Genomic DNA, 56,276 nt, shown 5'->3' on the forward strand with positions numbered 1-56,276 from the left:
GCGCGGCGCGAGCAGCCCGGTGCCCTGGTGGTTCAGGTTGTCGGACAGGAGCAGGATCACCGGGGTGACGGCGGCGGTCTGGAAGCCGTAGCCGCGGGGCGTGAGGGCGGGGATGAGCGGGGCCAGGAGCATCATCACGGGCACGTCCCACCAGCCGCGCGGCACCAGGGTGAGGACGGTCGCCGCCACCATCAGGCCCACCACCGTGCCCAGGGCGCGCAGCAGCGCCCGGGAGAAGACCGAACCGAAGTCGGGCTTGAGGACGAAGGTGATGGTGAGCGCGACCCAGTAGGAGCGCGGGACCGGGACCAGGGAGACCAGGGCCTGCGCGATGCCGATGCACAGGGCGAGGCGGATGCCGTAGCGCCAGGAGTTGGCGGACAGCATGACGTTGCGGGCGGCGCGGGCGGTGCGGACGCGGAGGGCGGCGGGGCGGCCGAGGCGGTCGTCGATGCCGCTCGGGTCGATGTCGGGGCTGGTGGCGACCTCGGCGAGGTGGCGCAGGGCGTGGTCGACGACGCGGGCGGTCTCGGTGCGCGGCTCGGGGAGGGCGAGGGTCAGGGGGCCGGTGTACCCGGTGTCGATGGCGTCGGCGATCCGGTGGACGGCCGCCGGGATCCCGGCCGGCAGCGGCTTGCCGGCGAGCCGGGCGGCGGGCGCGGCCTCCACCACCGGGGTGATCGCGTTGAGCTGGGCCAGCAGCCGGGTGAGGTCCCGGCTGCGGCCGCGGTACCGGGCGCGCCGGGCCAGGATCAGGTCGTACGACTGGTTCAGCGACTGGGTGACGGTGCGGCGGGCGCGGTCGTACTCCTCGGCGTCGGCGGTGCCGATGGCGGCGAGCTGGTCGGCGGCGGTGCGGTAGGTGGCGGCGACCGCGGAGCGTTCCGGTACGCCCGAGCGCAGCGGCCAGCCCAGCAGGGCGACGAGAAGGACCAGCAGGCCGCCGCCGGTCATCAGGACCGGGGTCAGCCACCAGGCGCCGGGCAGGGGCAGGCCCGCGCCGATCACGGAGTTGAGCAGCAGGAGCAGGCCGGACACGGAGGAGACCGCGCCGATCGTCGAGATCATCCCGGAGACCAGCGCGATGCCGGTGATGACGGCGACCGTCAGCCAGCCCTGCCCGTAGACCAGGGCGCCCGCGGTGACGCCGGCGGCGCCGAACACCTGCGGGATCGCGATGTTGAGCAGCCGCATCCGGTAGGCGTCGGCGGTGTCGCCGATGACCGCGGACAGGGCGCCCATGGAGGCGAGCGCGCCGTACGCGGGCTGTCCGGCCGCGAGCCCGACGGCGAGCGGCAGCGCCATGCCGAGGGATGCGCGGACCAGCGCGGGCCGGTTCAGGGGTGCGGCCTGCTGGGGCCGGAGGTTCCTTACCAGCCAGTCGGGAGGAGTGAGGCCGTTGGGGAACTCGCGGGGCATGGGCCCATTATCGGCGCCGGTGCCGTCGGCGCATGACGTCGGCGGCGGGACGCGGCGGCCGGGGGCGCGCCGGGCGGCGGAGACGGGCGCCGCGCGCGGGCCGGACGGTAGGTGCGGAGGCGCGGGCGGGCGGACGGTCGTACGACGGCGGCCGGCCGGGCGTCGCGGAGGTGGCGGCGGGGTGTGCGGAGCCGGTGGGACGGCGAGGGGCCGCGCGGGCTGGGCCTGCCGCGGGTGCGCTCCGGGAGCCGTCGCGGAGGCGCCGTGGTCAGGCTCCCGCGTCGACCCTCGCCAGGAACTCCTCCAGGGCCTCGTTGAACTCCCGGGGCCGTTCCAGGTTCGGCAGGTGGGCCGCCGCCCCGATGACCCGGAGGGCGGCGTCGGGGAGGAGGGCGTGCATGGCCTCGGCGTCGGAGACGGGGGTGTACGCGTCGTCCGCGCCGACCACCACCAGCGCCGGGACCGTGACCTCCGCCAGCACCGGACGGTAGTCGGGGCGTTCGGCCCGGCCGCGCAGGGCCGCCGCCGCGCCCCGCGGATCGGTCCCGGTCATCATGCGGTGGACGTGGGCCTTCACCTCGGGCGCGGCGCGGGGCGCGACCATCTTCTCCAGGACCTCGTCGGCGTAGCCGCGCATGCCCTCGCGGAGCAGGCGGTCGGCCATGGCGTTGCGGTCGCGTACGCCCTGCGGCGTCTCCGGTGCCGGGAAGGTGTCCGCGAGGACCAGGCCCCGGACGCGGTCGGCGCCGAGGCGGGCCCAGCACTCCATGGCGATCTGGCCGCCCATCGACAGGCCCGCGACGACGCAGGTCCGCACGTCCAGCGCGTCCAGGAGGTCTTCGAGGTCCGCCGCGAAGCGGGCGAGCGGGACGCGGCCGGGGGTGACCGGGGAGGCGCCGTAGCCGCGCAGGTCGGGGACGACGACCCGGCGGGAGGCGGCGAAGGCGTCGCGCTGGGGATCCCACAGGGTGCGGTCGAAGGGGTGGCCGTGGATCAGCAGCAGCGGGATGCGCGCGTTTCGCGGGCCTTTGTCGTCGTATGCGAGGAAGGGGGGCATGAGGGCGACCCTAGGCGTGGCCAACTTCTCGGTGCAATAAGATCTTTGCGCTCGGTGCAATGCCGGCGGGGGAGGGACGGGGCGTGAACGACTTCAGGGGAATCGCCGACCGGATCGCGCTGGACATCGCGCGCGGACGGCTGCGGGCCGGGCAACGGCTGCCTCCGCAGCGGGCGTTCGCGCGACGGCACGGAATCGCCGCCTCGACCGCGGGCCGGGTCTACGCCGAACTGGTGCGGCGCGGCCTGGTGGTGGGCGAGGTCGGGCGCGGCACCTTCGTCCGGGCCACCGAGGCCACCCCGCAGGGACGGGCCCTGGTCGAGGACGGCACCGCCCGCGTCAACCTGGAACTCAACTACCCCTCCGTGCCCGGCCAGCAGGAGCTGCTGGCCCCCGCGCTCGCCCCCCTGCTGCGGGCCGACGCGCTCGGCGACGCGCTGCGCACCGGCGCCGCCGACGGCACCCCGCGGGCCCGCGAGGCCGCCGCCGCGCTGCTCGCCACCGGGGACTGGCGGCCCTCCCCCGGCCGTGTCCTGTTCACCGGCAACGCCCGGCAGGCCCTCGCCGCGACCCTGGCCTCGCTGGTCGGTCCGGGCGGCCGGGTCGGGGTCGAACCGCTGACGTATCCGCTGGTCAAGGAGGTCGCCGCCCGGCTCTCCGTCACGCTCGTGCCGGTGCGCACGGACGCCGGGGGGCCCGTCGTCGACTCCGTGCGGGCCGCGCACCGCTCCGCGCCGCTCTCCGCCCTCTACCTCCAGCCGACCCTGCACAACCCGACGTCCCTGACCGTGCCCGCCGAGCGGCGGCTCCAGCTCGCGCGGTGCGTGGGCGAGCTGGGGCTGCCGGTCGTGGAGGACCGGGTCTGGTCGTTCCTGCACACCGGCCCCGAGCCGCCGCTCGCCGCGCTCGCGCCCGACCTGGTCCACGTCGTCGACTCGCTCTCCAAACGGGTCGCGCCCGGCCTCACCGTCGGGTTCGCCGTCGTACCCGAGGACCGGGTGGACGCGGTGGCGGCGGCCGTGCGGTCCGGCGGGTGGGGGCCGGGGGCGTTCGCGCTGGAGGCGGCCGTGCGGTGGATCGCGGACGGGACGGTGGCGCGGCTCGTCGCGGCCAAACGGGAGCAGGCCCTACGGCGGCAGGGGCTGGTCCGCGAACTGCTCGGCGGGTTCGCCGTACGGGCGGATCCGCGGGGCTACTTCGCCTGGTGGGAGCTGCCCGCACCCTGGCGGGCGGACGGTTTCACGGCGGTCGCGGCGGCGCACGGCATCGGGATCACGCCGGGCACCGCCTTCCGCACCGATCCGAAGCGGACGCCGGACGCGGTCAGGATCGGCCTCGCCTCGGCGGCCGAGCCGGAGCTGGTGGCGGCCCTGCGCACGCTCGCGGACCTGGCGGCCCACCACCCTCCGGAGCACCCGCCGGGCAGCGCGGACGCGGCCGGGCCGCACGTCACCTGATCGGCAGGTTCTGCCCGGCGGGCTGCGAGTCCGTCCGCAGGGCCGCGGCCTCGGGCGTCCCGGGAACCGGCTCGGGCTCGGGCTCCGGCTCCGGCGCGCTGCCCGGCCGCCGGCGCAGCCGTCCGCCGAGCCAGGCCAGCACGGCCACCGCCAGGCCGAGACCCAGCAGCAGCCAGGAGACCGTGCGCAGGGTGGACGTCAGGGCGTCGTAGACGGCGGCGGCCGCCGGGTGCGGGACGTCGGGCGGCAGACCGGCCAGGGTGAGCCGGCGGCCGACGCTGAGGGCGAGCCCCAGCAGGCCGCCGCCGAGCGCCGTGCCCAGCGCGGTCGCCAGCACCGCACGGCGGCGGTGGACGGCGACGGCGATACCGGCGACCGCGAAGACGGCCGCCGCCACGGGCAGCCAGAAGCCGGCGACCTCAAGCACGTGGAACCCCTTCCGGAGCCGGTCCAGTTCGGCCGCCGGGAGCACCGCGACGGCCGTGTGCTGGACCGGGATGCGGGCCGCGAGCGGCACATGGTCCTGGGTGAGCTGGTCCTTGACCTGGGCGGTCACCGGCGCGAGGTCGACGGTCACGGCCTCCTCGCGCTCGTCCTGCAGCGCGCCCAGGACCGCGTCGTGGGCGGCCCGGTTGCCCGCGTCCCAGGCCAGCCGGAACGCCCGGGTCTGGGTGAACGAGCGCACCGCCTCACGCACGAAGGGCGCCACCGTGGCCTGCATCGGCCGGCCGACGTCCACCTCGCGCATGATGCCGTCGCCGACGGTGTCCGCCACCGCGTCCCGGACGTCCGGGTCGTCGGCCAGCGGCGCCATCGAGCTGACGTACTGTCCGGTGTCCGCCAGCCCGTACGCCGCCCAGGCCGCCAGCGCGCCGAACGGCAGCAGCAGGCAGGACAGCACGGTCAGCAGCGCCGACAGGGCGTTCCTGAGACGTGCGGCCCGGATGCGCCGTACCGGCCGCGCGGGCCCTGTGGGCGCGGGGGGCACGGAGGGCACGTCTCAAGGCAAGCCCCTGAGGACGGGTCAGGCGACCGGTGGGACTGCATCCGGGGCACGGCGGGGCGCCGGATGGGGCCGAACGGACGACGAGGGCGCCCGTGGACGGCCCGCCGGGCGGCGCGGACCGCGGGACACCGCGCTCCGGTGGAGGGTTGGCCCGAACGGGTGTTTCCTGGTGCTGAGGAGCCGTGACGGCCGGCCGAAAACGCCGGAGCGGCTTCGCAGGGATGCCGCCGGGCCGCCTCGGTGGGCCGGCGGCCGGTGAGGGGAACGTCCCGCGAGGGATCCAGGGGAAACGCGTGGGCCCCGGCCGACCGGCCGGGGCCCACGCGCGGGCGGGAGCGGTCACCGGATGCGATGGCCCACCTCGTCCTCGTGCGTGTAGAAGCGGTAGAACATCACGATGAAGGTCACCGCGGCGACCGCCAGGGACATGCCGACGGAGCGCAGGATCGACCCTCCGCTCTGGCTGTAGAGGAAGCCGAAGGCGATCCCCAGGAACGCGGTCCACATCAGCGCGTGCACCTCCCGCCGCAGCCGCGGGGCGATCGTCAGCACGCCGAACAGGACCAGGGCGAAGACGATCGCGGTGACGAAGCCGAACAGCAGGTTCCAGCCGGTGATGGGGCCGCCGCTGCGCCGGTTGGAGGCCGCCCAGTAGCCGTAGATCAGCCCGGTCACGATCGGGAGGGCCATCCTGCCCATGACGTGCGTGTGCGGGCTGAAGAAGTCGGGCGTGGGGCCCCGCCGGGAGGTACCGCCGGCCGTGGGTGCCGCTTGAGCCATGAGAGTGCTCCTCTCTCCTCGCCCCCGGCTTCCAGGGCACACCTGCGGGTACCCCGTGGCAAGTCGGCCACCCCGTGGCGAGTCGGCCGTCCGGCGTTCCGCGCGGGCGGTCACGACGTGCGGCGGTGCCCGGCCCGTGGTTCGCTGGCTGTCGTGACCGACCACCCGGCCCCGCGGCGGCGCCAGGACCTGCGTCGGCAGCCCCTGGACTGGGTCAGGGGCCGCAGCTTCTCCTGGGCGGCGCCCCTGCTGCTGCTGGCCGGGATCACCCTGGTCGACCTCAACACCACGGAGCGGTTCCGGATCATCTCCTGGATCGTGCTGGTCCCCGGGATCGCGGCGGCGATCTGCGGGATCTGGGCGACGGCCGCCTTCGCGCTGCTCGCGGTCCTCGACTACCTGCTCGTGGACAGCCTGTGGCCGCACAAGTACCAGGCCGGGCTCCCCGACTTCATCCTGGTCACCTTCGCCGGGGTGCTGGCCGTGATCGCCTGCGCGGTCCGGGTCGGGAGCGAGCGGCGGATGCTGCACATGCGGGACATCGCCGAGACGACCCGCCGTACCGTGCTGCGTCCGCTGCCGCCGGGCTGGGCGGGCCTGGAACACGCGGAGGTCTACCTCGCCGCGGACACGGTGGCCCGGGTCGGCGGCGACTTCTACGACATCCAGCCGGGCCCCTACGGCACCCGGGTGCTCGTCGGGGACGTGCAGGGCAAGGGGCTGGGCGCGGTGGAGACGGCGGCCGCGCTGCTGGGCACGTTCCGGGAGGCGGGCTACCACGAGAAGGACCTGGCGACGGTGGCCGGCCGGCTGGAGACCCGGATGCTCCGGCACCGCGGCCACACGGTCGCCCTGGGCCACGACGACGGCGACCGCTTCGCCACCGCGGTGCTGCTGGGCTTCCCGCCGGGCGAGCCGGCCGCGGTGGAGGTGGTCAACTTCGGCCACGAGCCGCCGCTCGCGGTGCGGCCGTCCCGGGTGCGCGCGCTGCCGCAGGGCGACGGACTCCCGCTGGGCATGGGCGAGCTGGTGACGGGCTCCGGCTCGGGCCCGCCGCCGACCCGCACGATCGTCCTCGCCCCCGACGAGACCCTCCTCGTCACCACCGACGGCGTCACCGAGGCGCGGAACGCGGACGGCGCGTTCTTCCCGCTGTCCGAGGAGGTCTCGCGGGCCGCCACCTCCGACCCCGCCCTCCTGGTCGCCCACGTCCGCGACGGCGTGCTCCGGCACACCAGGGGCCGCGTCTCCGACGACACCACGATCTTCGCGATCCGCCGGACGACGGCGCCCTGACCGGGCACGGGCGCCACGCGGAACACTCCCATCCCGACCCAAACCCCTCCCGTGACCCCCGCTTTGCAGGCGCAGCGGTTAACGTGCTGACGTAAGTGGACCTGGGGACAAGGGGGAGGGCCGATGCCCGGAACCGTGCTGCTGCTCGCGGCCTCGCCGACGGGCAAGGGGTGCCTGGTGGACGCGGCCTCCGTGCTCCCCGTGCTCGCGGCCGTGCCCCCGGCGATACTGTCCGGCACCGACACCGCCAACGTCGTGGAACTCGCCGACCCGCTGGAGCCGCAGGCCGTGCTGACCCGGCTGCGCGCCGCCGCGGCCGCCCCGGGCCCGCTCACCGTGTTCGTCACGGGCCAGCTCCAGCTGGACCGCAGGCAGCGGCTGCCGCATCTGGCGCTGGCCCGGACCACGCCCGCCACCGTCCGCTACACCGGCCTGCCCTGGCACTGGATCCGCGAGGAGCTGCGGCTGCGGCCGGCCGGGGCGACCACGCTCGTCCTGGACCTGCACGCCGACCACGAGACCTGGGAGCTGCTGCGCGGCGCCCCGCTGGACTCCGGGCGCAACAACGCGGTCTACGGGCGGATCGCTCCGCCGCCGGCCCGCCGTGAGGTCGCTTCGCCTTCGTACATGAAGGCGGTGGCGACCGTGCTGCGCAGCGGGCACCGGCCGCCGCTCGCGCTGCTGCACCAGCAGGTGCTGGCGCGGCTCGGCGCCGAGGCCGCGGCCTGTGTTCTGCTCAGCACCCGCACCGCGGACAGCGGGGATCCGCACGACGCCATCAGCGAGGCCGCGCGCGGCGGCCGGTACGCGGAGGCCGACGGGCTCGCCGCCCGCTGGGAGGAGGCCGCCGCGCGGGCGCACGGACCGGCCTCCGAGGACGCCCTGCACTGGTCCGAGGTACGGGCCGACCTGGCGATGTTCGCCGGGGACGCGGCCCGCAGCTGCCGGACCTGGCTGACCGTCGCGCACGTCCGGCTGGCCGCCGGGCAGCCCGCCGACGCGCCGGCCGTGGAGACGGCCGCGGACCGGGCCCACCACCAGTGGGGGGCCATCAAGGACGCGGCGCGGGCCCGTGAACTGGGACCCGCGCTCGCGGAGTTGAGACTCAGGGTGCCGGGCCGCCGGGAAGGTGCGCTGGAGAACGTCCAGCAGCACCTGCGGCAGCTTCAGACCAGCTGAGGCACTAGTTCGTGAAGGTGAAGTACTTCCAGGCGCCGTAGGTCGTGGAGTTGACGGTGTCGCCGGAGGTGCCGTTGATGTAGTCGGAGCGGACCCGGAAGCGCCAGCCGACGTCCTGCTTGTGGTTGCCGGTGATCTCCACCTGGGAGATGCCGCTGGTGGCCAGCGCGAAGTACTTCGAGGTGTCCGCGTACCAGCGGCCCTGGTAGTAGACCTGGAAGTCGAAGCGCTGCGCACGGCCGCCGTAGTACGGCATCTTGGTCGTGAACCGCGGGTTCCTGGTCTTGTGGAAGAAGGCGTAGGTCTGGCCCCACGTCTTCTTCGTCTTGTACTGGCCGCTCGCCGTCATCGAGATGCTGACCTCGGCGCCCACCGAACTGGACACCGACCGCGGCGCCCAGCGGGCGTCACCGGTGAACTTCGCGGTGACCTTGGTGTCGCGCTTGAGGTCCAGGGTGACGGAGAGGTTGCCGTGCGCGTCGGCCTTGCCCGACGTGACCAGCTTGTTGGGCTTGTCCGCGCCGAACGGGTCGGCCCAGATCTGCACCGAGCGGTTCTTGTACGTCGTACCGAGGTGGGCGGTGAACTTCACGTCCTGCCCGTACGCGTACACCTTGCCGTTGTTGTTCAGCGTCAGCGTCGGTACGGCGCGGGAGACGTCCACGGTGTCCTTGCCGGAGGCGGCCGCGTGCTCGCCGTCGCCCGCGTAGGAGACCTGGTACGTCACCTTGCCGCCGGCCGGCGGGGTGTCGGTGAACGAGTAGCCGCCGTCGGCGCGGACGGTGACGGCGGGCAGTGCCTTGCCGTTCGGCGAGTCGAGGTCGGTGCGGGTGACGGCGACCCGGGTGCCGGCGGGCAGCGCGGCCGTCGAGGAGACCGTGCCGGTGACGGTGAGCTGCTTGGCGCGGGCGGCCGTCGCCGGGGCGTTCACCGTGACGGTGGTCGCCGCCCGGCCCGGGGTGTCGTACCCGTGCAGGGTGTACGCGCCCATCCCGTCGTAGGCCACCGCGAACAGGCGGGAGCCGTCCGGCGCCCAGGCCAGTCCGCCGGCGGCGAGCAGCGTGTTGGAGTCGCCGAGCTCGTAGTCGCGGACGGCCTCGCTGCTGCCCGGGTGGAAGATGTAGATGTCCGGGGCGTACGAGGAGTCGGTGCCGCCGGCGACCGTGCCGTCGGGGGCGATGGCGACCGCGTTCGGGTAGTTGGTGCTGGTGTACTTGCCGTCCTCGTTGAGGTCGGAGGTCTTGAACACCTGCTGGTAGTACGGCGCTCCGCTGGCCACCACGACGTCCTTGCCGTCGGGGGTGACCTGGAGGTCGCCGAGGTTGCTGCCGGCCTCGCGGGTGTAGGCGAGCCGGGTCGCGGTGCCCGACGAGACGTCGTAGGAGGCCAGTTCGACCGGGCTCTGGTCGGGTTCGCCCGCGACCAGGGTGGCGGAGCCGGGCGCCGCGTCCAGGAGCGGCGCCTCGTACCACCGGTCGTCCTGGCCGAGCGTGACCTCGTGCCGGTCGTCGGTCAGGTCGACCGAGCCGATGTCGCCCTGGGTGGCGCCGCCGTAGCCGAACCACAGCCTGCCGCCCGCGAGGGCGACGCTGCGGGGCTTGTCGCCGACCGCGTACCGGGCGGTCTCGGTGTCGGTCGCGGTGTCGATCACGGCGACGGCGTCCAGGTCCTGGACGGCCGCGTAGAGCGTGCCGGAGTCCGCGGACAGCTCCAGGCCCGAGACCCCCGAGAGGTTCGCGGTGAGCTGCTTGAGCACGGCGCCCGAGTAGTCGGTGACGACGATCTTGCCGTTGCTCGGGTCGCTGACGAAGACCTGCCGGTGCACGCCGTCGACGACGATGTCACCGGTCGACCTGATCGGCAGCGGAGCGCCGGTGTCGGCGAAGGCCGGTGTGGTGGCGGCCAGCGCCGCGGAGCTGAAGAGGACCGCGAGAGCGGTGGCGGCCGTGACGGTGCGGGTGCGCATACGCACGCTGATTCGAACCCCCCGGATCGAACGAAATGGGCGTCACAGGGGCGCGGCCTGCGTGTTGTGCGTGCGCTGTGGGCCGCGTGTGACGGATGTGAGGAAGACTAGGTCATGCCACTGACAATCAGCACCGGGATTGCCCGCCGGCCGGGACGCGTCAGCGCGGCGCGTGTTCGGCGGTGACCGGCGTGGTGGAACGGGGGGTGTCGTCCGTCGCTCTGGCGGGGCCGGCGTTGGCCGCGGTGATGAGCGCCGCCACGGCGATCACGGCGGCTGCCACACTACGGACGGTCGGGGTCCCCCCGATCGAGCGCAGCCGGGAGTGGGGGAGTGCGGTGGGGCGTGCGGATGTGCGTCCGAGCACGGCGACCTCGCAACGACAGGGGCGGGTTAAGCGTGTTTAATCCGCCGTTTAACCTAGGGGCTGACAGAGCTCAACGGCAAGGGGTCCAGGGGGAGTTGGGGGCGAGTGACAGAATGCAGGAACGGGACGATCCGGAGACCATCGGGCGGCGGGTGCAGCACCTGCGCACCGAACGGGGTCTGACCCAGCGCCAGCTGGCCGAACCGGCCTACACGCCGGCCTACATCTCCACCCTGGAGGCGGGCCGGGTGCGGGCCTCCGACGAGGCGCTGCGGCACATCGCGGGACGGCTCGGCATCGGTTTCGAGGAGCTGGCCAGCGGGCGCCCCGCCCACCTCGCCACCGACCTCAGGCTGCGCCTCACCGAGGCGCAGCGCACCCTGGCCACCGGCGCGGCCGAGGAGGCCGCAGGACTGTACGCGGCCCTCCTGGAGGAGGCCGAGGCGCACGGGCTCGCGATCGAGCAGGCGACGGCGCTGCTCGGGCTGGGCGAGTGCGCCCTGGACACCGGTGAGCTGGGACGGGCCCGGGAGTTCTTCGAGCGCGCCGAGCTGTGGACCGCGCAGGAGCCGCTGCCGGTGCGGGTGCCGGCGATCCGCGGCCGGGCGGTCAGCCACTACCTCGCCGGCGAACTGCGGTACGCCGTCTACCTCCTGGAGACCACGCTCGACGAGCTGAACCGCGGCGGCCTGCACGACCCCGACGCCCTCCTGCTCCTGTACGCCTCCGCCATCGGCCCGTACATGGACATGGGCGCCCACGCCCGCGCCGCCCAGGCCGCCGAACTCGCCCTCGCCCTCGCCCCGCAGGCCGGCGACCCCGCGCTGATCGCCCGGATGCACCGCTCCGTCGCCCGTACCCTGCTCGCCGAGGGCCGGGCCGCCGAGGCCGACGCCTCACTGGCCAAGGCCGCCGAGCTGTACCGCCAGCTCCAACTGCGCACCGAACTCGCCAACTGCCACTGGATGCGCGGGTACGTCTGTGCGCAGAACGGCGAACTGGAGCGCGCGGAAGCGGAGTTGCGGGAAGCCCTCGCGATGCTGTCGGAGACCCGGGCGGCCCTGTACCGCAGCCAGGCGGCCGTGGAACTGGCCGACGTGCTGCACCGCCGGGGCAAGTCCGAGGAGGCCGCCGCGCTCCTGCACGACGTGCTCGGCGACTTCTCCTCCGAGCGCGGCGCGGTGCACGCGGCCGCCGCGCACCGCCTGCTCGGCATCATCGCCGAGGACGCCCGGGAGACGGAGGCCGCGGAGGAGCACTACGTCCGCGCGCTGAGCCTGCTGGAGCGGGCGGGCGCCGCCGGTGACCTGGCGGACCTGTGCCGGCTGCTGGGCGACCTGCTGCGCCGCTCCGGCCGGGTGGAGGCGGCCCTGGACGCGTACCGCACCGGCCTCGGCCACCGCACGGCCCCGGGCACCACCACCCTGGGCCCGGCTCCGGCCCAGCCGCCGCTGTAGGGGCGCCGCACTGGACCGTTCGGCCCAGGAACCGGCATTCACCGGTGGGCGGGGGGAACCCTCCGCCCATGCACATCGATCTGACAGGACGTACCGCGCTGGTCACCGGCTCCACGCAGGGCATCGGCGCGGCCATCGCCGAAGGACTCGCCCGGGCCGGCGCGCGGGTGGGGGTCAACGGCCGTGACGAGGGCCGGGTGGCCGAGGCCGTAAGGGCGCTGGCCCGGCGGGTCCCCGGCGCCGACCTGGTGCCGGTGGCCGCCGACGTCGCCACCGACGAGGGCGCCGACCGGGCGCTGGAACTGCTGCCCGCGGTGGACGTCCTCGTCAACAACCTGGGCGTCTTCGGGGCCGCCGACCCGCTGGAGCTCAGCGACGACGAGTGGCGGCGCTACTTCGAGGTCAACGTGCTCGCCGCGGTGCGCCTGACCCGGCTGTACCTGCCGGGCATGACCGGGCGCGGCTGGGGCCGGGTGCAGTACATCGCCAGCGACTCGGCGGTGGTCATCCCGGCCGAGATGATCCACTACGGGATGTCCAAGACCGCGCTGCTGGCGGTGAGCCGCGGGTTCGCCAAGAAGGCGGCCGGCACCGGCGTGACGGTGAACTCGGTCGTCGCGGGCCCCACGCACACCGCCGGCGTCGAGGACTTCGTGTACGAACTGGTGGACCGGGAGCTGCCCTGGGAAGAGGCGCAGCGCACGTTCATGCGCGAGCACCGGCCGCAGTCCCTGCTGCAGCGCCTGATCGAACCGGAGGAGATCGCCCACATGGTCGTCTACCTCAGCTCCGAGCAGGCGTCGGCGACCACCGGCGGCGCCCTGCGGGTGGACGGCGGCTACGTCGACGCGATCCTGCCCTGACGCTCGCTAGGCCTGGGCCCGGCCCTGTTCGCGGACCTGGGCGAGGCGCTGGACGCCGATGTCCAGGGTCTCCTCGGCGGTGCGGTCCGGGAGGGTGCCGAGGGCGCCCGCGGTCAGGACGATCGCGTCGTCGCCGACGCGGACGACGGCGATGTCCACGGTGAGGGTGGTGGGGTCGTCGTCCGTCGACGGCTGCGTGGTGAGGGTGACCCGCAGCCCCTGCCGGGCCTCGCCGACGGTGCCGAGCCCGGAGTCGGCGACCTGCACGGTCTCGGTCCCGGCCGCGGTCGTCTGCGCGCTGAACTGCCCGCAGGTGCCGGGCACCGCCCGCAGCCAGGCCAGGGTCCGGTCCACGTCGGCGGCGCGGCTCGCGTAGACCTGGTAGCGGAGCTGGGCGTCGTCGTCGCCGTCGTCGAGGACGGCGACGGCGTGCGGGCCGGCCGGTGTGAGCAGTTCGTCGGCGTACAGGGCGTCGAGCAGGCGCTGGCAGTCGGGCTGCGCGGTGCCGGCCTTGAGGAGCCCGTCGTGCCAGGTGGCGGTGGAGTCGCCGGCCGTCCACGGCACCCCGAGGTCGCCCGCGTCGATCAGCGCGGCCTGCGCCTGGTCGGGGGTGAGCGCCGGGACGCCGGGCGAGGCGGCCGGGCTGGCGGGCGCGGGGCGCTCCGCCGCGGTCGCGTTCGCCGCCGGGGAGGCGCCCGCGGCGGGCGGCTCGGGCGGCCGGGCCGCCGTACAGGCGCCGGTGGCGAGCAGCGCGGCGACGGCGAGACCGGAGGCGACGATTCTCATGGCGGGGCCTCTTCGGTGACGGGAGTGGTGGACGCGTGAGATCACGCCATCACCCCTGCCGCCCGCTCACCACCGCTCCGGTCCGTCCGGGTGAGCCGCGTGCCACCCCGTGCCGGACGGGCCGCCGGCGGCCGGTCGTAGAGTCGGGCCGACAAAAGGAGTCCCCGTGACCGCTCAGCCCATCCCTGTGATCATCGACTGCGACACCGGGGTCGACGACGCCCTCGCCCTGCTGTTCGCCGTCCGGCACCCGGGCATCGACCTGCGGGCCGTCACCTGCGTGGCCGGGAACACGGACGTGGACGGCGTGGTCCGCAACACGCTGACCGTGCTGGAACGGGCCGGGGCCGGGGACGTACCGGTCGCTCGCGGTGCCGAGCGGCCGCTGATCGAGGCGGCCCGGTCGGCCCGGCACGTGCACGGCACGGACGGCATGGGCGACCTGGGACTGCCCGCGCCCGCCCGCCGCCCCGCCGACGTCGACGCCGTGACCCTGCTGCGCCGCGAGATCCTCGCCTCGCCCCGCCCGGTCACCCTGGTCCCGACCGCGCCGCTCACCAACATCGCCCTGCTGCTGCGCACCCATCCCGAGGTCACCCGCAACATCGAGCGGATCGTCTTCATGGGCGGCGCGGTCGCCACCGGGAACGCCACGCCGGTGGCCGAGTTCAACGTCTGGCACGATCCGGAGGCCGCCGCGATCCTGCTCACCGCGGGCGTCCCGATCACCATGTACGGCCTGGACGTCTTCCAGCGGGTCGTGGTGCCGGGCGCGGACGTCCGCAGGCTGCGCGCGAGCACCGAACCCGGCGCCCGGCTCGCCGGTGACCTGCTGGCCCACCGGCCCGCCGCCCCCGACCCGGACGGCGACGACCCGGACGGCGGTCTCGGTGACGCGGGCGCGGTCTGCGCCGTCGCCGACCCGGCCGGACTGACCACCCGCCACCTGCCGGTCGAGGTCTCCCTGGCCCCGGGAGCGACCCGCGGCCAGACCGTCGTCGACCGCAGGCCGCGGCCGGGCGAGGCCGAGATCCACGGCGCCGGCCGTGAACGGGCCATGGTGGACGTGGCCCTGGACGTGGACGTGGCCCGCTACGTGAAGCTGTACCTGGAGACGGTCGCCGCCTAGGGCTGTCCGGCCGGACGGCGGCGACCGGCGGCGGGTGGCCCGGACGCGTAGGCCCCGGCCGTCGTGGACGGCCGGGGCGTGTCGTGCGGGGCCCGGGGTCAGGCGCGGGTGGCCTTGCGGCGCCGGGTGGCGACGACGATCGCCGCGCCGCCGGCCAGCAGCACGGCCGCGCCGCCGGCGATGAGCGGGGTGCTGGAGTCGGCGCCGGTGTGGGCCAGGTCGCCGCCACCGCCGGAGTTCGTGCTCGGGGCGGGCGCGGGGGCGGTCGTCGACTCGGAGGCGGCGGCCGACGGGGTGGCCGTGCCGGTCGACTCGCTCGCCGACGGCGACGGGAGCTGCGAGGACGGCGGGGTGGTCGCGCCGGCCGGGGTCGACTCCGAGGCGGACGGCGAGGGGGTCGAGGACGGGGACGGCGAGGAGGACTCGCCGGTCGCGCAGTCCTTCGTACCGCCGTTCCAGGACGCGATCAGCTTGTCCTTGATGACCGCGTGGTCCGGGCCGGCCGGCAGGTCGCCGTGGACGAAGCCGTCCTTCGCGTCCTTCTCGCCGTCGAACTTGACCGCGCCCCGGTACAGGTCGATCTGCGCGAAGCAGCCGGCGTCCGGGACGGCGATGTCGAGGGAGTCGCTCTGGCCCTGCTGGACCGTCACCGAGTCGAAGTCCACGAAGACCTGCCGGCCGGAGGTGGCGAAGGTGGCGCCGTGGGCCAGGTAGGAGGCGAGCGAGGCGGTGCAGCTCGCGGCACCGGCGGCGGCCCGCACCTTGAGGTGCACCTTGCCGTCGGCGGAGACCTTCAGGTTCTGGTCGTCGACCTTCACCGAGTCGAAGAAGTCCGTGCCGTCGACCGAGAACTGGCACTTGTCGGTGCCGGTCTCGGTGCCGGCTCCGGTGCCGGGGCTGTAGTGGCCGCCGGACTTCCAGCCGTCACCGCCCGGGGCGCCGCCGTGCGCGAAGGCGCCGGACGCCCCGGCGACGGAGGCGGCGCACAGGGCGAACGACGCGAGGCCCGTCCCCAGCAGGCGGTGCGCGGTGAGATGTCTGGCTATGGACATGGATATCCCGTCGTGGATCTCGCGAGGAGGGCAGCGGAGGCTGCGGAAGGCGAAGAGACACCAGGCTCACTGGTCACATGCGCCACGGTGTGCGCCCATGGTCGTGTGGCGCGGTGAAGCCTGTCAACCTGCGGTGAATCAAGGGGTGTTCGGCGATCGTCACCACTCCTGCACACAGGGAATGATCCACTCCGGTCGGTGCGAAGGTTCACTTTCCCGGCACTGTGGACAGACTTGTCCTCGGTTTTCCCGCTCGGATTCCGTCCCCGCCGAAAGGAACGCGCGTGGCCGACCTCTCCTCCCGCAACCCCGACTGGTGGCGCCAGGCCGTGATCTACCAGGTGTATCCGCGCAGCTTCGCCGACGCGGACGGCGACGGGCTCGGTGACCTGCGGGGCATCACCCAGCGCCTCTCCCACCTGGGCACGCTCGGCGTGGACGCCCTGTGGCTCAGCCCGTTCTACCCGTCCGAACTGGCCGACGGCGGCTACGACGTCGCCGACCACCGGGACGTCGACCCGCGCCTTGGCACCCTCGACGACTTCGACGCACTGGCCGCCGAGGCGCACCGGCTGGGCCTGAAGGTGATCGTCGACATCGTCCCGAACCACACCTCGCGCCTGCACCCCTGGTTCCAGGAGGCCCTGCTCGCCGGTCCCGGCTCGGCGGCCCGCGAGCGCTACGTCTTCCGGCCCGGCCGCGGCGAGCACGGCGAACTCCCGCCCTCCGACTGGCGGTCGGTGTTCGGCGGCAGCGCCTGGCAGCGGGTCCCGGACGGCGAGTGGTACCTGCATCTCTTCGCGCCCGAGCAGCCGGACCTGAACTGGGACCACGAGGAGGTCCGCGCCGACTTCCGCACCACCCTGCGGTTCTGGTCCGACCGGGGCGTCGACGGCTTCCGCGTCGACGTGGCGCACGCCCTGGTGAAGGACCTCGCGCAGCCGCTGCGGGACGTGGCGGAGTTCGGCGCGACCGGCGAGGAGGCGCTGGAGCGGGTGCCGCCCGGCACCCATCCCTACTGGGACCGCGACGGGGTGCACGAGATCTTCCGGGACTGGCGCCGCGTCTTCGACACCTACACCCCGCCGCGCACCGCCGTCGCCGAGGCCTGGGTGCCGGGTGCCCGCCGGGTCCTGTACGCCCGCCCGGACGAACTCGGGCAGGCGTTCAACTTCGAGTACCTGCAGACCCCGTGGGACGCGGACGCGCTGCGCGAGGCGATCACCGGCTCGCTGGCCACCGCCCGCGCGGCCGGTGCCTCCGCCACCTGGGTGCTCTCCAACCACGACGTCGTACGGCACGCGTCCCGGCTGACGCTGCCGCCGGGCACGGACGAGAACGCGTGGCTGCTGTCCGGCGGCCGGGCGCCGGAGATCGATGCCGCTCATGGCCTCCGCCGGGCCCGCGCCGCCACCCTGCTGATGCTGGCGCTGCCCGGTTCGTCGTACGTCTACCAGGGTGAGGAACTCGGCCTGCCCGAGGCGGCGGACCTGCCCGAGGGCGTCCTCCAGGACCCGGTCTGGGAGCAGACGGGCCATGCCCGCAAGGGCCGTGACGGCTGCCGGGTGCCGCTGCCGTGGACGCCGGACGGGCCGTCGTACGGCTTCGGGTCCGGCGGTGCCTGGCTGCCGCAGCCGGCGTGGTTCGGGTCGTACGCCGTCGCGGCCCAGGCCGGTACGGCGGGCTCCACCCTGGAGCTCTACCGCACCGCCCTGCGGCTGCGCCGCAAGCTGATCGAGGGCGAGACGCTGGCCTGGGCCGAGGCACCGCGCGGGGTGCTGCACTTCGCCCGGTCGGACGGCTGGCGGTGCGTCACGAACGTGTCGCACGCGCCGGTGCCGCTGCCGCCGGGCGAAGTGCTGCTGGCCAGCGTGCCGCTGCCGCTGGACGGCACGCTGCCGCCCGACACCACGGTGTGGCTGGGCGCCTGACGGGGTCAGCCGGCGGTGGGACTGGCGCCCGGGGTCACGTTCACCCCGGTGGTGGGGCCGGTCCCGTCCCCGGTCCCCGCTCCGGTGCCGACCCCGGCACCGGAGCCGGTGAAGCCCTTCTCGCCCGGCAGGGCCGGCGGGCTGGTCGTGCTGTTGACCGGCGGGGTGAGGACGACCTGCGGCTGGCCGCCGTCCGGCGGCGGCGGGGTCAGGTCGGTGGCGGGCAGCTTCGGCGGGGTCGTCTCCTGGAAGAGGACCGAGGGGAAGTCGACCAGTCCGGTCTGCTCCATCACCGTGATGTGGTCGAGGACCGTGGCGTTGGCCTGGTCGGCCAGGATCCGCACCAGGGTGTTGCGGGTGGTGGAGCGGATCTTGGCGATGGTGTTGAAGATCGACCCGTGCGTGACCCGCAGGATGTTCGCGAAGTCGGTGTCGAACTTCTTGCCGCTGTCCGCGGTCAGGGTGTTGACGAACCCCTGCTGCTGCGGGGAGGGCAGGTTCGGGATGGCGATGTTGAGCATGGGCGCGATCTTGCGGCAGCTGGCGTCCAGCGCCGCGTGACCGTCGATCAGGTGCTTGCTCGCGGTGATGACCGCCTGGCTCTGGCCCTTCTTCAGGCCGAGCTGGCCCACCGGGTACTCCCACAGTCCGGCCGCGCGCACCTTCACCACGAAGTCGCGGTCGCCCTCGGTCAGGGGTCCCCACTGGGTGTTGGCGATCACCCGGTTGGTGTCGCTGGATACGGTGTTCACGCCCAGCATGCTCGGGTAGGCGAGCGCCACGAGGGTGATGCTCAGCGCTCCGCCCACGAAGAGCGTTCCCGTCGCGTTCCGCGAAAAGCGCACCGGTGCCTCCTGCCGGTCAGTGGTCCCGCGCAGGGGCGGGGTAGGTCACCGGTGAATACGGATGCGGGAAGCACCGGAAACCTTTTGGTTTGGCAAAGAAATTGTGAGGGCCTGCTCTGCCCGGAGCCCCGTCTTCCCATGTCTTGCCCAGGGGAAGGTGATGACTTCCCCTGGTGAATGTGGCCATGACAAAGGCGGGCCTAGCGTCGCGGTATGCCCCCACAGCCACCCTCCCCGCGCCTCCCCCGCGGCGCCGCTCCCGGCCGGGGCCCCGGCCCGGCCGCGCTGCCCGTCCTTCCGTACCGCAAGCCCACCAAGGGCCGCGACTACTGGGTCTTCGACGACGTCCTGCCGGACGTGGACGCCGTGCGCGAGCGCTGCCTGGCCAAGGACGACTGGGTCCAGGGATACCCGTACACCTCGGAGACCTGGCCGGGACTGCGCACCATGCCCGGCCTCGAGCCCGCCGAACTCGCCGTCGTGGAGGGCCTGGTGCGGCAGGCGACCGGCGCCGGGAGGCTGTGGGTGCAGCAGGCGCCCGGCGGCGGCACCCTCAACCACAACTGCGTCCAGGTCGTCGGCGAGGGCGAGAGCGAGCCGCGCCCGCACACCGACTCGCGGTCGCTGTGCCGGTACGCGGCGGTGCTCTACCTCAACCCCGGTGTCGCCAAGGACTGCGGCACCGCCTTCTACCGCCAGTCGCTGCCCGGCGGCCGGCTCGGCGGCAACATCGTGCAGGCCCCGCACAACAACCTCGTGGAGGCGCTCGGGACCCGGTTCGTGCCGGGCGACCACTTCGAGGAGGACGTCCGGGTCCCGCACAAGTACAACCGGCTGCTCCTCTACAACGCCAACCTCGTGCACAGCGCGACCCGTTACGCCGGGAAGACGCTGGAGGAGAAGCGCATGACGGCGGTCTTCTTCTGGATGGCCTGACACCCCGCGGGAGACGACGGGTGGCCGCGGTCCGTAACGGCGGGCGTGACACGACCACGACGGTCCCGTGACGGCCGGCCCCGAACTTCGCCGTCCGGGGCCGCATCGAAAGAGGTGTCCGGCAGAGAGCCGGGAAGGACACCACCGCTGGGGGACCCCATGTCGAACCGCCGCCGCAACCTCCGCAGGACCGCCGCCGCCCTGGCCGGCGCCGCCGCGCTGATGGCCGCGCTGACCGCGTGCGACGGCACCGCGTCCGGCTCCGTCACCTCCGACGGCGGCACGGCGGCCCCGGCGGCGGGCGACTCGGCCCGTGGCACGGCGGGTTCCGACGGCTCCACGGGCTCGTCGAACCCGGCCGGCTCCACCGGCTCCACCGGCTCGAACGGATCCACGGGCTCGGGCGGTTCCGCCGGCTCCGGGGCCGCGCAGGCCGGGAACACCAGCGGCTCGGGCCGCGGCACGGGCGGGAGCACGGGTACGGGCGGCTCGGCGGCCGGGGGCGGCTCCGCGACCGCCGCCTGCCAGGCCTCCGGGCTCGGCTACTCCTGGGCGGACACCGGCAGCGGCAGCGGTCAGAAGCACGCCGTCGTGGCGCTCACCAACAAGAGCGGCCGCACCTGCACGCTCTACGGCTTCCCCGGCGTCGACCTGGTCGACGGCGGCCGGCAGTGGTCGCTGCGGCGCACCGACGCCACCCCGCAGCGGGTCACCCTGGCGAGCGGCGCCGCCGCCCGCTTCACCCTCACCTACCTGCCCTCCGACGCGGGCGACTCCACCGCCTTCACGCCGACCACGGTCGTCATCACCGCGCCGGACCAGCGCACCTCGTACGACCTGCCCTGGCACGGCGGTCCCGTGGTGCTCCAGGACGGCGCGACCCACCCGGGGACCTACGTCGGCCCGGTCGGCCGGTGACCCCTCGGGCCGCGGGGAACCGCTTCACCCGTTCGGCGTAACCCCCGTGGTGCGGTGCCGAGGGCGGCCGGATCGTCGTACCCATGACACAGCAGACGCATCCGGCGCCGGCACCGGCGCCCGCCCCGAACAGCGGCTGGGCCACCGGCGGGGTGGTCTTCGCGGGGGTCCTCCTGCTGATGAACGGCATCTTCGCCATCCTGCAGGGCATCTCCGCCATCGCCACCGACGACGTGTACACCCGCATCCACAACTACGTCTACAAGATCAACCTCACCGGGTGGGGCTGGATCCTGGTGATCCTGGGCGCGCTCGGCGTCATCGCCGGTGCCGCCCTCCTCAAGGGCGCTCCCGGCTGGGCCCGCGGCGTCGGCATCTTCCTGGCCGCGCTGAGCATGGTCGCCCAGTTCCTGTTCCTGCCCTACGCCCCGCTCTGGGCCCTCATCATGATCGGCATCGACTTCTTCGTGATCTGGGCACTGGCCCTGTACCGGCCCGAACACGCCGCACACGTCTGACACGCGGTCATCCCGGGGCGCGGACAGGGCGGAAGCCGGTGCGGCCGGTGGAGCCGCCGGGCCCCGCGGACGGCTCGGTGCCGGACGTGGCGCCGTGGCCCCGCCGCGCCGTCCGGCCAGCGATAATCCCCCCATGGCACCCCCCACCCCCGCCGAACTCCCCCGCCGCGCCGGGGCCGTCGCGTGAGCGTCGGTCTGTCCGAACTGCACCGGCGTCTGCTGCCCGGCCTGCTGTCCGCCGGGGCCGCCTATCCGCTGGCCCTGACCGGCGACTACGCGGCCCTGGCCCACGGCCTGCTGGACCGGCCCGGCCGCACGCTGGAGGCCGCGACCCAGCACCCGGCACCGATGCGGACCATCGCCGAGACGGTCGCCGCGGTCCTGCGCGACCACGGCTGGCAGGTGAGCAGACGCGAGACGGACCCGCTCTCCGCGCAACTGATCGTCACCGACACCGTGTCGGAGGAGGCCGGCGAGGTCGACCTCCTCAAGGAGGCCCTGTGGCACCCGCCGGTCCGTACCGAACTCGGCCTGACGCTGTCCCTGGCGGACACGGTCGGCATGCGGGTCTGGGCGCTGACCGACCGCGGCCTGCCCCGTGACCTCCTCGTCGTGCACGCGGCGGCGGACCGCTGGAGCCTGCCCGACCTGGAGGACCTCGGCCGCCGCCACGCCCGCGACACCTTCGACCTGACCGACCTCCAGGCCCGCCTGACCGGCACCGACTGGATCGACGACCGGCAGTTCACCGCGTACGGCCTGGACGAGCCGGCGGTCGCCGACCTGCGGCACTGGGCCCAGGCCTGGGCGGACGACATCGCGGAACGCCTGATGGAGGCGCAGCCGCCGGAGGAATGACACCCGCGCGCGACGGCTACGCGGGCCCGCCGCGGCGCCCGTCGTCCGGCTCCGGCGACGCCAGGAACTCCACCACCGCCAGGGCGGCCAGCAGGCACAGGGCGATGCCGACGACCACCCAGCCGGTGGGGTAGGACCACAGCAGCCAGACCACCAGGGCCACGACGACCAGGAGCCGGCCGATCCAGGCGTGGTGGCGGCGGACGAAGGGGCCGACCGGGCCGGTCCGCAGACCGGCGTGGCCGGCGGTGGACCGCACCGCGCCGATCCCGGCCGACCACAGCCGCCGTACCAGCCCGGCGTACCGGCCGGGACCGGTGAGCCAGGCGCCCAGGGCGACCACCACGGCCACGGCCACGACCATCCGCACGGTGGTCCGCAGGAAGTGCACCAGCGCGTCGTAGACGGCGGCGGCCGCGCCCGGGGAGACGCCCGCGGGCAGCCGGTCCAGGTAGAACGTGCGGAACACGCTCAGCCCGATGCCGAGGAGCCCGGTGGCGACCGCGACGCCTGCGCAGCCCGCGACCAGGGCGCGGCGGCGCCGGACGCTGAGCAGCACACCGGCGGCGATCAGCAGGACGGCCAGCACCGGCAGCCAGTTGCCCGCGAGTTGCAGCAGCCGCAGGTACGTCCGGTACCGGGCGATCTGGTCGGACCGCGCGAGGGTGAAGTCGGTGTGCACGCTGGGAATGTGCTCGGCGGGGGTCAGGCCCGCGTCGACGAGCCGCTGCTTGACCTGGTCGACGAGCGGGCCGAGGTCGAGGGTGACGGTGTCGTCGGTGAGCCGGACCGCACCGCCGCCGCTGCCGGTGAGCGCCTTGTCGAGGCTGCTGTGGATCCGGCGGTTGGCGTCGGTCCAGACGGTCCTGAACGCGTCCGACGCGGCGGCCTTGCGGGCCTCGTCGTGGACGAGGCTGCGGACGGCCCCTTCGAGCGCGCCGCCCAGCCTGCCGCCGAGCGCCTGCTGCAGCCGGGGCCGGTCCGCCGGGGTCACGTCGGCGAGCAGCGCGGGCAGGTCGAGGCGGCTCATCAGCGCGTCGGTGGCCCGGTTCGCGACCGCGTCCTGCACGGCGGGGTCCGAGGCGAGCGGGCCGACGGTGGCGACGTAGCGGCCGGTGTCGCCCACCACGTCGGCGGCCCACGCGGCGACGACGGAGAGCGGGGCGAGGAGACAGCCGAGGACGACGAGGACGGCACCGAGCAGGGACCGGCCGCGGTGCCGCGAGGTCCGCCGCGCCCGCTCGTCCTCCAGCGCCGTCAGCCGTCCGCGCAGTTCCTCCCACTCGGCCCGCTCGGACCCGGCGTCCGCCATCCGTGCCTCCTCCTCGCCGACGACCGGGCCGCGTGCCCGGCGCGACGGGACGCGCCGCGCGCGGGCGTGCCGGACGCCGGCGCGGGCACGACGCCCACCACCACCCTCACCCGCCCCACCCCCGCCCACGAGCCCACGCCACCCACCCGGGTGACACGGCCCCCGTCACCGGCCCGGATGCCGCGGCCCCGCGTCCCGGGTCCGCGGGTGCGGCCGGAGCGGAATCTCCGGCCGCCCCGGCCGGAACACGTGTGAAGCGGGCGGTGGCGCGGTACGGAGCTACGTACGTCCTCGTCGCGCCGGCCGTCAGGAGTCACGTCGTGAGCAGCATCGCCATCGTGGGAGCCGGGCCGGGGCTGGGGGCCGCCGTCGCCCGGCGGTTCGGGCGGGAGGGGCACCGCGTCGCGCTGCTCGCCCGCGACGCGGACCGGCTCGCCGCGCTGGCCGAGGAACTCGCCGGCCTCGGTGTCGAGGCCCGCGGGTACCCGTCCGACGTACGGGATCCGCTCGCCCTCGCCGGCGCCCTGGAGCGCGCGGGTGAGGAACTGGGGACCGTCGAGATCCTGCAGTACAGCCCGGTGCCGCAGCCGGACTTCATGCGTCCCGTCCTGGAGACCACCCACGCGGACCTGCTCGGGCCCGTCGAGTTCTCGGTGTACGGGCCCGTCGCCGCGGTGCAGCAGGTGCTGCCGGGGATGCGCGAACTGGGCCGCGGGACCGTCCTCCTGGTCAACGGCGGCACGGCCGTCATTCCGCACCCGGACCGCGCCGGTACCTCCGTCGCCTTCGCCGCCGAGAGCGCCTACGGGCACCTGCTGCACGACGCCCTCGCCGGCGAGGGCATCCACGTGGCGCAACTGGTGATTCCCGGGGCCATCGTCGAGGGACACGCGCGCAAGGACCCCGCCGTGCTCGCCGACACGCTTTGGGCCATCCACCGGGACCGGCACGGCTTCCGGCACTACGCCGACGACCTCGACGGATAGCGCGGCGCAGGAGGTTCCGCCGGGCGGGACGAGCGAATCTGCGCGAACATCATTTGTGGGCCGATATGGCGTTCGGCGCGATTGCTCCTCTCAAGGGGCCAGCGATGGCTAAAGGGGGCCAGCGATGGCGGTGGAAATACCTCCTCTCCTCAAGCCCTCCCGGCTCAGAAGCCGTGGAGGCCTGCTCGGTGAGTGCCTGGCGGAGTTCCTCGGGACCTTCGTCATCCTCGCGTTCGGAGCCGGTTCCGTCGCGATGGCGGTGGCCGCGCTGCCGGGCTCGGGCCGGGCGGCGACACCCACGACGATCTTCCTGGCCGCCGGTGACTGGCTCCTCATCGCCTGGGGCTGGGGCCTGGCCGTGACCTTCGCCATCTACGTGGCCGGCGGGGTCAGCGGCGCCCACCTGAACCCGGCGGTGACGCTCGCGTTCGCCGTGCGCCGCAGGTTCCCCTGGGCGAAGGTGGTGCCCTACTGGGCGGCACAGGTCCTCGGCGCCTTCGCCGGCGCCGCGTTGGTCTTCCTCGTGTACCACGACGCCATCAACGCGTTCGACGCCGCGTCGCAGCCGCCGAAGGTGGGCGGGCACACCGAGGCCACCTTCTCCATCTTCGCGACCTTCCCGGCGCCGTACTTCCACGGCGGGATCTGGGGGCCGCTGATCGACCAGATCGTGGGTACCGCGTTCCTGGTCATGTTCGTCGTCGCGGTCATCGACCTGCGCAACACGGCCGTCGGGTCCAACCTCGGCCCGTTCATCATCGGCCTGGCGGTCGCCGCCATCGGCATGTCCTACGGCGCGAACGCCGGCTACGCCATCAACCCGGCCCGCGACTTCGGTCCGCGGGTGCTCACCTGGCTGGCCGGGTGGAAGAGTCTCGCGTTCCCGGGCAACGGCGCCGGATTCACCGGCTACTGGTGGATCCCGATCGTCGGCCCGCTGGTCGGCGGCGTGATCGGGGTGCTGATCTACGACCTGTTCATCGGTGACGTCCTGCACGCCCGCCTGAAGCGGGGCCAGTTGCCTGAGCCGGGCCGGACCCGCCCGACCACGGACGAGCCGTAGCCGGAGCGGGACGCGCGGCGGTGGTGGACGGCGGTCAGGGCCCGGGTTTCTCCGGGCCCTCCTCGCCGGCCTGTTCGCCCAGCCGCCGGACCAGCTGCCGGGCCTTGGAGACCCCGGTGTCGATCTGGTCGCCGTACTTGCCGTCGGTGTGCCGGTCGGCGAGGTCGCCGGCCTTCTCCAGGCCGGTCTCGATGGCGTCGCCGTGTTCCTCGGCGACGTCCTTCGCCTTCTCGGCCGCCTTGCCCGCCAGGTTCTTGAGTCCGTCCAGTCCATCGAACATGCGGGAATGGTCTCCGGCGCGGGCCGTCCGGGGCAAGACCGCACCCGGGGCGACCTGCGGGGCGTGCGGCGTCCGGCGGGGCGTGAAAGGAGCGCCCGGGCGTCTCCCGCCACCGGTGACGGTGGAGACTCGTCGGGCAAGCACCGCCATCCACCTCTGGAGACGACGCCATGAGCATCAGCCCTCTGCTGGCCGGACTGACCGGGAAGCTCCCCGAACTGCGGGCGCTGTACGAGGATCTGCACGCGCATCCGGAGCTGTCCTTCCAGGAGGAGCGGACCGCGGCCGTGGTCGCGGAGCGGCTGCGGGACCAGGGCTGGGAGGTCACCGAGCGGGTCGGCGGCACCGGAGTGGTCGGGGTGCTGGCCAACGGTGAAGGACCCGTCGTGCTGCTGCGGGCCGACATGGACGCGCTGCCGGTGCGGGAGGAGACCGGCCTGCCGTACGCCTCCGAGAACGACGGGGTGATGCACGCGTGCGGGCACGACATGCACGTCGCCTGGCTGCTGGGGGCCACCGACCGGCTGGCGGCGGTCCGGGAGGGCTGGCGCGGGACGGTGGTGGCGGTGTTCCAGCCGGCCGAAGAGGTGGGCGGTGCGCCGAAGATGCTCGCCGACGGGTTCGCCGAGCGGTTCCCGCGGCCGGACGTGTGCCTGGCCCAGCACGTGGCCGCCGCGCCCGCCGGGCTGGTCGGGACCCGGGCGGGGGCGCTGATGGCGGGCGCGGACAGCCTGCGGGTCACGCTGTTCGGGCGGGGCGGGCACGGGTCCACGCCGGAGGCCACCGTCGACCCGGTGGTCATGGCGGCGGCCGTGGTGATGCGGCTGCAGACGGTCGTCTCCCGCGAAGTCGGCGCGGGCCAGCAGGCCGTGGTCACGGTCGGCTCGATCCACGGCGGCACCAAGGAGAACATCATCCCGGACACCGTCGAGCTGAAGATCAACGTACGGTCGACCACGGCGGCCGTGCGGGAACGGGTGCTGGCGGCGGTCGAGCGGATCGTCCGGGCCGAGGCGGCGGCCTCCGCCGCGCCGCGGGAACCGGAGATCGTCCCCATCGACTCCTTCCCGGTCACCCACAACGACCCCGCCGCCACCGAGGCCGTACAGGCCGCGCTGGCCGCCGAATTCCCGGGCCTGACGTTCGAGTTGACCTCGCCGGTCCCCAACAGCGAGGACTTCGGCGCCTTCGGCACGGCCCTCGGGGTCCCCTCGGTGTTCTGGTTCGTCGGCGGCGCCGACCACCGGCTCTTCGTGGACGTCGACCTGGAGGCGCTGGTCCGCGACGGCATCCCGCCGCAGATCCCCTCCAACCACTCCCCGCACTTCGCCCCCGCCCAGGAGCCCACCCTGGAGACGGGCGTCCGGGCCCTGCTCGCGGCGGCCGGCCACTGGCTGGCGCCCTGACCCCGGCCGCGGCCGCTACCCGCGCCGGGCGCCCTGCTCCAGTGCCGGGCGCAGGTCCGCCCGGCGGCGGATGCCCAGCTTCTTGTACGTGTGCGTGAGATGGGTCTCGACGGTACGGCGGGCCAGGTGGAGCAGTGCCGCGATCTCCACGTTGGTGCGTCCCTCGGCGGCGAGTTCGGCGATCCGGCGCTCGCTGCCGGTCAGGGAGCCGGCGCCGGTCCGGCGCCGGGGGGAGCGCGCGCCGCCCTTGCGCAGCAGTTCCTCGGCCAGCTCCGCCAGCCGCAGGGCACCGAGCCGTTCGGCGTGTTCCACGGCCTCCCGCAGACGGTCCCGGGCCCGCGCGGCCTCGCCCGCGGCGGTCAGCTGGCGGCCCAGCGCGAGCAGCGCGCGGGCCGGTTCGGTACCGGCGGGCCCGCCGCCGCGCAGCACCGCCACGGCCTCCTCGGCGAGTTCGAGCCCCCGGCGGCCGCCGGTCGCGGTGCCGAGGACGCGCAGGGCCCGGCCCACCGTGCGCGGGGTGTCCCAGATCCGGGCCAGCCGCAGTTCCTCCTCGGCCAGCGCGATGGCTTCGAGGGGACGGCCCAGGGCCAGCCGGCACTCGGCGGCGGCCGTCCGCCAGGGGGTGACCACCGGGCTGTGGACGTCACGGGCCGACTGGCGGCGGCCGCACTCCAGGAAGTCGTGCAGCGCCGCCGCCGGATCGCCGTCGGCGGCCCGCACCACTCCCCGGGCGTAGAGGTACCGGTTCAGCTCCCAGGAGTCGGCCGCCTCCCGCAGGTCGAGGCCGGCCACCAGCTCCGCGGCCTGCGCGGTACGGCCGGTCTCCACCAGCGCGACCAGGATGTGCGCGTGGGCGTTGCCGGGTGTGACCGTCTCCGGCGCGGCCACCGGGTCCGTGAAGTCGGCGCGGGCCGCGGCGATGTCCCAGCGGCTGTTGATCAGGGCCTGGTGCATGGGGTGCAGCAGGTCGGGGCGCTGTCCGGCCAGGCCGCGGTCCACCAGCCGGGCGGCCTCGTCGAGTTCGTCGGCCCACTGGGCGACCGTCGCCGCGGTACCGACCAGGAACGGCTCGGTGAGCGGGTCGGTGGGTTCGGCGAGCAGCGCGCGCAGCCGCCGCATGGCGTCCCGGGCGGAGACGAGGCCCGCGGAGGCCGCGTGCCGCACCAGCAGGGCCTGCCCGGCGGAGCCGACCAGCTCGGGGGAGTGCTCGGCGGTCTCGGACAGCCTGCGGTAGACCTCCTGCCGGATCTCCTGGTCCTGGTCGGACAGGAGGACGGTGGCGGTGTGCAGGGTGCGCACCAGGTCGGGGTGGTCGTTCAGTTCGCCGTCCACGGACCGCAGCACCTCGACGGCCCTGCGGGTGCGGCCCCGGCCGGTGAGCGCGGTGCCGAGGGCGACGGCCGCCCGGACCCGGTCCTGCGGGGGTGCGGGCAGCCGGACCGCCTCGGCGAGCCGCGGGATCGCCGCGGAGGAGCGCGGCGCGGCGTACTCCAGCGAGCCCAGCTCGGTCAGCAGCCGCTGCCTTCGGTCGTCGGACAGGGGTTCGTCCAGGGCCCGGCGCAGGTAGCCGACCGCGTCCTCGGCGCGGCCGTCGAACAGGGCGAGCGCGGCGGCGTCCTGGAGCAGGGACACCGCCCAGGGCGCGGTCACCGGTCCGGTCGCGAGCAGCTGCCGGGCCACCGTCTCGGCGGGCGCGTCGTGACGGAGCATCGCCTCGGCGACCCCCCGGTGCACGGCCCGGCGGCGGGCCGCGGGCACACCGGCGAGGACGGCGTCGCGCAGCAGCGGATGCGGGTAGCGCGGACGGCAGTCGGGGCCGGGGGTGAGCAGCCCGAGGTTGGTCATGGCGGTGAGCCACCCGGCCACCCGCGTCGGATCGGCGCCGGTCAGCTCGGCGAGCAGCGGCGTGATGTCGATGTCGGGCAGCACGGCACCGGTGTTCTCCTCCAGGACGGCGAGGGCACGGGCCACCTCGGTGGTGGCCGGCCCCGCACTGTCCAGCCACCAGCGCACGGCGCCCGGGTAGGCGCCCGGGTACAGCGCGGCGGTGGCGGTGGGCACCGCGGGGTGCCGGGCCTCGCGGAGGTCGTCCAGCAGGGCGCGCAGGAGCAGCGGACTGCCGGCGGCGGCCCGCACGCAGTCCTCGACCCAGGTCCGGTCCGCGCCGGGGAAGGCGTCGCGGACCCGGCCGGCCGCGGCCTCCGGGGTGAGCGGGGCCAGGGTGTGGGTGCGCACGAGGGCCGGCGGAAGGGTGTGGGCGAAGCCGGGGGCGGGCGGGTCCAGGTCGTACTGGCTGCGTTCGCCGACGACCAGGAGGATGGGTAAGCGGTCTATGTGGCGGGCGGACTCCACGAGCCAGCGGCGGGAGGGGCCGTCCGCGAGGTGCACGTCGTCCACGGCGACGAGCAGCGGCGAGTCCTCGGCGTAGGCGCGCAGCACCCGCCACAGTCCCGCGGCGGTCGCCCGCTCGTCGCCGTCCACCGCGAGGTCCGCGAACTCCGGCACCGGGCCGAGGAGTTGCAGGACGGTGGCGAAGGATATGCCGGTGTCGGCGGGCGAGCAGCGGGCGTGCAGCGTCCGCAGGCCGAGGGCGGGGGCCTGCCCGGCGACGGCCTCCAGGACGGTGGTGCGGCCGGTCCCGGTGGCGCCCCGCAGCAGCACGAGGCGGCCGGCCCCGGACCGGGTGCGGGCGGCTTCGCCGGTCAACAGGTGCATGGCGTCGACGAGTTCAGGGGAAGATTGCATCATTCCTGGCTCCTCGCGGTGCGCTGGCGGGTTCGGGCGTCGCCCGTGGGGTTAGAGGCGGCGGCAGCGGGACAGGTTCGGGGGAGCCCTGGCGGGCGGCGGTTTTGTTGCCGGGTCGGCACAATCGGGTCGTCCCGGACCGTGGTTGGCCGCGGGTGCGTCGTGGCCGTTCGCGCAGTTCCCCGCGCCCCGGAAGGGGCGCGGGGAACTGCGCGAGCAACCCCCACCGGCCCGCGGTGGACCACGGTACGAAGCCACCCCGTATCTCGTGGTCCATCTCGTGGTCGTCCACGATTGCCGTTGCCCCTTTGGTCCCCTCAGGCTGGGTACTCCCGCCCGTCACCGTTCCCTCAGGGGTGACGGGCACGTGGACATAGGGGAAGCGGTTGGCCAGCAACAGCTCACCGGCGTCGGTCACCCGTACGCCCGTCGCGGTGTACGCACCGGACCCGATCTCCCGTGAGGGTGCGCTCAGCCAGCTGCGCCGGCACCCGGAGATCGAGCTGCGCGAGGAGTCCGAGACCGGCCCCGGCACGGTGGCCCTGCTCATCAGCGACGGCCTCGGCGAACCCGAACTGACCAGGCTGCGCAGGGTCGTGCGCAGCGAGGGCGCACGGGCGGTGCTCGTGGTCGGGGCCCTGCGCGAGACCGAACTGCTCGACGTCATCGAGTGCGGGGTCGGCGCCATCGTCTGGCGGCACGAGGCCACCGAACTGCGCCTGGTGCAGGCCGTGCTCGCGTCCGCGCGCGGCGACGGCGACCTGCCGGCCGACCTGCTCGGCCGGCTGATCAACCAGGTCGGCACCTTGCACCGTAACGCCGCGGGCCGTCCGGGCGCCCCGGCCTCCGGGCTGTCCGCCCGCGAGGTGGACGTACTGCGACTGGTCGCCGAGGGCCTCGACACCGGTGAGATCGCCAGCAAGCTGTCCTACTCCGAGCGCACCGTCAAGAACGTCATGCACGGGCTGACGACCCGGCTGCACCTGCGCAACCGGGCACACGCCGTGGCCCATGCCCTCCGGGAAGGCTACATCTGACCGAAGGGGCAGCACGCACCGGTTCCCGGGCAACGTGGTGTGCCCGGCCGTTCCTGCGGGCGCGGCGGGGCCGGAGGGCAGGATGGGACATGAGTGCGGACAGGTCCATGGGGTGGTGAGTACGGCGTGATCCACGAGGTGGACCAGGTACTGCGGAACATGCTGACCGGCGGTGCGCTGGAGGGTTCCGGCATCGAGATCTCCTTCGACGCCCCCACCCGTGACTGGGCGGCCCGCCGCAACGGCCCGGTGATCAACAGCTATCTGTACGACATCCGCGAGGACGTGAAACGCCGTCAGCGCGGGCACGTCGACATCCGCGACGACCGGGACGTCGTCGTCAAGCGCCGCCAGCCGCCCCGCTGGTTCCGGCTGTCCTACCTGGTCACGGCGTGGACCAAGCGGCCCGAGGACGAACACCGGCTGATCAGCGCCGTGCTGGCGACCCTGATCCCGAGGGAGCTGATCCACCCCGACGAACTGCCGCCCTCGCTGCGCCGGCTGGGACTGACGGTGGCGCTCTCGGTGGCCGGAATCCAGACCGAGGCCCGTTCCCTGGCCGAGATCTGGTCCGCGCTCGGCGGTGAGCTGAAGCCCTCCCTGGACGTCGTCATCACGGCACCTTTCCCCGCCTACCCCGAGTACGACGCCGGCCCGCCGGTCACCGAGGGCGCCTCGGTCCGCGTCCGCGCCGGACTGGAGGAGGACGCACCGGTCCTGGAGGAGCGAGGCCACCGTCCCGCCCAGATCGCCCAGGCCAAGGCCGCCCGGGGGAACCGGGCGTGACCCTCGACGTCTCCCTGGCGCCGGCCGCACCGCTGCTCGCCCGGCTGGCCGGGCTGCGGGACCGGGCCGCCGCCCTCGTCGCCCACCGTTCGGCCGACGACCCGACGGCCGGCGACCCGCTGCGCGGCCTCTACCTCTCCGACGAGGCGGTACGGCACCTGCTGCGGCCGACGGCACCGGCCGACCTCCCGGACCTGGACGCGGAGACCGGCGACCGGCTCGCCGACCTCGCCGCCCGCCTCGGGCTCGGCCCGCTCGACACCACGGTCCTGCTCATCGCGCTCGCCCCGGACCTGGACCGCACCTTCGAGCCGCTGTACGGCTACCTCAACGACGACGTCGGCCGCCGCCGCGCCACCGTCGCCCTCGCCCTCGACCTGTTCGGCGTCCCCGCCCACCTCGCCGAGGCCCGCGCCCGCTTCCACCCGGCCGCCCCGCTCACCGCGCTCGGCCTGCTCGCCGTCGAGGAGCCCGAACGCCCCTTCCTCAGCCGCTCGCTGCGCGTCCCCGACCGGGTGCTGTCCCACCTCCTCGGCGACGACACCCCGGACCCGGTCCTGGCCGGACACCTGCGGACCCCGTCGTACGACGGCGGATCCGGTGCCGGGGAGGACGAGGAGTTCGTGCGGCGGCTGGCCGGACGGATCGCCGCCGGGCCGCTCCTCGGATACCTGCGGGAACGCCGGGAGGGCGAGGGCCTCGGCTGTGCGACGGCCGCGCTGCGGCTGGCCGGCACGGAGGTGCTGCACTACACCGGCCCCGAGGCGCACGTCCCGGAACTGCTCCGGGAGGCCCGTCTCACCGGCCGTGCCGTACTCGTGGACGCGGTCCAGCCCCGTGCCCTCGTGGCGGAGCTGCACCGGGCCACCGACGTCACCGTGCTGGTCACCAGCCCGCACCCCTACGACCCGCAGTGGTGCGACCGGGGCGACCCGCTCGTCCTTGAGGTGCCGTCCCGGCGCGCGGTGGCCGCCGACACCTGGGCCGCCGTGCTGCCCGGCACCTCGGGCTTCGACCTCGCGGCCACCGTCGCCCCGTACCACCTGGCGGGCGACCGGCTCGTCCGCGCGGCCCGGGCCGCGCAGGCGCTCGCCGCCTTCGACGGCACCGAGCTGACCGCCGGACACCTGCGGCTGGCCGCCCGCCAGCAGTCGGCGTCCGGGCTCGAACAGCACGCCCGCCGGATCCGGCCCGCCGTCGACTGGCGGGACCTGGTGCTGCCGGAACGCCCGCTGACCGAGCTGCGCGAACTGGCCCTGCGGGCCCGCCACCGCGACCGGGTCCTCGGCGACTGGCGGCTGAGCGCCGGCGGCGGCCGGGGCCGTGGCGTCCTCGGGCTGTTCGCGGGGGACTCGGGCACCGGCAAGACCCTGTCCGCGGAGGTGGTGGCCGCCGAACTCGGCCTGGACCTCTACGTCGTGCAGCTCTCCTCGGTCGTCGACAAGTACGTCGGCGAGACCGAGAAGAACCTGGAGCGCATCTTCACCGAGGCCGACCGCACCGACGCCGTGCTCCTCTTCGACGAGGCGGACGCCGTCTTCGGCAAGCGCTCCGAGGTCAAGGACGCCCACGACCGGTACGCCAATCTGGAGTCCGCCTACCTCCTGCAGCGCCTGGAGGCCTTCGACGGCATCGCGCTGCTCACCACGAACCTGCGCGCCAACATCGACGAGGCCTTCACCCGCCGCCTGGACCTGGTGATCGACTTCCCGTTCCCGGAGGAGGAGCAGCGGCTGGCGCTGTGGCGGCACGGGCTGGTGCACGTGCCGAGCGAGCCGGACATCGAACTCGGCCCGCTGGCCCGCGACTTCGAGCTGGCCGGCGGCGCCATCCGCAGCGCCGTGGTCACCGCCGCCTACCTGGCCGCCGGGTCCGGCGAACCGGTCACGGCGGCGGACCTGCTGGAAGGCGCCCGCCGCGAGTACCGCAAGGCGGGCCGCCTGGTGCCGGGCACCTGGTGAACCGTCAGGCAGGCCCTAGTCCTTCGACGGGTGGACGATCAGCCATTCCTGGTCGTCGGTGCGCGAGCAGTAGTACAGCGTCAGGTTCGTGTCGTTGACGCCGGTGCTGTAGCCGGCCACGTCCAGGCAGAGGTTGTCGCTGGCGAAGTTGCGGATCCAGTAGGCGCCGCCCGGCTGCTTGTCGATCCACCAGAGCTGGTTGTCGGCCTTGGTGCCGTCGCACTTGAACTCGGTGATCGGCGCGGACAGCCGCGCGGAGCCGTTGCCGGGCAGGTCCATGCACAGCTGGTCCTTGACGTTGCGCATCTGGAAGAGCGCGGCGGAGCCGGGACCGCCCTTCGGGTAGCGCACCTCCAGGTTCCACAGCTGGTTGTCCGCGGTGGTCTCGTTGCAGGTGAACTCCCGCACCGGGCCGTCGCTGGTCCCCTTCTCGTAGCCGGGGATGTCCACGCACTTCTTGGTCGTCGTGTTCCGCAGCAGGACGTTGTACGCCGGTACGACGGGCTTCGGGGCCTTCTTCTTCGTCTCCTTCGGCGACGGCTGGGCCTGCCCGCCGCCCCCGCCGGACTGGCCGCCCGAGGTGTTCTCCTCGTGGGTCGGCTGCTCGACCGGGGTCGGCGAGGGCGGCGGCGGGGCGGCCAGGGGCGCGCTGGCGGTGGGGCTCGGCGCGATCGAGCTGACGCCCGCCTCCTGGACCTCCTCCCGGGCCAGGCTCCTGACCTGCGGCTTGTAGGCGAACCAGATCAGCGCGAAGGTGATGGCGAGGGCCAGCAGGCTGCCGAAGAGGGTGGCGATCCAGCGGGGCAGGAAGCCCCGCTGGATGTACGTGCCGTCCACAGGCTGTGGATTGACGCCCGACCGCTGCACCGTGAGCACGTAGGGCCGCTGCTCCTTGGGCCCGAACCAGATGATCCGCCGCGGCTTGAGCGTGGCCTTCACGAAGGCGGCCCGGCCCGGTTCGATCTGCACGTTGCTGGGGTGCAGGTCGTAGGAGAGCTGGTCGCCGTGGTCGCTGCCGCCGACCGAGGCGGTGAGCTTGGTGTTGCCGAGGTTGTCGATGGCCAGCTTCGGGCGGCCCCGGAAGCGGCCCTTGACCGTCGGCGGGACCAGCTCGGCCCGTACCTCGGTGAAGGGCGTGACGGTGAGGTTGCCCTCGGGGACGGTGACGGCCTCGGGGTGTTCGGTGGGGGTGATGCGCACGGCGTACGGATTGGGTCCGGCCGTGGCGTCGGAGGTGCGGGGCGGGGCGAAGGTCAGCTCGACCGTGCCGGTGGTGCCCGGGTAGAGGCGCAGTGTCCGGGGTTCGACCGTGGTCCAGGGGGAGACGGGGCCGACCGGTTCGAAGTGGTACTCGTCGACGACGTCGCCCGTGTTCCGCAGCCGCAGGCGGACGCGGGTCGAGGACCCGGGGTCGACGGTCGCGGAGGCGGGCTCCAGGGAGGTCCACAGGGTCATGGGGTCACCGTCAGCTTGAAGGCCTCGAGCCACAGCGTGTTGTCGAGGGTGCCGACGAAGTCGAGGTCGGGGCGGGCGCCCTTGCACCACTGGTCGCCCCAGTCGTGGTCGCGGACCTTCGCGTAGTTGCAGCCCTGCCCGTTGCCGACGTTGAAGGCGAAGCCCTCGATGTAGGGGTCGGCCGCCTTCGTGCTGCCGATGTAGTTGTCCTTGCCGTCCGGGACGATCGCCGTCCAGTTCGGCTTCCACTTGCCCTGGCCGCTGGTGGACTGCGGGTCGTAGACGAAGGCGTTGGCGGCGGAGCCCTGGACGCCGTACACCGCGATGTTGATGGCCTTGATCGGCACGTTCTTGCCGACCGTGCCGGCCATGGTGCCGTCGCAGACGGGCTTCTGCCAGCCGCTGCCCCGGACGAAGGCGCGGTAGCAGATGTGCCGTCCCGACGGGTCGTCGGCGGCGAGCCGGTTCACCGCGGTCGCCGCGGTGTCCTGCTTGGGCTTGGCGGTCACGGTGGCCGTCGCGCCGCCGCCACCCCCGCCGCCTCCCCCTCCGCCGCCGTTGCCGCCGCTCCCGGCGTCCGGCGCGGCGGGCGGGGCGGCGGCCGTGACGCTGGGCGCCGGCGGCGGCGTCGGGGTGGCCGAGGGGCTGGGCGCGATCGAACTGACCCCGGCCTCCTGGATCTGCTCCTCGGCCAGGCTCTTGACCTGCGGCTTGTAGTTGAACCAGATCAGCGCGAAGGTGATGGCGAGGGCCAGCAGGGTGCCGAACAGCGTGGCCAGCCAGCGGGGCAGGAAACCGCGCTGGATGTACGTGCCGTCCACGGGCTCCGGCGTGACGCCCGACCGCTGCACGACGAGCCGGTACGGCCGCTGCTCCTTCGGTCCGAACCAGATGATCCGCCGCGGCTTGAGCGTGGCCTTCACGAAGGCGGCCCGGCCCGGCTCGATCTGCACGTTGCTCGGGTGGATGTCGTACACCAGCTGGTCGCCGTTGTCGTTCCCGCCGACCGAGGCGGTGAGCTTGGTGTTGCCGAGGTTGTCGATGGCGAGCTTCGGGCGGCCCCGGAAGCGGCCCTTGACCGTCGGCGGGACCAGTTCCGCGCGCAGCTCGGTGAAGGGCGTGATGGTGAGGTTGCCCTCGGGGACGGTGACGGCCTCGGGGTGCTCCGTGGGCGTGATGCGCACGGCGTACGGATTGGGTCCGGCCGTGGCGTCGGAGGTGCGGGGCGGGGCGAAGGTCAGCTCGACCGTGCCGGTGGTCCCCGGGTAGAGGCGCAGCGTCCGGGGCTCGACCGTCGTCCACGGGGACACCGGTCCCACCGGTTCGAAGTGGTACTCGTCGACCACGTCACCCGTGTTCCGCAATCGCAGGCGGACGCGGGTCTCGGACCCGGGGTCGACGGTCGCGGAGGCGGGTTCCAGGGAAGTCCACAGGCTCACGCGCCGACGCTATGCGGTGCGCGAAGCCGGCACAGCGGACCGCGGGGCAGACCGTGGCGCCGCAGGGACCGGACCCGTTGCCCCTGCGGACGCCCGCGCGCCACCGGTCTACGAGGCGGAGCGCGTGCCGATCAGGTCCCGGTACAGGGCCGCCTTCTCGGCGTGGGTCCCGGCCTTGCCGAACTCCTCACGCCAGGTCGCGTCCATCTCGTTCAGCCGCTGCACCCAGTTGCCGAAGTCCTTCAGGTCGACGTAGCGCTGGCTCGCGCTGAGCGGCGCGTTGGCACCGAGCTTGTCGTCCTTGTGGCCGCCGACCTGGCTCACCGGGTTGTTCCTGCTCTCACTGCTGGTCACACCGTGTGCGTAGCCGTCCGGGGTCCGGCCGCCGGGTCCCGCGGTCTCGATGCCGACCTGGAGGGCGCCGTCGCGCTTGTCGGTCGGGGGCTTGTAGCCCATGAACACATGCCCGTAGGACTCGTTCGGAAGGATGGTGTCGCCGTGGTAGTCGAGATTTCCCATGCCTCCGATGGCCAGCGGCAGGCCGTAGAGGTGGGTGTGCGGATCGACCGTGTTCTTGAAGGTGGCGCCGAGCTCGCCCTTCTCCACGAAGGAACCCCGCGTGCCGTCCTTCTGGTTGTCGCCGATCTCCATGTGGTGCGTCCCGAACGCCCGCCGGTACACCGGGTCCTCGGGCGTCGACTTCGGCTGCCAGAAGTTCCGGTCCTCCTTGGTGATGTGGAGCCACTGGGGCAGCTCGTAGCCGTGCTGGCCGTCGGCCAGCTGCGGGATGCGGATGTTGACGCGCCCGCCGAAGGCCAGGGCGAAGGCCACGTCGTCCTCGAAGTCCTCATGGACCTTCGTCTCCGGGTTGAAGACCTTCAGCCCCTCCTTGAGGATCAGGAAGATCTTGGTCAGCAGATCGGTGCCGCGCGCCACGCGTGCCTTGTGCTTCGCCGCGTCCGGCACGTCGTCGGTGATGCCGGGCGGCAGCAGGGTCTTCACGAAGGTCTGGAAGATCTGGTCGTCCCGCTCGCCCTTCAGCTGCTCCTTCTCGTCCTGCGGGGTCTCCGCGGCGTGCATGGCCATGTGACGGCCCATCTGGTAGTCCGGCCGGCCGGCCTTGGCCGCCGGCTTGCCCTCCGCACGGTCGCCGACGTGCTGCTGCCAGCGCAGGGTCGCGATGAGCAGCCGCTTGCCCTCGGGCTGCTGGAGCCAGCTGCTGAAGTCGCCCGCCTTGATGTAGGCCTCGGCCTCGGCGCGGGTGCCGATGCCCACGGTCTTCAGCCACTTGGGATCCTCGGCCTCGACCGCCGCGATCGCCGCCAGCTCCTGCGTGGTGAACGCCGGGCCGCCGCGCACCCGCCGGTGCAGGACGCTGCGCACCTGCTTGTTCCTGATCACGTCGGCGCCGCCGACGATGAGCCGGGCCAGCTGGGCGATGGCCGGGATCCCGGCCGACGGCGGGGTCGACGCCCCGGACGAGGTCCTGGGCGAACCGGGCTCCGGGTGCTCGGCCGTGGCCACGGGACCGGGCCGGTCCGCGTCCGCCCGCTGGACGGGGACGCCCTCGACGGGGCTGCGCTGCACCGCACCGGCGGGCGGCGCGGCAAAGCCGGGCAGCGCCAGGTCGGGTGCCGCGCCCCCGGCCAGCTTGCGGCCGTTGGAGCCGGCGCTCCGCTCGAACGGGTCGTCCGGACTGGAGACCTTCTCGCCCCTGCCGTTGGCCGTGCCGGGCACCGGGCCCAGCGCCTGCTGGCGGACGTGGTCGACCTCCTCGTACATCACCTCGTCGGCGACGCGGCTCCCGCCGAGCACGATGTGCGGGCCGGTGGTGTAGGCCCGCGCCCCCAGCTCCTCGGCCGACCGCTGCGCGACCGGCCCGCTGTGGACCCGCACATGGCCGAAGTCCATGCCGTAGGCGCTCTCGGCGCGTTGCAGGATGCGGGGCTCCAGCGGTGCGCCGGGCGAGCCGACCGCGTCCGCGACCGACGTCGGCCGGTGACCGGGTAAGGCTGCCTCGGCGGCCTGTCCCTCCGGCCCGGCGTCCTGCCGGGCGCGCTGGATCGCCCGGGTCACCGCGGCGTTCCCCGCGGCCCCCTGGAGCGCGGCCAGCGGCGGAGGCGTGGCGGCGGGACGGACCGGCGGGCGGACGCGTTCGCCGGTCCGTTCGGCGGTCGAGCGGTTCTCTGCTTCGGTGCGCATACCCGGTCCCCGTTCGGTCGGCGGCCCGTCGGCACGGGCCTCTTCCCTCCGTACCCGGCACCGGCCGGACGCCGGAAGGGCCGCGGGGACAGGAACACGGGCACGCGGAGGGGGCGAGGAGGCGGCCGGGCGGCCCGGCCTGCCCTTGCGGGCAACGACGTTGCCCGCGAACAGGCACCGGAGGACGTTTCGGGACACGCGCTTCGCGCGTGAGGGTGGGAACGTTCCTGTCTCGTACCCCGAGGAGAGCAGAGCATGCCGTCCTACCTGTCGCCCGGCGTCTACGTCGAGGAGGTGGCCAGCGGCTCGCGCCCCATCGAGGGGGTGGGCACGTCGGTGGCGGCCTTCGTGGGCCTGGCCCCGACCGGTCCGCTGAACGAGCCGACGCTGGTGACCAACTGGACGCAGTACGTCGCGTCCTTCGGTGAGTTCACCGACGGGTACTACCTCGCGCACTCCGTCTACGGCTTCTTCAACAACGGCGGCACGGCGGCCTACGTCGTCCGTGTCGGCGGCACCCGGGAAGGCGCCGACGGCACCGCCGACGCGCCCGCCGCCGTCGGCGCCGGCGCCGCACCGGCCGCGCTGCCGCCCGGCGAGGCCAAGCAGCTGGGCACCTTCACGGTGAGCGCGCTGGCCTCCGGCGACCTGAGCGTCGAGGTCTCCGACCCGGAGGGCGAAGGCCCCGCCGAACGCTTCAAGCTGGTCGTCAAGGACGGCGGCAAGGCCGTCGAGACCTTCGACGTGACCGCGAAGAAGGGCGGCCGCAACTACGTCGTCACGCAGGTCAAGGAGCGCTCCAAGCTCATCACCGTGACCGAGGCCGCGCCCGCCGCGCAGCTGGTCCGTCCGGACAACCAGACGGTGGCCCTCGCGGCCCCCGCCCCGTCCTCGCCGTCCGCGTCCCCCGTCGCGGACGCCGGCTCCCACCCCGGCCCCGCCCAGTACCTCGGCGACTCGGCCGACCGCACCGGCTTCGGCGGCCTGGAGGCCGTCGACGAGGTGTCCATGGTGGCCGTGCCCGACCTGATGGCCGCCTACCAGCGCGGCGCGATCGACCTGGAGGCCGTCAAGGCCGTCCAGCTCGGCCTGATCGCGCACTGCGAGCTGATGGGCGACCGGGTCGCGGTCATCGACCCGCCGCCCGGCCTCAACGCCCGCCAGATCCGCGTCTGGCGCCAGGAGACGGCCGGCTACGACTCCAAGTACGCGGCCCTCTACTACCCCTGGATCAAGACCTTCGACCCGGCCTCCGGCCAGTCGCGGCTGATCCCGCCGTCCGGTCACGTGTCCGGCGTCTGGGCCCGCAACGACGCCGAGCGCGGTGTCCACAAGGCCCCCGCCAACGAGGTGATCCGCGGCGCGGTCGACCTGGAGCTCCAGATCACCCGCGGTGAGCAGGACCTGCTGAACCCGATCGGCGTCAACTGCATCCGCGCCTTCCCGGGCCGGGGCATCCGCATCTGGGGCGCGCGCACGCTGTCCTCCGACCCGGCCTGGCGCTACCTGAACATCCGCCGGTACTTCAACTACCTGGAGGAGTCGATCCTGATCGGCACCCAGTGGGTGGTCTTCGAGCCCAACGACCACAACCTCTGGGCCCGTATCCGGCGCAACATCTCCGCGTTCCTGGTCAACGAATGGCGCAGCGGCGCCCTGTTCGGGCAGCGGCCCGAGGAGGCGTACTACGTCAAGTGCGACGAGGAGACCAACCCGCCGGAGTCCGTCGACGTCGGCCGGGTGATCTGCGAGATCGGCATCGCGCCGGTCAAGCCCGCCGAGTTCGTGATCTTCCGCCTCGCCCAGTTCTCCAGCGGCAGCGGCGAGCTCCAGGAGTAGCGGACCCCAGGGTCCCAACCCCCTTGTTTTCCAGGAATCTTGAGAAGAACGGGCAGTAACACATGAGTCTCCAGCCGGGTGACGCCCTCACATCGCACAATTTCGGCCTGCAGATCGACGGCGTGATGGTCGAGTACCTCGCCGAGGTCAGCGGCATGACGATGGAGCAGGACGTCATCACCTACCAGCAGAACACGCCGGACGGGAAGAACCACGTCCGCAACCTGCCGGGCGTGAAGAAGAACGGCACCTGCACGGTCGTCCGCGGTATGACCCAGTCCTCGTCGTTCACCCAGTGGATCAACGAGTCGATCAACGGTCAGATGGCCACGGCCCGCAAGAACGCCTCCATCATCATGATGGACTTCGAGAACAACCCGGTGAAGCGCTACAACCTGCGCAACGCCTGGTGCAGCAAGATCGACACCAGCACGGTCAAGGCGGGCGAGGCCGCCGCGCTGACCGAGACGGTGACCATCACGTTCGAAGAACTGGTCATCGAGTAATGAGGCGTTCGGCTGTCAGGGCCCAGGGCGTGGGCGCGCCGCTCGCACCGGAGGAGCCGGCGCCCCTGGCCCCTCAGCAGCAGGTGGACCGGCAACCGGAGTCACCCGTCGAGGTGCTGCGCACGGAGTTCCCGTTCCAGCTGCCCCGCGGGTACGTCGACGAGCAGGGCACGGTCCACCGGGACGGCGTGATGCGCCTGTCGACGGCGCGGGACGAACTGATCCCGCTGCGGGACGTGCGCGTCCAGGAGAACCCGGCGTTCCTGTCGGTGGTGCTGCTCGGCCGGGTCATCACCCGGCTCGGGACGCTCGCCTTCGTCCACGACGGGGTGGTGGAGAACATGTTCGCCTCCGACCTGGCGTTCCTGCAGGACTTCTACCGGCAGATCAACGCGGAGGGCCACACCCGGGCCGCGGTCAACTGCCCGCACTGTTCGGAGCCCTTCGAGGTGGAACTCGGCGGGAGCCGCCTGGGGGAATCGTGACGTACGCGACCGACCGGCTGCACGAGGAGATCGCGTACGTCGCCTACCACTTCCACTGGAGCCTGGAGGACATCCTGGACCTGGAGCACGCCGACCGCCGCCGCTACACGGCGGAGATCGCGTCTCTGGTGACCAGGGCGGCCTCCGCAGGAGCGGAGGGCTGAGTAGTGGGGTTGTGGGATCGGATGCGCGGGCGCGGGCCCGCCGGCTCCGGGACCGCCGCCGAGGCGGTCACCGGGGCGGCCGTCGAGGCGCCGCGTCCCGTGGCGGCGCCTCGGCCCGTGGTGGCGGCGGCCTGGTCCGGGCTGCCGCCCATTCAGCGTGCCCTCGGCACGTCGGGCGGGCCGGTCGCGGACTCGGGGTTCGGCGGCCGGCTGCCGACCTGGCAGAACCCCTCGTTCATGGGCACGCGGTCGCACGCGGTCCTGGACGGCGCGTCGAGTGCCGCCCTGGCGAGCGGCGGCGGCACGGGACCGACGGGCGCGCGGGCCGTGTCCGGCCTGGAACGCCCGGTCCAGCGCCTGCCGTTGGCGGGACCCGCCGACCAGGCGGGCCCTTTGGGAACGACGGGTCCGGCCGCCGGCCGGCCGTCGTCGGTGCCGGTGGTGCCGCTGCGGGAGGTGCGGACGCCGTCGGCGACGCCCGCCGGGAGCAGTGGTCCGGGTGCCGTTGCGCGTTCCGCCGGGACCGCGGGCACGGCGGGCCCGGCCGCGCCGAACCGGCCGGTCGCGTCGGCCGGTTCCGCCGGTCCGGCCCGTCCGTCCGGTCCGGTGGTGCAGCGGGCCCCGGCGGTGCAGCGGGTGCCGTCGCCGGGAGGGCAGAACGCCGCCCCGGTCGCGCGGACGGCGGCGGCACCGCCGGCACGGAGCGGCGGGAGCGTCCCGCCGGTGCCGTCGGCCCAGGCCTCACCCCCGTCCACGACGGCGTCGGCGGCGACGGCTGCGCCCACCGCGCCGGTCTCTGCGGCGTCTCCGGCGTCCTCGGTTTCACCGGCCGCGCCGAATTCCCCGGCACCGTCGGCTTCTCCGGCCCCGCGGGCCGCGGCGACGCCGTCGGCTTCGCGCGCCTCCGCGACTGGGCCCGCTTCCTCGGCCGCGTCCGCCCGGACGAGCCCGGCGGAAGGACGGCGTGCCGTGGCCGCCGTCCAGCGCTCGGTCGCCCCGGCGGCGGTCGTTCAGCCCGCGGTGCCGGTGGCGTGGGCGCCGCAGCCGACTCCGGTCGCACCGGCTCCGGCCACCGGTCCGCGGGTCACCGCCGCACCTGCCGTACAGCCGCGCCGCAGCGCGCTGACGCATGCCCCGGCGGGCCTGCCGGTGACGGCCGTGCAGCGGCGGACGCTGCCGTCGGCGCCCAGGACACCGGCGAGCGAGGGCGGCCGGACCGGCGGCGGGGCGGCGGACGGTGCCGGGGAGCCGGTACCGTCCGACTCCGGCCACCCGTCGCCCCCGCCCGCCGGCGCCCCTGCGACCCCGGTCACCGCCCCGCCCGCCCCCGACGCCACCACCGCACCGACAGCGGCCCCGGCCCCGCCCGCCGTTCAGCGCTCCGCGTCGGCCTCCCCGGCCCCGCCCGTCGTCCAGCGGTCCACGTCGGCTTCCCCGGTTCCGGCCCCGGCCCCGGCATCCACGCAGCCCGCCGCACCGGCTTCTCCCGCCTCAGCCGCCTCCCCCGCTTCACCCAGGACTTCTCCCGCGACGACACCCTCGCGTACGTCCGCCACGCCCCCGTCCTCGCCTCCGCCTTCGCGGCCCTCGCCGTCCGCCGTGTCCCCGGACCGCGGCGGGCCTTCCGGCACGTCCGGCGCCGGGACGCGGCCTCCGGTGCAGCGCGCCACCGCCCCGGGCCCGTCCGCACCGCGGACCCCGGCTCCGGAAAGCGGTCGTACGGCGGGGAGTTCGGCCCCGCTGCCCACGACCGGCAGCGCCCCCGACACCACCACCGCAGGACCCCTGTCTCCGGCCGCGCCCCCGGCCGCGTCTCCCGTCGCGCCGTCGAGCGGGCGGCCCACGCACTCCCCGGCCGCGAGCGGTGGCCGTGAGGCGCCGGTACAGCGCCGGGTGGCCGAGAGCGCGGCCGCCGGCGGCCCGGCACCGACTGCCGGACCGGCCCCGACACCCGAGCCCGGCCGGCCTGTTCCGGCATCGGAGCCCGGCCGGGCTGCCCCGGCCGGCACATCGACTCCGTCCCTGCCCACCGCACCGGCTCCCCGGCGCCCGCGAGCGGGCCTCGGCGCCCCCGTGGCGGGTCCGGGCCGCGCTTCCGCTCCGACGGGCGGCGGCAGGACGGGCGAGGGGCCGACCGTGCAGCGTGCGCGGACGACGGACAAGCCCACGGTGACCTCCGCACCGTCCCTGCCCGCCGCGCCTTCCGCTCCCGCCGCTCCGTCCACCCCCGCCACCTCTTCGGCGCCTGCCACCCCTTCCGCCTCCGCCGCCGCTTCTGCCCCCTCGGTTCCTTCGTCCGCCTCGGCCCCTTCGGCTCCCTCGGGCGCCGAGCCCCAGGCCCCGCCGCGACCGAGCGAGCCGGGTGCGGCGCCGTCCGCCGCGCCGTCCACCGGCTCCTCCACCGCCCCGTCCACCGGTTCCCCCACCCCGTCCCGTCCCGCCGCGCCGTCACCGTCTGCGGCACCCTCGACTCCGGCCGGGGCCCAGGCCCCGTCCTCCGCCTCCGCCTCCGTTCCCGTGCAGCGAGCCACCGCCTCCGTGCCCGTGCAGCGCGCCGCAATACCCGCTCCCGCCGCGCCCCGCCTCGGTCTCGGTGCTCCCGTCGCGGGCCCGGCCGCGAGCCCGGCTCCCGCGAGGCGCACCGGTCGCGGTGCCTCCGTGCCGCCCGTGCAGCGGAAGGCGTCGAGCGGTCCGGCCACCGTCCCGCGTCCGGCGTCCGAGGCGTCCCGGCAGGGACCGCGAGCCGCCGCGCCGGATCTGCCGGCACCGGCGGCCGGACCCACGCCCGTCCTCTCCACCGCGGCCCCGGCGACACCGCCGGCATCGATGCGGCCCGCTCCGGCCGCGACGGCTCCCTCGGCGCTCCCTCCGTTCGTCCAGCGCGCCGCGACCGCTCCGGCCGCTCCCGGCGCCCCGCTCCCCGGTGCCACCCCGCCGTTCGCGCAGCACCGTCCGCGGCCCGCCCTTCCCGCGACCGCCGGAACGGCTGCCGCCGGGACAGCTGGCGCCGGACCGGCCGCCGCCGCCCGGTTCCCTTTCGTGCAGCGTGCGGTGGCCCCCGCCGCCGCCCTGCCCGTCAGGCCGAGCACCGCCGCCACCACGCCCGGTGAGCCCGTACCGCTGCGGCCCACCGCCCCGATCTCCGCGACCGCACCGCTTCCCGTCGCCCCCACGGGCCGTCCCACCGTCCAGCGCGACGCCCTCGCCACGACCACGGTGAAGGACGTGCCGGTCACCGCCGTCCCGCCCAAGGCGCCCGTGATCCGGGCCGAGCGGCAGCCGCCGCCGCCCGGCGAGCCGCCGCCGTCGTACTCCTCTTCCGGCTCGGGCTCGGGCCCGGACGAGCCGCCGCCCGGATACTCGGCGGTCGCGGAGGGCGGCTTCGACCCGCGCGCCCTCACCGAGTACCAGGTGGACGCCCTGGTGCACCGGATCATCGACCGGATCACCCGGCACGTCCGCACCGAACTCCGCCGCGACCGCGAACGCGTCGGAAAGCTCCGCGACTTCCGCTCCTGACCACGACGACCGCGCACCCACCCCACAGAAAGGCCCCCGATGGACCGCCAGGACCCGGGAACCACAGTCTGGTTCAGCCTCTCCATCGACGGCGAGGACCTCGGTTACTTCAACGGGTGCGAGGGGCTGTCGTCGCAGGTGGAGATCGAGCAGCGGCAGGAGGGCGGCAACAACGGGTTCGTGTGGCAGCTGCCGACCCGCGTCACTTTCTCCCACATCCGGCTCACCCGCCCGCTCACCCCGGACACCTCGAAGGTCGCGAAGTGGATCTCGTCCGTGCAGACGGGAATCGAGCGGCCCACCGGGCAGATCACGGCGCTGCGCGCGGACGGCTCCGAGGTGGCCCGGTGGGGGCTCCTCGACGTGCTGCCGGTGAGCTGGCAGGGGCCCTCCCTGGACGCGGGCAACCCGTCCGTGGCCACGGAGGTCCTGGAGATCGCCCACCACGGCTTCACCGACTGAGCGACGACGCCGACCGAGCGGACTGAGAGGCAGACCAGATCATGGCCAGGAGCAGCCGGGGCGCCGGCAAGAGCCTCGTGCGGGCCACCCTCGCGATTCACGAGCCGCCCGTGGGCACCAGCACCAGCCCGGGGGGCATCATCAAGACGTTCGGCTTCGAGTTCAACCCGGCGGAGCTGTCGATCGGCCGCCGGGCGGACTGGAAGGCGTCGGCGGCGCCGATCGAACGGGACGGCGCGCTACCGGAGTTCCTCGGCACCCACCCGCGCCAGATGAGCGTGGAGATCTTCCTGGACCGATCCGACGACCCGGACAGCAACGACGTGATGAAGAAGGTGGAGTCGCTGCTGGCCTGCTGCGAGGTCACCAGCAAGAGCATCGCCGCCAAGCAGCCGTCACCGCCGTGGGTGGTGTTCCAGTGGGGGTCGTTCTCGACCGCCCACTTCACGGCGTACGTCGCCTCCGTCGACGTCTCCTACTCCCTGTTCGGGACCAGCGGGATGCCGATCCGGGCCAGCTGCCGACTCCAGCTGCACGAGATCCCGAGCAAGACCGCCGGCCAGAACCCGACGTCCGGCGCGCTCACCGCGCAGCGCGTGCACCGGGTCGTCGCCGGCGACTCGCTGCAGTCGCTGGCCTGGCGGGAGTACGGCAACGCGGCCGCCTGGCGGGCGATCGCGGACGCCAACGGGATCGACGACCCGGGGTGGCTGCCCACGGGGACGGAACTGGTACTGCCCGCCGCCGAGGAGGTGCGGTCCTGATGGTGAAGCACGCTTTCTCGAACGTCGTCAAGGTCGTCATCGGCGGCAAGGAGCTGACCGCCACCTCCGAGTACGGGCGGTATCTGGTCGACGCCCACGTGGACCAGGGCGTCGGCGTGCCCGCCGCCTTCCAGCTGACCTTCCGCGACCCGTCCCGCAAGCTGCTGGGCAAGCTGGGCGTCCAGTTCGGCACCCCGGTGGTGATCACGCCGGTCTCCGACGGCCAGGGCACCGGCGACCCGCTGCTGACCGGCGAGGTCACCGGGATGGAGGCCGAGTACGACGGCACCGGCAGCTACGCGGTGGTCCGGGGCTACGACTACGGGTTCCGGCTGATGCGGCAGCGCCGTGTCGTCGCCTACCGCAACCAGACCGCCTCCGACATCGCGCGCAAGCTGGCCGCGCAGGACGGGGTGCCGGTCGGGCGGATCCAGGCCACCAAGACCGTCTACGAGTTCATCTCCCAGTCGAACGTCACCGACTGGGACTTCCTGGCGCGGCTCGCCGACGAGAACGAGATGGTCATGTCGGTCGACGCGGACGGCAAGTTCCAGTTCGTGAAGCAGAAGAGCGCCTCGGGTGCGCCGTCGCCGCAGACCGACGGCGACAAGAGCCCGTTCGTGCTGGAGGCCGGGCACGACATCCTGCGGCTGCGCACCGCGGTCACCGCCTCCGACCAGGTCAACAAGGTCGAGTCGCGCGGCTGGGACGTGCGGACGAAGAAGACGCTGACGGCGACCGTGACCCCCGCCACCAACACCGGCTACAGCATCGGCACCACGCCGGGCGCGGCGGCCGGCGAGTTCAAGACGACGAAGCTGGTCGAGACGCGCACGCCGTACGACAAGCAGTCCGAGGTGAAGTTCGCGGCCGACGCCCTCTCCGACGACGTCACCTCGACGTTCGCCGAGGTGGAGGTCGTCGTGCGGGGCAATCCGAAGCTGCGGCCCGGGGTTCCGGTGGCGCTCGCGGACGTCGGCGACCCCTTCGAGGGGAAGTACACGGTCACCTCGGTCCGGCACGTCTTCGGGGACGCCAAGCACTACGAGACCTGGGTGACGGTCAGCGGCCGGCAGTGGCGGTCGCTGTACGGCGTCGCCTCCGGCGGCGGGGATTCCGGCGGCGACCGGCAGCCCAGCGTGGCGCAGGCCCTCGTCACCGACGTGCAGGACCCGCTCCAGCAGGGGCGGGTGAAGCTCAAGTTCCCGTGGCTGGACGACACCTACGTCAGCGACTGGACCCGGACCATGCAGTGGGGCGGGGTGCGCGGCGGCGGGGTGTTCCCGATGGACGTCGGGGACGAGGTGCTCGTCGCCTTCGACCGGGGTGCCCTGGACCACGCGTACGTCATCGGCGGCCTCTACAACGGCAAGGACAAGCCGACCCGGGTCAAGGACGTGCCGCTGCACGACGGCATGCGCGGCCGGGCCACCCGGCACACCGTCTCCGACCGGGTCGGCAACCGCATGGACCTGCTCGACCAGCGGGGCCGCAAACAGGGCGTCCGGCTGGCCAGCGGCGACGACAGGCTGACCGTCTTCCTGGACCGCCAGAAGACCGAGATCACCGTGGACAGCAAGGGCAGCGTCTCCATCAAGGGCAGCAGGTCGGTGTCGGTGGAGGCGGGCGCCAACCTGTCCCTGAAGGCGGCCGGCGCGCTCAGCATCAGGAGCGGCGGCCCGCTGTCCCTGCAGAGCGCGGAACTCGTCGACATCAAGAGTCCCGCGGGCGCGGTGTCCGTGAACGCCGCCGCCGTGAACCTGATGGCGAACGCGGCGCTGTCGCTGCGCGGCAACGCGGCCGTCGCGATCAGCTCGATGGCCACGGTCGCCATCCAGGCGCCCGAGGTGCCGGTGCTCGGCAACCTGATGATGGGCGGCCTGACCGTGATGGTGATCCCGGCATGAGCGGGCGTGCGGTTCTCCCGGAGAGGCGGGTGCGGGGCTGATGGCAGAGCAGTTCGTCGGCTCCGGCTGGTCGTTCCCGTTGCGTATCGGGCCCACCGGCGGCATCGCCCTGGTCAGCGGCGAGAAGGAGGTGGAGGAGGCCATCCGTCTCATCCTGTCCACGGCTCCCGGGGAGCGCCCGATGCGGCCGGAGTTCGGCTGCGCCATCCACGACCTCGTCTTCGCGCCCGTCAACGAGCAGACCGCGGGCCGTATCCAGCACGAGGTGCACGTCAGCCTCGACCGCTGGGAGCCGCGGATCGAGGTCGAGGACGTGGAGGTCTCCACCGGCGCCGACCCGAGCGTGCTGATGATCGACGTCCGGTACTCGATCCGCGGCACCAACAACCCGCGCAGCCTGGTGTTCCCCTTCTACGTCATTCCCTCCCACGACGAGCCGGACCTGCCTCCCTCCTTCCCGGACTCCTCCGAAAGCGACCGCTGATCCCGATGGCCCTGCCCTCCCCGAACCTCGACGACCGCCGCTTCCAGCAGTTCGTCGACGACGCCAAGCGCTATATCCAGCAGCGCGCCCCGGAGTGGACCGACCACAACGTCTCCGACCCCGGCATCACGCTGGTGGAGACGGTCGCGCACATGGCCGACCAGATCGTGTACCGCCTCAACCGGGTCCCGGAGAAGAACCACCTGGCCTTCCTCGACCTGGTCGGCATCACGCTGTTCCCGCCGTCCGCGGCCCGCACCGAGGTGACGTTCTGGCTGTCGGCGGCCCAGGAGGAACCGGTGCCGGTGCCGGTGGGCACCGAGGTGGCGACCCGCCGTACCGAGACCCAGGAGGCGGTGGTCTTCGCGACCGAGCGCGACCTGACCATCGTGCCGAGCGAGCTGCGGCACCTGCTGCGGCAGCAGGAGGGCTCCGCCGTCGTCGACCTCACCCATGAACTCGCCGAGGGCAAGGACCTGTTGTGCTTCACCGAGGCCCCGAACCCCGGTGACTGCATGCTGCTCGGCCTGTCCGCCGCCGTCCCGCACTGCGCGGTCGCCCTGGACCTGGACAGCCGGGTCGACGGTGTCGGCGTGGACCCGCGGCAGCCGCCGCTGGTCTGGGAGGCGTGGACGGAGGACGGCTGGAAGGAGTGCGAGGTCGACCGGGACGGCACCGGTGGCCTCAACCGGCCCGGCGAGGTCGTCCTGCACGTCCCCGGCGGGCACGTGCTGTCCCGCAACGGCGGCCTGGAGGCGAGCTGGCTGCGCTGCCGGGTCACCGAGCCGCGCACCGACCAGCCCTTCTACACCACCTCGCCGACGGTCCGGTTCGTCGAGGCCTGCACGGTCGGCGGCACCACCGCCGCGGTGCACGCGGAGACCGTGGAGGACGAGGCGCTCGGCGAGTCGACGGGCCTGCCCGGCCAGCGCCTGCGGCTCGCGCACGCGCCCGTCGTCGGGGACACCCCGCCGCTGCTCCTGCAGACCGCCGAGCACGACGGCGAGGCCGGCTGGGTGGACTGGCAGGTCGTCCCGCACTTCGCGGCCTCGGGCCCCGAGGACCGGCACCTCACCCTGGACGCGACGACCGGGGAGATCGCCTTCGGTCCCGCGGTCCGCGAACCGGACGGCTCGCTGCGCCAGTACGGCACGGTGGCCCCGAAGGGCGCGGTCATCCGGGCCCGCCGCTACCGCACGGGCGGCGGCCGGGACGGCAACGTGGCGCGCGGCGCGGTGCAGATCCTGCGCTCCTCCATCCCGTACGTGGCGGAGGTCGTCAACCGGGAGGCCGCGCGCGGCGGGGTGGACGGCGAGACGGTCGGCGAGGCCAAGGTCCGCGCCCCGATCACCCTGCGCGCCCAGGAACGCGCGGTGACCCTGCGCGACTACGAGGAACTGGCCCGCCGCGCCGCCCCCGAGACGGCCCGGATCACCTGCCTGGAGGGCGAGGAGGGCGAGCACGGCTCGTACGCGGTACGGGTGCTGGTGGTGCCGCAGGCGGTCCCGGACCCCGGCGGCCGGCTCCGCTTCGAGCAACTGGTCCCCGGCGACGCCCTGCTGGACCGCATCACCCGCTATCTGGACGAACGGCGGCTGATCGGGACCCGGCTGGCGGTCGGGCCGCCCTTCTACCAGGGCGTCACGGTGGCCGCCACCGTGCACGCCTTCCGCGGTGTGGACGTCGACCGGGTCCGCCACCAGGCCCACGACGCCCTCTACCGCCACCTGGACCCGCTGACCGGCGGCGCGGACGGCAAGGGCTGGCCGTTCGGGCGCCCGGTGCAGTCCGGCGAGGTCTTCGCGGTGCTCCAGCGGGTCCCCGGCGTCGAACTCGTCGACGAGGTCGTGCTGCACCCCGCCGACCCGCTCACCGGCAAGCGCGGCGACCCGACCGACCGCATCGACCTGGACGCCCCGTCCCTGGTCTTCTCCTTCGACCACCGGGTCCGGGTGATCGGCGAATGAACGTCAACGTCCCTGAGGGGGGTGTCCGTTGAGAGGTTCCATCGACGGGCTCGGCTCCTCCGTGCCCATCGGCGCGATGCTCCCGGCGGTCTTCGCCGACGACGACCTGGCGCTGCGCTTCGTCGCCGGCCTGGACGACGTGATCGCGCCGATCCCGAACGTCCTCGACTGCCTGCCCAGTTACTTCGACCCGGCGCTGGCCCCGCTGGACTTCGCGGAGTGGATCGGGACCTGGGTCGGCGCCGAGACGGACGGCACCGAACCGGAGCCCCTGCTCCGCGCGGCCGTCGCGGCGGCCGCCTACCTGCACCGCATCCGGGGCACCCGGCTCGGCCTGTCGGAGACGGTCCGGCTGGCCTTCGGCGTGACCCCGGACATCACGGAGAGCGGCGGCGCCGAGTGGAACGCCCGCCCGCTGGGCCCCTTCCCGGGCCTGCCCCGCCCGCGTCTGCACGTCCACCTCGCGCTGCCCTCCCCGACCCCGGCCGACGAGGTCCGTCTGGAACACCTCGTGGCCGCCGCCCGTCCCGCTCACATGCCGTACACGGTCCAGGTGACCGCTTCTTCCTCGTCCGCCGAAAGGACCCCGCAGCGATGACGACCAACCGGAACTGCACGGAGTGCGGCACGGTCGCCGAACCGGGGCAGTCCTTCTGCGACTCCTGCGGTTCGGTACTGACGTGGGCCGCCGCCGACGCGGCCCCGCAGCAGCCGGCCGCGGCCGCGGCGGCGGCGTCGGCTCCGGCCGTACCGAGCTGGGCGGCCGCCGCGGCGGCGACGGCGCCGGCTCCGGGGCGCGGTGCCGAGACGGACGTACGGCTGCCGCCGCGCGAGCGCGACCAGGCCGTGCCCGCGGCGACGTCGCCCACGGCCGAGACCACCCCGCTCCCCGCGCCCGCCCCGGCCCCCGCCGCCCCGCAGGCCCCCGCCACCGACACCGTCCCGCAGCCCGCGCAGGCCCCGCAGGCGCCGCCCGCCGAGGGCGACCAGGACCGGGCCCGGCGTCTCCTCGTCCCGGTGACGGACCCCACCCCGCCCGCCCCGGCGCCCGCGACCGTGTCCCCCGTCCTCCCCGGCCGCCCCACGCCCCAGCGCCCCGAGACCGTCCGCGCCCCCGGCGAGGACCTCGGCGCCCTCGGCGGCACGCCCTGCCCCTGGTGCGCCACCCCCAACCGGCCCGACCGGCACTTCTGCACCCGGTGCGCGATGCCGATGGCCGGCACCGGCCACGCCGACCCCTCGGCTCCGCGTCCCTGGTGGCGCCGCATCTTCGACTTCCGCAACCGGGAGACCCCGTGGGCCGGCGACCGGCCGCGGCTGCGCCGTGCCTTCGACCGGGTGCTGACCTGGATCATGGCGGCGGTCGTGGTGACGCTCGTCTCCATCCTGGCGTTCAACATCCCGAACGCGGTGAGCGCCACCCGCGACCACTTCGCCAAGCGCGCCCAGGTCTCCCCGGACAAGGTCAGCGCGTCCCGCTCGTACGCCGGGCACAAGCCCGACCTGCTCTTCGACAAGCTCAACAACACCTGGTGGGGGCCGGGGGTGACGGGGCCCGGCGAGGGCGAGTGGATCGAGGCCCGGTTCAGCGAACCGACGCGCCTGCTGAACATCGTCGTCACCGCCGGTGAGTCGACCCACTACGACCAGCTGAAGAAGTCGGCCCTGCCGCACCGGATGAAGGCGACCGTCAAGACGTCCGACGGCAAGACAGAGACCCGGGAGATCACCCTCGACCAGGCGGCCGGCGGCCAGACCCGCAACTTCCGTGCGCAGAACGTCGTCTCGGTCCGCTTCACGATCGAGTCCTCCTACCAGGCCTCGGCCGCCACCCAGGTGGCCATCGCCGAGATCGAGTTCTTCGGCCCGTCGAGCGCGAACTCCTCGTGACCACGCGCCGGTCTCTCCCACGGGGAGCCCGGCGCTACTTGCGCATCAGGGCCCGGTAGACCTTCGTGGATCTGGGGTTGCCGTGGCAGGTCCAGACTCCGTGGGGGCAGTAGTCGGTGATGGTCTGGTAGAGCGGGCGGTGGGCGGTGAACCACCGCACCATGCCCTCCATGTATGCCGGGTCGTCGCCGTTCTCGTACAGCCCCCACTCGGGATAGGAGACCGGCTTGCCGTGCGCGCGGGCGAACGCGGCCTGCGCGCGCAGCCCGTACGGCTCGTCGACCTGGTCCTCGAAGGCCAGGCCGCGCGGGGCGTCGTAGGCGTCCATGCCGATGACGTCCACGTACCGGTCGCCCGGGTAGCACCGGGGCCAGGGGATCGCGTCCCGCCCCCGGTTGGGCGCGAAGTCGAACCGGAACCGCTGGCCCGGCACCGACCGCATCGCCGTGACGATCCGCGCCCAGTACGCCTTCCACGCGGCCGGGTCCGGGCTGCAGCGGTGGGTGTAGGTGTCCCCGTTCATCTCCCAGCCGAGCACCACGACGGTGTCCGGCGCGCCGACCGACACCAGCCGCCGGGCCAGCGTCCGGAAGTGCCCGTCGTACCGTCCCCGCGCCCCGAGGCCGAGCTGCCGGCGCACCTCGGCGTCGGGCAGGTGGGCCTCGGTCCGTTCCAGCATCGGCACGTTGAGGACGAGGAGCCGGTCCGGTGCGGCCCGCCGCCAGTCGGCCCACAGCCGGACGAAGCCGGGGGCGCCCTCGATGTTCCGCCACACGTCACCGGGTAAGTAGGTGTGCCCGACCCGGGGTTCCTCGTGCCCCAGCCAGTCGCCGAGCGCGCTCACCCGGCGCACGCCCTCACCGCCGTAGCCGACGTACGCCCCGAAGGGGCCCGGCGCGGCGGGCCGCGGGGTCTCCGGGCGGGAGGCGGGGACGAGGAGGAGCGCGGCCAGCGCGGCGGCCAGGAGGAACCTCAGACGTGCCATGGGGTGCAGTCTGGCCGTTCGGCACGGGCGAGTTGCCCGGTGTGGGCATCTTGGACTGCTGTGCGAGGAACACGCCGCCGGGCGCCGTGGCCTCCGCGCGTCCGGGCCCGGCGGTCAGAGCGGGGTGTGGTGGCCGACCAGGGCGGACGCGAGCAGCGAGAGCCGGTCGCGCTGGTCCTCGGTGAGGTGCGCGGTGAGGTCGCGGATCTGCTGCTCGACCTCGGTCTCGCAGCTCCGCATCAGCCGCCGCCCCTCCGGGGTGATCGCCACCAGGGTGCTGCGACGGTCGTGCGGGGAGGGGGAGCGGCGGACCAGGTCACGGCGTTCGGCGCGGTCGACCAGGCCGGTCATGCTCGACTTGTCCAGGCCCAGGTGGCGGGCCAGCTCCTGCATGCCGGGCGTGCGGTCGCGGAGCACGCCGAGCAGCCGCAGCTGGACGATCGACAGGCCGTGCTCGGCCGCCACCTTCCCGAGCGCCGCCTGCACCAGGAACGACAGCTGGGCGAGGCTGTCCACGATCCCCAGGTCCGCCTCTGTCCGCGGTTCGTCCGACATGATCGCCATCCTACGAGGATTAGTACGTGGTGCCAACCACTTGACTTGGTATGTGCCGCGAACTAATTTGATTGGTGCCACGTACTAAATCTGGAGGCGGCCCCGACGGGCCCGATCCGCGACGGAGGAGTCACCATGCGCGCAGCTGTCGTCCGCTCGTTCGACCACGCACCCCGCTACGAGGAGTTCCCGGCGCCCGGACCCGCCGAGGGCCGGCTGCCGGTGGAGATGGTCGCCGCCGGCCTGCACCCCCGGGTCCGCTCCGGCGCCTCCGGCACCCACTACACCAGCGACGGCCGGCTCCCCCTGATCCCCGGCGTCGACGGCGTGGGCCGGCTGCCCGACGGGCACCTCGTCTACTTCGTCGCCGACGACGAGGTCCCCGGCACCATGGCCGAGCAGGCCCTCGTCGACCCGCGCCGGTCCGTCCCGCTGCCCGCCGGCGCCGACCCGGTGACCATCGCCGCGGCCGTCAACCCCGCCATGTCCTCCTGGGTGGCGCTGCGCCGCCGGATCACCTTCCGGGCCGGGCAGAGCGTCCTGGTCCTCGGCGCCACCGGCAACGCCGGCCGGGCCGCCGTACAGATCGCCCGGCACCTCGGGGCCGCCCGGATCGTCGCCGCCGGCCGCGACCCGCGCCGCCTTGACCTGCTCCCCGGCCTCGGCGCCACCGACGTGGTCTCGCTGGCCGGGGACCCGGACCAGGACTTCGCCCGGCTCGGCGAGGCCGCCGCGGACGTCGACGTCGTCATCGACTACACCTGGGGCGCACCCACCGAGCGGGCCGTCCCGGCCGTCCTCACCCGCCGCGCCGACCGCAGCGCCCCGCTGGCCTGGATCCAGATCGGCTCCCTGGCCGGACCGGAGATCACCCTGCCCTCCGCCTGGCTGCGCGCCGCCGACCTGCGGTTCATGGGCAGCGGCCAGGGTTCCGTCACCGCCCGCGGGATCGTCGCCGAACTGCCCTCCCTGATGGCCGAGATCACCCGGGGCACCGTCACCGCCGACGCCGTCCCGGTGCCGCTGTCCCAGGTCGAGGAGGCCTGGACCGCGCCCGTCGAGCCCGGCCGCCGGATCGTCCTGACGATGACCGCCGGCTGAACACCGGGCCCGCGTCCGGCCGTACTTGCGGGGACAGCGTTCGTCCGCAGATCGGAGTCCCCCGTGCACGCATCCGCAGCCATCGGCGTGACCGGCCTCGGAGTGATGGGCCGCAACCTCGCCCGGAACTTCGCCCGGCACGGCTACCCGGTCGCCGTCCACAACCGCACACCCGCCCGCACCCGCGCCCTGGTCGAGGAGTACGGCCACGAGGGCACGTTCGTCGGTGCCGAGACCGCCGCGGACCTCGTCGCCGCCCTCGAACGCCCCCGGCGGCTCATGATCATGGTGCAGGCGGGCGCCGCCACCGACGCCGTCATCGACGCGTTCGTGCCGCTCCTGGAACCCGGTGACATCCTCATCGACGGCGGCAACGCCCACTTCGCCGACACCCGCCGCCGCGAGGCCGCCCTGCGCGAGAAGGGCCTGCACTTCGTCGGGGTCGGGGTGTCCGGCGGCGAGGAGGGCGCGCTCCACGGGCCGTCGGTCATGCCGGGCGGCTCCGCGGAGTCGTACGCCGTCCTCGGGCCGATGTTCGAGGACATCAGCGCCAAGGTCGGCGGCGAGCCGTGCGCCACGCACGTCGGCGCGGACGGCGCCGGGCACTTCGTGAAGATGGTCCACAACGGCATCGAGTACGCCGACATGCAGCTCATCGCCGAGGCCTACGACCTGCTCCGCCAGGTCGGCGGCTACGCCCCGGCCGAGATCGCGGACGTCTTCCGGCAGTGGAACGCGGGCCGGCTCGGCTCCTACCTCATCGAGATCACCGCGGACGTGCTCGCCCACGTGGACGCGGCCACCGGCGCACCGTTCGTCGACGTCGTCGCCGACGCGGCCGGGCAGAAGGGCACCGGCCGCTGGACCGTCCAGACCGCGCTGGACCTCGCCTCACCGGTCACCGCCATCGCCCAGGCCACCTTCGCCCGCGCCGCCTCCGGCCGCCGCGCACTGCGCGCCGCCTACGCCGGGCTGCCCGGCGGCACCACGCCCGCGCTGAGCACCACCGAGGCCGACCGCTTCGCCTCCCGCGTCGAACACGCCCTGTACGCCTCGAAGGTCATCGCCTACGACCAGGGCTGGACGATGATCCAGGACGCGGCGGCCGAGTACGGCTGGAAGATCGACCTCGGCGCGGTGGCCCGGATCTGGCGGG

The 56,276-nt window shown here is 74.2% G+C and carries 50 protein-coding genes (2 of these 50 cut by a window edge); 31 read left to right on the plus strand and 19 right to left on the minus strand.

All coding sequences use genetic code 11. The annotated features are described in order from the left end of the window. Together ACIQOE_RS25425 and ACIQOE_RS25430 are read right to left on the minus strand one after the other, a co-directional pair. On the minus strand, positions 1-1,419 hold the 5' portion of the coding sequence (locus ACIQOE_RS25425; RefSeq protein ID WP_401413909.1) for an FUSC family protein. The gene continues 528 nt to the left of window position 1, outside the view; only the first 1,419 of its 1,947 coding nucleotides appear in the window; its start codon is at positions 1,417-1,419; its stop codon lies beyond the left edge, outside the window. Positions 1,420-1,687: 268 nt separating this feature from the next. Then, on the minus strand, positions 1,688-2,476 hold the full coding sequence (locus tag ACIQOE_RS25430) for an alpha/beta hydrolase (RefSeq protein WP_351316790.1): 789 nt from the start codon (positions 2,474-2,476) through the stop codon (positions 1,688-1,690). 83 nt (positions 2,477-2,559) lie between these two features. Between ACIQOE_RS25430 and ACIQOE_RS25435 the strand changes: the two genes are divergently transcribed. Beyond that, positions 2,560-3,933, plus strand: coding sequence for a PLP-dependent aminotransferase family protein (locus tag ACIQOE_RS25435; RefSeq protein WP_401413911.1), 1,374 nt, complete (start codon positions 2,560-2,562; stop codon positions 3,931-3,933). Here ACIQOE_RS25435 and ACIQOE_RS25440 read toward each other — a convergent pair. Beyond that, on the minus strand, positions 3,926-4,921 hold the full coding sequence (locus tag ACIQOE_RS25440; protein ID WP_401414220.1) for a hypothetical protein: 996 nt from the start codon (positions 4,919-4,921) through the stop codon (positions 3,926-3,928). The genes ACIQOE_RS25435 and ACIQOE_RS25440 overlap by 8 nt on opposite strands. 357 nt (positions 4,922-5,278) lie before the next feature. After that, positions 5,279-5,719, minus strand: a complete 441-nt coding sequence (locus ACIQOE_RS25445) for a hypothetical protein (RefSeq protein WP_351316795.1) — start codon at positions 5,717-5,719, stop codon at positions 5,279-5,281. A 153-nt stretch (positions 5,720-5,872) separates the two neighbouring features. On the opposite strand from ACIQOE_RS25445, the gene ACIQOE_RS25450 reads away from it, so the two are divergent. Next, positions 5,873-7,015 carry a PP2C family protein-serine/threonine phosphatase gene (locus ACIQOE_RS25450; protein WP_365565158.1) on the plus strand — a complete coding sequence of 381 codons (1,143 nt, stop codon included), beginning with the start codon at positions 5,873-5,875 and terminating at the stop codon, positions 7,013-7,015. 123 nt (positions 7,016-7,138) lie between these two features. Then, a complete protein-coding gene (locus ACIQOE_RS25455) occupies positions 7,139-8,194 on the plus strand; it encodes a hypothetical protein (RefSeq protein ID WP_351316800.1) in 1,056 nt (351 codons plus the stop codon). A gap of 4 nt (positions 8,195-8,198) precedes the next feature. Here ACIQOE_RS25455 and ACIQOE_RS25460 read toward each other — a convergent pair whose 3' ends face one another. Then, the gene (locus ACIQOE_RS25460) at positions 8,199-10,160 is read right to left on the minus strand and encodes an Ig-like domain repeat protein (protein WP_401413914.1); all 1,962 of its coding nucleotides are present in this window, start codon (positions 10,158-10,160) and stop codon (positions 8,199-8,201) included. A 160-nt stretch (positions 10,161-10,320) separates the two neighbouring features. Next, a complete protein-coding gene (locus tag ACIQOE_RS25465; protein WP_351316805.1) occupies positions 10,321-10,443 on the minus strand; it encodes a hypothetical protein in 123 nt (40 codons plus the stop codon). A gap of 197 nt (positions 10,444-10,640) precedes the next feature. Between ACIQOE_RS25465 and ACIQOE_RS25470 the strand changes: the two genes are divergently transcribed. Both ACIQOE_RS25470 and ACIQOE_RS25475 read left to right on the plus strand, forming a co-directional pair. Next, entirely contained in the window at positions 10,641-11,984 is a 1,344-nt protein-coding gene (locus ACIQOE_RS25470; RefSeq protein ID WP_365565166.1) for a helix-turn-helix transcriptional regulator, read from the plus strand. A 68-nt stretch (positions 11,985-12,052) separates the two neighbouring features. Then, positions 12,053-12,847: an SDR family oxidoreductase gene (locus ACIQOE_RS25475; protein ID WP_351933518.1), complete on the plus strand. Its 795-nt coding sequence runs from the start codon at positions 12,053-12,055 to the stop codon at positions 12,845-12,847. A 6-nt stretch (positions 12,848-12,853) separates the two neighbouring features. Here ACIQOE_RS25475 and ACIQOE_RS25480 read toward each other — a convergent pair whose 3' ends face one another. Further along, on the minus strand, positions 12,854-13,633 hold the full coding sequence (locus tag ACIQOE_RS25480; protein ID WP_401413916.1) for a hypothetical protein: 780 nt from the start codon (positions 13,631-13,633) through the stop codon (positions 12,854-12,856). A gap of 166 nt (positions 13,634-13,799) precedes the next feature. On the opposite strand from ACIQOE_RS25480, the gene ACIQOE_RS25485 reads away from it, so the two are divergent. Continuing rightward, on the plus strand, positions 13,800-14,762 hold the full coding sequence (locus tag ACIQOE_RS25485; RefSeq protein ID WP_351933522.1) for a nucleoside hydrolase: 963 nt from the start codon (positions 13,800-13,802) through the stop codon (positions 14,760-14,762). Positions 14,763-14,860: 98 nt separating this feature from the next. On the opposite strand, the gene ACIQOE_RS25490 is transcribed toward ACIQOE_RS25485, so the two are convergent. Next, entirely contained in the window at positions 14,861-15,814 is a 954-nt protein-coding gene (locus ACIQOE_RS25490) for an LAETG motif-containing sortase-dependent surface protein (RefSeq protein WP_401413918.1), read from the minus strand. Between the two features lie 284 nt (positions 15,815-16,098). Between ACIQOE_RS25490 and ACIQOE_RS25495 the strand changes: the two genes are divergently transcribed. Next, positions 16,099-17,745 (plus strand): alpha-amylase family glycosyl hydrolase, encoded by a 1,647-nt coding sequence (locus ACIQOE_RS25495; RefSeq protein ID WP_351316820.1) that lies wholly within the window; start codon positions 16,099-16,101, stop codon positions 17,743-17,745. A 5-nt stretch (positions 17,746-17,750) separates the two neighbouring features. On the opposite strand, the gene ACIQOE_RS25500 is transcribed toward ACIQOE_RS25495, so the two are convergent. Next, the gene (locus ACIQOE_RS25500; protein WP_351317843.1) at positions 17,751-18,554 is read right to left on the minus strand and encodes a DUF4142 domain-containing protein; all 804 of its coding nucleotides are present in this window, start codon (positions 18,552-18,554) and stop codon (positions 17,751-17,753) included. A gap of 249 nt (positions 18,555-18,803) precedes the next feature. Here ACIQOE_RS25500 and ACIQOE_RS25505 point away from each other — a divergent pair, with 249 nt between their 5' ends. The 4 genes from ACIQOE_RS25505 to ACIQOE_RS25520 all read left to right on the plus strand — a co-directional run bounded on the left by ACIQOE_RS25505 (position 18,804) and on the right by ACIQOE_RS25520 (position 21,820). Then, entirely contained in the window at positions 18,804-19,526 is a 723-nt protein-coding gene (locus tag ACIQOE_RS25505) for a DUF6445 family protein (protein WP_351316823.1), read from the plus strand. A 159-nt stretch (positions 19,527-19,685) separates the two neighbouring features. Beyond that, on the plus strand, positions 19,686-20,444 hold the full coding sequence (locus tag ACIQOE_RS25510; RefSeq protein WP_365560892.1) for a DUF4232 domain-containing protein: 759 nt from the start codon (positions 19,686-19,688) through the stop codon (positions 20,442-20,444). 83 nt (positions 20,445-20,527) lie between these two features. After that, positions 20,528-20,962: a hypothetical protein gene (locus ACIQOE_RS25515; RefSeq protein WP_351316829.1), complete on the plus strand. Its 435-nt coding sequence runs from the start codon at positions 20,528-20,530 to the stop codon at positions 20,960-20,962. A 183-nt stretch (positions 20,963-21,145) separates the two neighbouring features. Next, positions 21,146-21,820: a hypothetical protein gene (locus ACIQOE_RS25520; RefSeq protein WP_401413921.1), complete on the plus strand. Its 675-nt coding sequence runs from the start codon at positions 21,146-21,148 to the stop codon at positions 21,818-21,820. A gap of 16 nt (positions 21,821-21,836) precedes the next feature. Here the strand turns inward: ACIQOE_RS25520 and ACIQOE_RS25525 are convergent, their stop codons facing one another. After that, positions 21,837-23,132, minus strand: a complete 1,296-nt coding sequence (locus ACIQOE_RS25525; RefSeq protein WP_401413923.1) for a hypothetical protein — start codon at positions 23,130-23,132, stop codon at positions 21,837-21,839. A 320-nt stretch (positions 23,133-23,452) separates the two neighbouring features. Between ACIQOE_RS25525 and ACIQOE_RS25530 the strand changes: the two genes are divergently transcribed. Then, positions 23,453-24,118, plus strand: coding sequence for an SDR family NAD(P)-dependent oxidoreductase (locus ACIQOE_RS25530; RefSeq protein WP_365560881.1), 666 nt, complete (start codon positions 23,453-23,455; stop codon positions 24,116-24,118). 124 nt (positions 24,119-24,242) lie between these two features. Continuing rightward, the gene (locus ACIQOE_RS25535; protein WP_351933537.1) at positions 24,243-25,181 is read left to right on the plus strand and encodes an MIP/aquaporin family protein; all 939 of its coding nucleotides are present in this window, start codon (positions 24,243-24,245) and stop codon (positions 25,179-25,181) included. A gap of 34 nt (positions 25,182-25,215) precedes the next feature. Here the strand turns inward: ACIQOE_RS25535 and ACIQOE_RS25540 are convergent, their stop codons facing one another. Then, positions 25,216-25,461, minus strand: a complete 246-nt coding sequence (locus ACIQOE_RS25540; protein WP_351933539.1) for an antitoxin — start codon at positions 25,459-25,461, stop codon at positions 25,216-25,218. Between the two features lie 170 nt (positions 25,462-25,631). Here ACIQOE_RS25540 and ACIQOE_RS25545 point away from each other — a divergent pair, with 170 nt between their 5' ends. Continuing rightward, on the plus strand, positions 25,632-26,867 hold the full coding sequence (locus ACIQOE_RS25545; RefSeq protein ID WP_401413926.1) for an amidohydrolase: 1,236 nt from the start codon (positions 25,632-25,634) through the stop codon (positions 26,865-26,867). 15 nt (positions 26,868-26,882) lie between these two features. Here ACIQOE_RS25545 and ACIQOE_RS25550 read toward each other — a convergent pair whose 3' ends face one another. Further along, positions 26,883-29,615 (minus strand): LuxR C-terminal-related transcriptional regulator, encoded by a 2,733-nt coding sequence (locus tag ACIQOE_RS25550; RefSeq protein WP_401413928.1) that lies wholly within the window; start codon positions 29,613-29,615, stop codon positions 26,883-26,885. Positions 29,616-29,998: 383 nt separating this feature from the next. Between ACIQOE_RS25550 and ACIQOE_RS25555 the strand changes: the two genes are divergently transcribed. From ACIQOE_RS25555 to ACIQOE_RS25565, 3 genes are all read left to right on the plus strand, one after another. Beyond that, complete coding sequence (locus ACIQOE_RS25555) at positions 29,999-30,649, plus strand: response regulator transcription factor (RefSeq protein ID WP_351316856.1); 651 nt, start codon at positions 29,999-30,001, stop codon at positions 30,647-30,649. 126 nt (positions 30,650-30,775) lie between these two features. Next, entirely contained in the window at positions 30,776-31,435 is a 660-nt protein-coding gene (locus ACIQOE_RS25560) for a DUF4255 domain-containing protein (protein ID WP_351316859.1), read from the plus strand. Then, positions 31,432-33,396 carry an ATP-binding protein gene (locus tag ACIQOE_RS25565; protein WP_365560866.1) on the plus strand — a complete coding sequence of 655 codons (1,965 nt, stop codon included), beginning with the start codon at positions 31,432-31,434 and terminating at the stop codon, positions 33,394-33,396. Before ACIQOE_RS25560 ends, ACIQOE_RS25565 begins: the two co-directional genes overlap by 4 nt. A gap of 15 nt (positions 33,397-33,411) precedes the next feature. On the opposite strand, the gene ACIQOE_RS25570 is transcribed toward ACIQOE_RS25565, so the two are convergent. The 3 genes from ACIQOE_RS25570 to ACIQOE_RS25580 form a co-directional block, all read right to left on the minus strand. Then, positions 33,412-34,851: an RICIN domain-containing protein gene (locus ACIQOE_RS25570; protein ID WP_365560864.1), complete on the minus strand. Its 1,440-nt coding sequence runs from the start codon at positions 34,849-34,851 to the stop codon at positions 33,412-33,414. Further along, positions 34,848-36,290 (minus strand): hydrolase, encoded by a 1,443-nt coding sequence (locus ACIQOE_RS25575; RefSeq protein WP_365560862.1) that lies wholly within the window; start codon positions 36,288-36,290, stop codon positions 34,848-34,850. Before ACIQOE_RS25575 ends, ACIQOE_RS25570 begins: the two co-directional genes overlap by 4 nt. A 108-nt stretch (positions 36,291-36,398) precedes the next feature. After that, positions 36,399-38,492, minus strand: a complete 2,094-nt coding sequence (locus tag ACIQOE_RS25580) for a DUF4157 domain-containing protein (protein ID WP_401413931.1) — start codon at positions 38,490-38,492, stop codon at positions 36,399-36,401. Positions 38,493-38,747: 255 nt separating this feature from the next. Between ACIQOE_RS25580 and ACIQOE_RS25585 the strand changes: the two genes are divergently transcribed. From ACIQOE_RS25585 to ACIQOE_RS25600, 4 genes are all read left to right on the plus strand, one after another. After that, a complete protein-coding gene (locus ACIQOE_RS25585; RefSeq protein WP_401413933.1) occupies positions 38,748-40,331 on the plus strand; it encodes a phage tail sheath subtilisin-like domain-containing protein in 1,584 nt (527 codons plus the stop codon). Positions 40,332-40,393: 62 nt separating this feature from the next. Continuing rightward, the gene (locus ACIQOE_RS25590) at positions 40,394-40,837 is read left to right on the plus strand and encodes a phage tail protein (RefSeq protein WP_189262970.1); all 444 of its coding nucleotides are present in this window, start codon (positions 40,394-40,396) and stop codon (positions 40,835-40,837) included. Continuing rightward, a complete protein-coding gene (locus ACIQOE_RS25595; protein WP_351316876.1) occupies positions 40,837-41,322 on the plus strand; it encodes a hypothetical protein in 486 nt (161 codons plus the stop codon). The genes ACIQOE_RS25590 and ACIQOE_RS25595 overlap by 1 nt, the downstream gene beginning before the upstream one ends. Next, positions 41,319-41,486, plus strand: a complete 168-nt coding sequence (locus tag ACIQOE_RS25600; protein ID WP_351316879.1) for a DUF6760 family protein — start codon at positions 41,319-41,321, stop codon at positions 41,484-41,486. The genes ACIQOE_RS25595 and ACIQOE_RS25600 overlap by 4 nt, the downstream gene beginning before the upstream one ends. 152 nt (positions 41,487-41,638) lie before the next feature. Here the strand turns inward: ACIQOE_RS25600 and ACIQOE_RS25605 are convergent, their stop codons facing one another. Both ACIQOE_RS25605 and ACIQOE_RS25610 read right to left on the minus strand, forming a co-directional pair. Further along, positions 41,639-42,271: a hypothetical protein gene (locus ACIQOE_RS25605; RefSeq protein ID WP_401413936.1), complete on the minus strand. Its 633-nt coding sequence runs from the start codon at positions 42,269-42,271 to the stop codon at positions 41,639-41,641. A gap of 225 nt (positions 42,272-42,496) precedes the next feature. Then, entirely contained in the window at positions 42,497-42,799 is a 303-nt protein-coding gene (locus ACIQOE_RS25610; RefSeq protein WP_401413938.1) for a hypothetical protein, read from the minus strand. A gap of 1,345 nt (positions 42,800-44,144) precedes the next feature. Between ACIQOE_RS25610 and ACIQOE_RS25615 the strand changes: the two genes are divergently transcribed. Genes ACIQOE_RS25615 through ACIQOE_RS25650 form a run of 8 tightly spaced genes read left to right on the plus strand, consistent with a single transcriptional unit; the run spans position 44,145 to position 52,479 of the window. Continuing rightward, complete coding sequence (locus ACIQOE_RS25615; protein WP_401413940.1) at positions 44,145-45,005, plus strand: extensin; 861 nt, start codon at positions 44,145-44,147, stop codon at positions 45,003-45,005. Positions 45,006-45,044: 39 nt separating this feature from the next. Further along, positions 45,045-45,467, plus strand: a complete 423-nt coding sequence (locus ACIQOE_RS25620) for a phage tail protein (RefSeq protein ID WP_093500599.1) — start codon at positions 45,045-45,047, stop codon at positions 45,465-45,467. A 41-nt stretch (positions 45,468-45,508) separates the two neighbouring features. Beyond that, the gene (locus tag ACIQOE_RS25625) at positions 45,509-46,231 is read left to right on the plus strand and encodes a LysM peptidoglycan-binding domain-containing protein (protein WP_351316893.1); all 723 of its coding nucleotides are present in this window, start codon (positions 45,509-45,511) and stop codon (positions 46,229-46,231) included. Then, the gene (locus ACIQOE_RS25630) at positions 46,231-48,138 is read left to right on the plus strand and encodes a VgrG-related protein (RefSeq protein ID WP_362640078.1); all 1,908 of its coding nucleotides are present in this window, start codon (positions 46,231-46,233) and stop codon (positions 48,136-48,138) included. Before ACIQOE_RS25625 ends, ACIQOE_RS25630 begins: the two co-directional genes overlap by 1 nt. Positions 48,139-48,178: 40 nt before the next feature. Next, positions 48,179-48,622 (plus strand): GPW/gp25 family protein, encoded by a 444-nt coding sequence (locus ACIQOE_RS25635; protein WP_351316899.1) that lies wholly within the window; start codon positions 48,179-48,181, stop codon positions 48,620-48,622. A 5-nt stretch (positions 48,623-48,627) separates the two neighbouring features. Further along, positions 48,628-50,589: a putative baseplate assembly protein gene (locus tag ACIQOE_RS25640; protein ID WP_351316902.1), complete on the plus strand. Its 1,962-nt coding sequence runs from the start codon at positions 48,628-48,630 to the stop codon at positions 50,587-50,589. A 28-nt stretch (positions 50,590-50,617) separates the two neighbouring features. Next, complete coding sequence (locus ACIQOE_RS25645; RefSeq protein ID WP_351316905.1) at positions 50,618-51,187, plus strand: phage tail protein; 570 nt, start codon at positions 50,618-50,620, stop codon at positions 51,185-51,187. Beyond that, positions 51,184-52,479, plus strand: coding sequence for a zinc ribbon domain-containing protein (locus ACIQOE_RS25650; protein ID WP_401413945.1), 1,296 nt, complete (start codon positions 51,184-51,186; stop codon positions 52,477-52,479). Before ACIQOE_RS25645 ends, ACIQOE_RS25650 begins: the two co-directional genes overlap by 4 nt. 34 nt (positions 52,480-52,513) lie before the next feature. On the opposite strand, the gene ACIQOE_RS25655 is transcribed toward ACIQOE_RS25650, so the two are convergent. Continuing rightward, positions 52,514-53,464 (minus strand): glycoside hydrolase family 26 protein, encoded by a 951-nt coding sequence (locus tag ACIQOE_RS25655; RefSeq protein WP_401413947.1) that lies wholly within the window; start codon positions 53,462-53,464, stop codon positions 52,514-52,516. 114 nt (positions 53,465-53,578) lie between these two features. After that, on the minus strand, positions 53,579-54,019 hold the full coding sequence (locus ACIQOE_RS25660; RefSeq protein WP_362640086.1) for a MarR family transcriptional regulator: 441 nt from the start codon (positions 54,017-54,019) through the stop codon (positions 53,579-53,581). A gap of 135 nt (positions 54,020-54,154) precedes the next feature. On the opposite strand from ACIQOE_RS25660, the gene ACIQOE_RS25665 reads away from it, so the two are divergent. Together ACIQOE_RS25665 and gndA are read left to right on the plus strand one after the other, a co-directional pair. Then, entirely contained in the window at positions 54,155-55,120 is a 966-nt protein-coding gene (locus ACIQOE_RS25665; protein WP_401413950.1) for a zinc-binding alcohol dehydrogenase family protein, read from the plus strand. Positions 55,121-55,183: 63 nt separating this feature from the next. Continuing rightward, positions 55,184-56,276, plus strand: partial view of an NADP-dependent phosphogluconate dehydrogenase gene (gene gndA / locus ACIQOE_RS25670; RefSeq protein WP_401413951.1) — the 5' portion only. It continues 347 nt past the right edge of the window; only the first 1,093 of its 1,440 coding nucleotides appear in the window; the start codon lies at positions 55,184-55,186; its stop codon lies beyond the right edge, outside the window.

It is taken from the genome of Streptomyces sp. NPDC091282, assembly GCF_044757385.1.
Taxonomy (GTDB): Bacteria; Actinomycetota; Actinomycetes; order Streptomycetales; family Streptomycetaceae; genus Streptomyces; species Streptomyces gramineus.

Excerpts from the sequence above, each read along its gene's own strand:
- ACIQOE_RS25580 (WP_401413931.1), bottom strand. The coding sequence starts at position 38,492 with ATGCGCACCGAAGCAGAGAACCGCTCGACCGCCGAACGGACCGGCGAA.
- ACIQOE_RS25455 (WP_351316800.1), top strand. The coding sequence starts at position 7,139 with ATGCCCGGAACCGTGCTGCTGCTCGCGGCCTCGCCGACGGGCAAGGGG.
- ACIQOE_RS25590 (WP_189262970.1), top strand. The coding sequence starts at position 40,394 with ATGAGTCTCCAGCCGGGTGACGCCCTCACATCGCACAATTTCGGCCTG.
- ACIQOE_RS25445 (WP_351316795.1), bottom strand. The coding sequence starts at position 5,719 with ATGGCTCAAGCGGCACCCACGGCCGGCGGTACCTCCCGGCGGGGCCCC.
- ACIQOE_RS25650 (WP_401413945.1), top strand. The coding sequence starts at position 51,184 with ATGACGACCAACCGGAACTGCACGGAGTGCGGCACGGTCGCCGAACCG.
- ACIQOE_RS25475 (WP_351933518.1), top strand. The coding sequence starts at position 12,053 with ATGCACATCGATCTGACAGGACGTACCGCGCTGGTCACCGGCTCCACG.
- ACIQOE_RS25595 (WP_351316876.1), top strand. The coding sequence starts at position 40,837 with ATGAGGCGTTCGGCTGTCAGGGCCCAGGGCGTGGGCGCGCCGCTCGCA.
- ACIQOE_RS25640 (WP_351316902.1), top strand. The coding sequence starts at position 48,628 with ATGGCCCTGCCCTCCCCGAACCTCGACGACCGCCGCTTCCAGCAGTTC.
- ACIQOE_RS25515 (WP_351316829.1), top strand. The coding sequence starts at position 20,528 with ATGACACAGCAGACGCATCCGGCGCCGGCACCGGCGCCCGCCCCGAAC.
- ACIQOE_RS25635 (WP_351316899.1), top strand. The coding sequence starts at position 48,179 with ATGGCAGAGCAGTTCGTCGGCTCCGGCTGGTCGTTCCCGTTGCGTATC.
- ACIQOE_RS25525 (WP_401413923.1), bottom strand. The coding sequence starts at position 23,132 with ATGGCGGACGCCGGGTCCGAGCGGGCCGAGTGGGAGGAACTGCGCGGA.
- ACIQOE_RS25480 (WP_401413916.1), bottom strand. The coding sequence starts at position 13,633 with ATGAGAATCGTCGCCTCCGGTCTCGCCGTCGCCGCGCTGCTCGCCACC.
- ACIQOE_RS25430 (WP_351316790.1), bottom strand. The coding sequence starts at position 2,476 with ATGCCCCCCTTCCTCGCATACGACGACAAAGGCCCGCGAAACGCGCGC.
- ACIQOE_RS25490 (WP_401413918.1), bottom strand. The coding sequence starts at position 15,814 with ATGTCCATAGCCAGACATCTCACCGCGCACCGCCTGCTGGGGACGGGC.
- ACIQOE_RS25585 (WP_401413933.1), top strand. The coding sequence starts at position 38,748 with ATGCCGTCCTACCTGTCGCCCGGCGTCTACGTCGAGGAGGTGGCCAGC.
- ACIQOE_RS25505 (WP_351316823.1), top strand. The coding sequence starts at position 18,804 with ATGCCCCCACAGCCACCCTCCCCGCGCCTCCCCCGCGGCGCCGCTCCC.
- ACIQOE_RS25660 (WP_362640086.1), bottom strand. The coding sequence starts at position 54,019 with ATGTCGGACGAACCGCGGACAGAGGCGGACCTGGGGATCGTGGACAGC.
- ACIQOE_RS25470 (WP_365565166.1), top strand. The coding sequence starts at position 10,641 with ATGCAGGAACGGGACGATCCGGAGACCATCGGGCGGCGGGTGCAGCAC.
- ACIQOE_RS25550 (WP_401413928.1), bottom strand. The coding sequence starts at position 29,615 with ATGATGCAATCTTCCCCTGAACTCGTCGACGCCATGCACCTGTTGACC.
- ACIQOE_RS25625 (WP_351316893.1), top strand. The coding sequence starts at position 45,509 with ATGGCCAGGAGCAGCCGGGGCGCCGGCAAGAGCCTCGTGCGGGCCACC.
- ACIQOE_RS25655 (WP_401413947.1), bottom strand. The coding sequence starts at position 53,464 with ATGGCACGTCTGAGGTTCCTCCTGGCCGCCGCGCTGGCCGCGCTCCTC.
- ACIQOE_RS25545 (WP_401413926.1), top strand. The coding sequence starts at position 25,632 with ATGAGCATCAGCCCTCTGCTGGCCGGACTGACCGGGAAGCTCCCCGAA.
- ACIQOE_RS25570 (WP_365560864.1), bottom strand. The coding sequence starts at position 34,851 with ATGACCCTGTGGACCTCCCTGGAGCCCGCCTCCGCGACCGTCGACCCC.
- ACIQOE_RS25510 (WP_365560892.1), top strand. The coding sequence starts at position 19,686 with ATGTCGAACCGCCGCCGCAACCTCCGCAGGACCGCCGCCGCCCTGGCC.
- ACIQOE_RS25620 (WP_093500599.1), top strand. The coding sequence starts at position 45,045 with ATGGACCGCCAGGACCCGGGAACCACAGTCTGGTTCAGCCTCTCCATC.
- ACIQOE_RS25540 (WP_351933539.1), bottom strand. The coding sequence starts at position 25,461 with ATGTTCGATGGACTGGACGGACTCAAGAACCTGGCGGGCAAGGCGGCC.
- ACIQOE_RS25460 (WP_401413914.1), bottom strand. The coding sequence starts at position 10,160 with ATGCGCACCCGCACCGTCACGGCCGCCACCGCTCTCGCGGTCCTCTTC.
- ACIQOE_RS25535 (WP_351933537.1), top strand. The coding sequence starts at position 24,243 with ATGGCGGTGGAAATACCTCCTCTCCTCAAGCCCTCCCGGCTCAGAAGC.
- ACIQOE_RS25630 (WP_362640078.1), top strand. The coding sequence starts at position 46,231 with ATGGTGAAGCACGCTTTCTCGAACGTCGTCAAGGTCGTCATCGGCGGC.
- ACIQOE_RS25665 (WP_401413950.1), top strand. The coding sequence starts at position 54,155 with ATGCGCGCAGCTGTCGTCCGCTCGTTCGACCACGCACCCCGCTACGAG.